The 54454-nt window shown below is 74.9% G+C and carries 55 protein-coding genes, 1 pseudogene and 1 riboswitch (1 of these 57 cut by a window edge); of the genes and pseudogenes, 27 read left to right on the top strand and 29 right to left on the bottom strand.

All coding sequences use genetic code 11. The annotated features are described in order from the left end of the window. Positions 1-118: 118 nt before the first annotated feature. The 5 genes from ABZ945_RS28065 to ABZ945_RS28085 form a co-directional block, all read right to left on the bottom strand. A complete protein-coding gene (locus ABZ945_RS28065) occupies positions 119-1144 on the bottom strand; it encodes a Gfo/Idh/MocA family oxidoreductase (protein ID WP_361274971.1) in 1026 nt (341 codons plus the stop codon). Positions 1145-1169: 25 nt separating this feature from the next. Next, a complete protein-coding gene (locus ABZ945_RS28070; RefSeq protein ID WP_361274973.1) occupies positions 1170-2252 on the bottom strand; it encodes an adenosine deaminase in 1083 nt (360 codons plus the stop codon). Positions 2253-2316: 64 nt separating this feature from the next. Next, entirely contained in the window at positions 2317-3507 is a 1191-nt protein-coding gene (locus tag ABZ945_RS28075; protein WP_361274975.1) for an adenosylhomocysteinase, read from the bottom strand. A gap of 395 nt (positions 3508-3902) precedes the next feature. After that, complete coding sequence (locus tag ABZ945_RS28080; RefSeq protein ID WP_361274978.1) at positions 3903-4337, bottom strand: VOC family protein; 435 nt, start codon at positions 4335-4337, stop codon at positions 3903-3905. Positions 4338-4386: 49 nt separating this feature from the next. Continuing rightward, on the bottom strand, positions 4387-4938 hold the full coding sequence (locus ABZ945_RS28085) for a gluconokinase (RefSeq protein ID WP_361274980.1): 552 nt from the start codon (positions 4936-4938) through the stop codon (positions 4387-4389). A gap of 169 nt (positions 4939-5107) precedes the next feature. Here ABZ945_RS28085 and ABZ945_RS28090 point away from each other — a divergent pair, with 169 nt between their 5' ends. Continuing rightward, positions 5108-5713 (top strand): general stress protein, encoded by a 606-nt coding sequence (locus ABZ945_RS28090; RefSeq protein ID WP_361274983.1) that lies wholly within the window; start codon positions 5108-5110, stop codon positions 5711-5713. 74 nt (positions 5714-5787) lie between these two features. Here the strand turns inward: ABZ945_RS28090 and ABZ945_RS28095 are convergent, their stop codons facing one another. From ABZ945_RS28095 to ABZ945_RS28105, 3 genes are all read right to left on the bottom strand, one after another. Next, entirely contained in the window at positions 5788-6081 is a 294-nt protein-coding gene (locus tag ABZ945_RS28095; RefSeq protein ID WP_361274985.1) for a DUF3072 domain-containing protein, read from the bottom strand. Positions 6082-6169: 88 nt separating this feature from the next. Continuing rightward, positions 6170-7087: an NADP-dependent oxidoreductase gene (locus ABZ945_RS28100; RefSeq protein WP_361275127.1), complete on the bottom strand. Its 918-nt coding sequence runs from the start codon at positions 7085-7087 to the stop codon at positions 6170-6172. 118 nt (positions 7088-7205) lie between these two features. Further along, complete coding sequence (locus ABZ945_RS28105; protein WP_361274987.1) at positions 7206-8966, bottom strand: sigma-70 family RNA polymerase sigma factor; 1761 nt, start codon at positions 8964-8966, stop codon at positions 7206-7208. Between the two features lie 326 nt (positions 8967-9292). Here ABZ945_RS28105 and ABZ945_RS28110 point away from each other — a divergent pair, with 326 nt between their 5' ends. Together ABZ945_RS28110 and ABZ945_RS28115 are read left to right on the top strand one after the other, a co-directional pair. Beyond that, entirely contained in the window at positions 9293-10333 is a 1041-nt protein-coding gene (locus ABZ945_RS28110) for an ABC transporter substrate-binding protein (RefSeq protein ID WP_361274989.1), read from the top strand. A gap of 156 nt (positions 10334-10489) precedes the next feature. Next, the gene (locus ABZ945_RS28115) at positions 10490-11935 is read left to right on the top strand and encodes a glyceraldehyde-3-phosphate dehydrogenase (protein WP_361274992.1); all 1446 of its coding nucleotides are present in this window, start codon (positions 10490-10492) and stop codon (positions 11933-11935) included. A gap of 129 nt (positions 11936-12064) precedes the next feature. Here the strand turns inward: ABZ945_RS28115 and ABZ945_RS28120 are convergent, their stop codons facing one another. After that, entirely contained in the window at positions 12065-12646 is a 582-nt protein-coding gene (locus ABZ945_RS28120; protein WP_361274995.1) for an XRE family transcriptional regulator, read from the bottom strand. Between the two features lie 174 nt (positions 12647-12820). On the opposite strand from ABZ945_RS28120, the gene ABZ945_RS28125 reads away from it, so the two are divergent. The 6 genes from ABZ945_RS28125 to ABZ945_RS28150 all read left to right on the top strand — a co-directional run bounded on the left by ABZ945_RS28125 (position 12821) and on the right by ABZ945_RS28150 (position 20173). Beyond that, positions 12821-14011: an aryl-sulfate sulfotransferase gene (locus ABZ945_RS28125; protein ID WP_361274997.1), complete on the top strand. Its 1191-nt coding sequence runs from the start codon at positions 12821-12823 to the stop codon at positions 14009-14011. Further along, positions 14008-15390: a solute carrier family 23 protein gene (locus ABZ945_RS28130; RefSeq protein WP_361274999.1), complete on the top strand. Its 1383-nt coding sequence runs from the start codon at positions 14008-14010 to the stop codon at positions 15388-15390. The genes ABZ945_RS28125 and ABZ945_RS28130 overlap by 4 nt, the downstream gene beginning before the upstream one ends. A 155-nt stretch (positions 15391-15545) precedes the next feature. After that, entirely contained in the window at positions 15546-16340 is a 795-nt protein-coding gene (locus ABZ945_RS28135) for a carbonic anhydrase (protein WP_361275001.1), read from the top strand. A 137-nt stretch (positions 16341-16477) separates the two neighbouring features. Next, the gene (locus ABZ945_RS28140) at positions 16478-17683 is read left to right on the top strand and encodes an ROK family transcriptional regulator (protein ID WP_361275004.1); all 1206 of its coding nucleotides are present in this window, start codon (positions 16478-16480) and stop codon (positions 17681-17683) included. 70 nt (positions 17684-17753) lie between these two features. Then, a complete protein-coding gene (locus ABZ945_RS28145; protein WP_361275007.1) occupies positions 17754-19016 on the top strand; it encodes a 6-phospho-beta-glucosidase in 1263 nt (420 codons plus the stop codon). Between the two features lie 152 nt (positions 19017-19168). Further along, complete coding sequence (locus ABZ945_RS28150) at positions 19169-20173, top strand: BadF/BadG/BcrA/BcrD ATPase family protein (protein WP_361275010.1); 1005 nt, start codon at positions 19169-19171, stop codon at positions 20171-20173. On the opposite strand, the gene ABZ945_RS28155 is transcribed toward ABZ945_RS28150, so the two are convergent. From ABZ945_RS28155 to ABZ945_RS28165, 3 genes are all read right to left on the bottom strand, one after another. Beyond that, positions 20160-20948 (bottom strand): DeoR/GlpR family DNA-binding transcription regulator, encoded by a 789-nt coding sequence (locus ABZ945_RS28155; RefSeq protein WP_361275013.1) that lies wholly within the window; start codon positions 20946-20948, stop codon positions 20160-20162. The two genes, ABZ945_RS28150 and ABZ945_RS28155, sit on opposite strands and share 14 nt — an antisense overlap. A 171-nt stretch (positions 20949-21119) precedes the next feature. Beyond that, the gene (locus ABZ945_RS28160; RefSeq protein WP_361275015.1) at positions 21120-22016 is read right to left on the bottom strand and encodes a class II fructose-bisphosphate aldolase; all 897 of its coding nucleotides are present in this window, start codon (positions 22014-22016) and stop codon (positions 21120-21122) included. A 77-nt stretch (positions 22017-22093) separates the two neighbouring features. Continuing rightward, on the bottom strand, positions 22094-22978 hold the full coding sequence (locus ABZ945_RS28165) for a sugar isomerase (protein WP_361275018.1): 885 nt from the start codon (positions 22976-22978) through the stop codon (positions 22094-22096). Positions 22979-23268: 290 nt separating this feature from the next. On the opposite strand from ABZ945_RS28165, the gene ABZ945_RS28170 reads away from it, so the two are divergent. From ABZ945_RS28170 to ABZ945_RS28180, 3 genes are all read left to right on the top strand, one after another. Next, positions 23269-24702 (top strand): Gfo/Idh/MocA family oxidoreductase, encoded by a 1434-nt coding sequence (locus ABZ945_RS28170; protein ID WP_361275129.1) that lies wholly within the window; start codon positions 23269-23271, stop codon positions 24700-24702. Between the two features lie 42 nt (positions 24703-24744). After that, positions 24745-25776 (top strand): NEW3 domain-containing protein, encoded by a 1032-nt coding sequence (locus ABZ945_RS28175; protein WP_361275020.1) that lies wholly within the window; start codon positions 24745-24747, stop codon positions 25774-25776. A gap of 131 nt (positions 25777-25907) precedes the next feature. Continuing rightward, on the top strand, positions 25908-26831 hold the full coding sequence (locus ABZ945_RS28180) for an RNA polymerase sigma-70 factor (RefSeq protein WP_361275023.1): 924 nt from the start codon (positions 25908-25910) through the stop codon (positions 26829-26831). Between the two features lie 9 nt (positions 26832-26840). Here the strand turns inward: ABZ945_RS28180 and ABZ945_RS28185 are convergent, their stop codons facing one another. Together ABZ945_RS28185 and ABZ945_RS28190 are read right to left on the bottom strand one after the other, a co-directional pair. After that, positions 26841-27296 (bottom strand): SRPBCC family protein, encoded by a 456-nt coding sequence (locus tag ABZ945_RS28185; protein ID WP_361275026.1) that lies wholly within the window; start codon positions 27294-27296, stop codon positions 26841-26843. Positions 27297-27394: 98 nt separating this feature from the next. Beyond that, entirely contained in the window at positions 27395-28444 is a 1050-nt protein-coding gene (locus tag ABZ945_RS28190) for an alpha/beta hydrolase (RefSeq protein WP_361275029.1), read from the bottom strand. A gap of 288 nt (positions 28445-28732) precedes the next feature. On the opposite strand from ABZ945_RS28190, the gene dhaK reads away from it, so the two are divergent. From dhaK to ABZ945_RS28230, 8 genes are all read left to right on the top strand, one after another. Beyond that, the gene (dhaK, locus tag ABZ945_RS28195) at positions 28733-29725 is read left to right on the top strand and encodes a dihydroxyacetone kinase subunit DhaK (protein ID WP_361275032.1); all 993 of its coding nucleotides are present in this window, start codon (positions 28733-28735) and stop codon (positions 29723-29725) included. Positions 29726-29730: 5 nt separating this feature from the next. Next, the gene (dhaL, locus tag ABZ945_RS28200; protein ID WP_361275131.1) at positions 29731-30375 is read left to right on the top strand and encodes a dihydroxyacetone kinase subunit DhaL; all 645 of its coding nucleotides are present in this window, start codon (positions 29731-29733) and stop codon (positions 30373-30375) included. Next, complete coding sequence (locus tag ABZ945_RS28205; protein ID WP_361275034.1) at positions 30372-30782, top strand: PTS fructose transporter subunit IIA; 411 nt, start codon at positions 30372-30374, stop codon at positions 30780-30782. The genes dhaL and ABZ945_RS28205 overlap by 4 nt, the downstream gene beginning before the upstream one ends. Before the next feature lie 52 nt (positions 30783-30834). Then, positions 30835-31070: riboswitch (cobalamin riboswitch) on the top strand. 28 nt (positions 31071-31098) lie between these two features. Then, positions 31099-31824 carry an energy-coupling factor ABC transporter permease gene (locus ABZ945_RS28210; RefSeq protein WP_361275037.1) on the top strand — a complete coding sequence of 242 codons (726 nt, stop codon included), beginning with the start codon at positions 31099-31101 and terminating at the stop codon, positions 31822-31824. Beyond that, on the top strand, positions 31821-32207 hold the full coding sequence (locus ABZ945_RS28215) for an energy-coupling factor ABC transporter substrate-binding protein (RefSeq protein WP_361275040.1): 387 nt from the start codon (positions 31821-31823) through the stop codon (positions 32205-32207). Before ABZ945_RS28210 ends, ABZ945_RS28215 begins: the two co-directional genes overlap by 4 nt. A gap of 4 nt (positions 32208-32211) precedes the next feature. Beyond that, positions 32212-32961, top strand: coding sequence for a cobalt ECF transporter T component CbiQ (cbiQ, locus tag ABZ945_RS28220; RefSeq protein WP_361275042.1), 750 nt, complete (start codon positions 32212-32214; stop codon positions 32959-32961). Next, the gene (locus tag ABZ945_RS28225; protein WP_361275044.1) at positions 32958-33818 is read left to right on the top strand and encodes an ATP-binding cassette domain-containing protein; all 861 of its coding nucleotides are present in this window, start codon (positions 32958-32960) and stop codon (positions 33816-33818) included. The genes cbiQ and ABZ945_RS28225 overlap by 4 nt, the downstream gene beginning before the upstream one ends. A gap of 143 nt (positions 33819-33961) precedes the next feature. Beyond that, positions 33962-34996 carry a hypothetical protein gene (locus ABZ945_RS28230; protein WP_361275047.1) on the top strand — a complete coding sequence of 345 codons (1035 nt, stop codon included), beginning with the start codon at positions 33962-33964 and terminating at the stop codon, positions 34994-34996. 61 nt (positions 34997-35057) lie between these two features. On the opposite strand, the gene ABZ945_RS28235 is transcribed toward ABZ945_RS28230, so the two are convergent. Both ABZ945_RS28235 and ABZ945_RS28240 read right to left on the bottom strand, forming a co-directional pair. Next, positions 35058-36233, bottom strand: coding sequence for a hypothetical protein (locus tag ABZ945_RS28235; protein ID WP_361275050.1), 1176 nt, complete (start codon positions 36231-36233; stop codon positions 35058-35060). A gap of 89 nt (positions 36234-36322) precedes the next feature. Next, positions 36323-36685, bottom strand: a complete 363-nt coding sequence (locus tag ABZ945_RS28240) for an MmcQ/YjbR family DNA-binding protein (RefSeq protein WP_361275053.1) — start codon at positions 36683-36685, stop codon at positions 36323-36325. 206 nt (positions 36686-36891) lie between these two features. Here ABZ945_RS28240 and ABZ945_RS28245 point away from each other — a divergent pair, with 206 nt between their 5' ends. Continuing rightward, positions 36892-37755, top strand: a complete 864-nt coding sequence (locus ABZ945_RS28245) for an isocitrate lyase/PEP mutase family protein (RefSeq protein ID WP_361275056.1) — start codon at positions 36892-36894, stop codon at positions 37753-37755. Positions 37756-37787: 32 nt separating this feature from the next. Here the strand turns inward: ABZ945_RS28245 and ABZ945_RS28250 are convergent, their stop codons facing one another. Continuing rightward, entirely contained in the window at positions 37788-38705 is a 918-nt protein-coding gene (locus ABZ945_RS28250) for a LysR family transcriptional regulator ArgP (RefSeq protein ID WP_361275059.1), read from the bottom strand. A 66-nt stretch (positions 38706-38771) separates the two neighbouring features. On the opposite strand from ABZ945_RS28250, the gene ABZ945_RS28255 reads away from it, so the two are divergent. Beyond that, positions 38772-39395, top strand: coding sequence for a LysE/ArgO family amino acid transporter (locus ABZ945_RS28255; protein ID WP_361275062.1), 624 nt, complete (start codon positions 38772-38774; stop codon positions 39393-39395). A gap of 37 nt (positions 39396-39432) precedes the next feature. Here the strand turns inward: ABZ945_RS28255 and ABZ945_RS28260 are convergent, their stop codons facing one another. The 5 genes from ABZ945_RS28260 to ABZ945_RS28280 form a co-directional block, all read right to left on the bottom strand. Then, positions 39433-40167, bottom strand: a complete 735-nt coding sequence (locus tag ABZ945_RS28260; protein WP_361275064.1) for an NAD(P)-binding domain-containing protein — start codon at positions 40165-40167, stop codon at positions 39433-39435. A gap of 193 nt (positions 40168-40360) precedes the next feature. Continuing rightward, complete coding sequence (locus ABZ945_RS28265; RefSeq protein WP_361275066.1) at positions 40361-40927, bottom strand: anthrone oxygenase family protein; 567 nt, start codon at positions 40925-40927, stop codon at positions 40361-40363. Between the two features lie 84 nt (positions 40928-41011). After that, the gene (locus ABZ945_RS28270; RefSeq protein ID WP_361275069.1) at positions 41012-42007 is read right to left on the bottom strand and encodes an AraC family transcriptional regulator; all 996 of its coding nucleotides are present in this window, start codon (positions 42005-42007) and stop codon (positions 41012-41014) included. A 40-nt stretch (positions 42008-42047) separates the two neighbouring features. Continuing rightward, a complete protein-coding gene (locus tag ABZ945_RS28275; RefSeq protein ID WP_361275071.1) occupies positions 42048-42887 on the bottom strand; it encodes an NAD(P)H-binding protein in 840 nt (279 codons plus the stop codon). 5 nt (positions 42888-42892) lie between these two features. Further along, the gene (locus tag ABZ945_RS28280) at positions 42893-43984 is read right to left on the bottom strand and encodes a helix-turn-helix domain-containing protein (RefSeq protein WP_361275073.1); all 1092 of its coding nucleotides are present in this window, start codon (positions 43982-43984) and stop codon (positions 42893-42895) included. A 53-nt stretch (positions 43985-44037) separates the two neighbouring features. On the opposite strand from ABZ945_RS28280, the gene ABZ945_RS28285 reads away from it, so the two are divergent. Together ABZ945_RS28285 and ABZ945_RS28290 are read left to right on the top strand one after the other, a co-directional pair. Further along, positions 44038-44475 (top strand): cupin domain-containing protein, encoded by a 438-nt coding sequence (locus ABZ945_RS28285; RefSeq protein ID WP_361275076.1) that lies wholly within the window; start codon positions 44038-44040, stop codon positions 44473-44475. 27 nt (positions 44476-44502) lie between these two features. Then, positions 44503-44703 (top strand): annotated as a pseudogene (locus ABZ945_RS28290) (hypothetical protein); the annotation flags it as partial. 7 nt (positions 44704-44710) lie between these two features. Here ABZ945_RS28290 and ABZ945_RS28295 read toward each other — a convergent pair. Both ABZ945_RS28295 and ABZ945_RS28300 read right to left on the bottom strand, forming a co-directional pair. Next, positions 44711-45964 carry an MFS transporter gene (locus ABZ945_RS28295; RefSeq protein WP_361275078.1) on the bottom strand — a complete coding sequence of 418 codons (1254 nt, stop codon included), beginning with the start codon at positions 45962-45964 and terminating at the stop codon, positions 44711-44713. Positions 45965-46025: 61 nt separating this feature from the next. After that, positions 46026-47627, bottom strand: coding sequence for an FAD-binding oxidoreductase (locus ABZ945_RS28300; RefSeq protein ID WP_361275081.1), 1602 nt, complete (start codon positions 47625-47627; stop codon positions 46026-46028). Between the two features lie 72 nt (positions 47628-47699). Here ABZ945_RS28300 and ABZ945_RS28305 point away from each other — a divergent pair, with 72 nt between their 5' ends. The 3 genes from ABZ945_RS28305 (at position 47700) to ABZ945_RS28315 (ending at position 50234) form a co-directional block, all read left to right on the top strand. Beyond that, on the top strand, positions 47700-48359 hold the full coding sequence (locus ABZ945_RS28305; protein WP_361275084.1) for a TetR/AcrR family transcriptional regulator: 660 nt from the start codon (positions 47700-47702) through the stop codon (positions 48357-48359). Positions 48360-48457: 98 nt separating this feature from the next. Further along, on the top strand, positions 48458-49528 hold the full coding sequence (locus ABZ945_RS28310; RefSeq protein WP_361275086.1) for a cation diffusion facilitator family transporter: 1071 nt from the start codon (positions 48458-48460) through the stop codon (positions 49526-49528). A gap of 70 nt (positions 49529-49598) precedes the next feature. Next, complete coding sequence (locus ABZ945_RS28315; protein WP_361275089.1) at positions 49599-50234, top strand: TetR/AcrR family transcriptional regulator; 636 nt, start codon at positions 49599-49601, stop codon at positions 50232-50234. A 22-nt stretch (positions 50235-50256) separates the two neighbouring features. On the opposite strand, the gene ABZ945_RS28320 is transcribed toward ABZ945_RS28315, so the two are convergent. From ABZ945_RS28320 to ABZ945_RS28340, 5 genes are all read right to left on the bottom strand, one after another. After that, complete coding sequence (locus ABZ945_RS28320) at positions 50257-50661, bottom strand: ATP-binding protein (RefSeq protein ID WP_361275091.1); 405 nt, start codon at positions 50659-50661, stop codon at positions 50257-50259. Between the two features lie 80 nt (positions 50662-50741). Continuing rightward, entirely contained in the window at positions 50742-51119 is a 378-nt protein-coding gene (locus ABZ945_RS28325) for an STAS domain-containing protein (protein ID WP_361275093.1), read from the bottom strand. A gap of 211 nt (positions 51120-51330) precedes the next feature. Further along, positions 51331-51762 carry an STAS domain-containing protein gene (locus ABZ945_RS28330; RefSeq protein WP_361275095.1) on the bottom strand — a complete coding sequence of 144 codons (432 nt, stop codon included), beginning with the start codon at positions 51760-51762 and terminating at the stop codon, positions 51331-51333. Continuing rightward, positions 51759-52913, bottom strand: a complete 1155-nt coding sequence (locus ABZ945_RS28335; protein WP_361275098.1) for a cobalamin-dependent protein — start codon at positions 52911-52913, stop codon at positions 51759-51761. The genes ABZ945_RS28330 and ABZ945_RS28335 overlap by 4 nt, the downstream gene beginning before the upstream one ends. Continuing rightward, a protein-coding gene (locus ABZ945_RS28340; protein WP_361275100.1) for a PP2C family protein-serine/threonine phosphatase crosses the window boundary here: on the bottom strand, positions 52910-54454 show its 3' portion. The gene runs 111 nt beyond the window's last position; 1545 of the gene's 1656 nt are visible here — the last part of the coding sequence; its start codon lies beyond the right edge, outside the window — the gene reads right to left on this strand; the stop codon is at positions 52910-52912. Before ABZ945_RS28340 ends, ABZ945_RS28335 begins: the two co-directional genes overlap by 4 nt.

A 54454-nucleotide genomic window follows, 5' to 3' on the forward strand; every position in this document is an offset into this window, starting at 1 on the left:
ACGGCCGCCTGCCAGAGCCGGTCTCCCACCGCCACACCGGCCAGGGCGAGCAGCACCACCGGCTGCGACCACCGCACGCGGCCGGGTAGCCGGCCGTACCGGCCGCCGCCGTCAACCGTCAGCTTCGGTGGTGGGGGGTCAGGGTGCGCAGCACGGTGTCGCACAGCGCCGTGGTGGCCACGTTGTCTGCGGCCGAGGTGACCGGAGCGGTGCCGTGGAGCACCGCGTCGAGGAAGTGGCGCACCTCCCCGGCGAAGCCGCGCAGGAAGAGGTCCTGGTGGCCGCCGGAGGCCGGGGAGTTGACCGAGCGGGTGAGCACCGTCTCCTCCCCGAGGGTCTGCCAGGGCTCTTCGGCGGCGCCGGAGTCCGCGGCGTGGTGGTGCACCAGGGTGGTGAGGTTCTCGGCGCGGACGAAACCGCGCTGAGCGGTGACGGTGACCTCCTCCTGTTCGCGGCCCCAGGCGGGGACCCCGGCGAGGGTGAGGTTGCCGACGGCGCCGCTGTGGAAGCGCAGGGTCAGGGCCATGCTGATGTCGGCGCCCTGGGAGTTGCCGAAGCCGGTGACCTCCGCGACCTCGCCGAACAGGCCCCGGAGGAGGTCGAGGACGTGGATGGCGCCGAAGCGGAGGTAGCTGTCGTCGCGCAGGGTGTCGGTCCAGGGGCTGAAGGCGAACAGCCCGTGGACGGACAGCACCCGGCCGAAGGCCCGCTCGTCGGCGATGAGGTCGGCGAGTCGCCGGTAGGCGGGGGCGTGCCGTTTCATGAAGCCGACCATCACCTGGCGGCCGTGGTGTTCGGCGGTGGCGGCGACCCGGCGGGCCTCGTCGGCGTCCAGGCCGAGGGGCTTCTCCACGAAGACATGGGCGCCGGCCCGCAGGCAGTCCTCGGTGAGGGCGGCCTGGTCCTCGGGGGCGGTGCTGATGAAGACGGCGTCCAGGCCGTCCTGGGCGAGCATCCGCCGGTGGTCGCCGTGGCCGTGCTCGGCACCGTGCCGGGCGGCGGCGGCCCGGGCGGCCGCTTCGTCGCGGGTGGCGATCGAGGTGAGCCGGGCGCCGGCCAGGGCCAGGGCGGGGTAGAGGTTGGCGCGGGCGTGGCGGCCGTGTCCGATGAAGCCGAGGCGCAGGTCCTCGACGCGCTGTGCCATGGGGTGCTCCGTCCGGGGTCGGTGGTCAGGCGGCGGCCGCGTAGCCGGGTAGGACGGTGTCGCGGATCAGGGCGGTGCGCTCCTGGTGCGGCAGGAAGGCGCTCTTGACGGCGTTGACGGTGACGGTGCGGAGGTCGGCCAGGCCCCAGCCGGCCTCGGTGACCAGCAGGGACATCTCCCGGGTCATGGTGGTGCCGGAGACCAGCCGGTTGTCGGTGTTGAGGGTGACCCGGAAGCCGAGGTCGCGCAGGAGGGTGATCGGGTGCTCGGCGATGGAGGTGGCCGCGCCGGTCTGGAGGTTGGAGGTGGGGCACATCTCCAGGGCGACGCGGTGGTCGCGTATCCAGGCGGCGAGCGGGCCGGGGCGGCCGTCGGCGAGGTCGTCGGTGATCCGGACGCCGTGGCCGATGCGCTGGGCGCCGCACACCTGGAGCGCCTGGTGGATGCTGGGCAGCCCGTGGGCCTCCCCGGCGTGGATGGTGAACGGCATGCTCGCGGCGCGCAGGTCCTGGAAGGCGGCGAGGTGGTCGGCGGGTGGGAAGCCGTCCTCGGCGCCGGCGATGTCGAAGCCGACCACCCCGGCGTCGCGGTAGGCCACGGTGAGCTCGGCGATCTCCCGGGTCCGGCCGAACATGCGCATCCCGCACAGCAGGGTGCCGACCTTGACCGGGGTGCCGGCGGCGGCCGCCTTGGCCATGCCGGCCGCCAGGCCCTCCTGGACCGCCTCGACGACCTCGGGGAGGGTCAGCCCGGCCGTGAGCATCAGCTCGGGGGCGTAGCGGACCTCGGCGTAGACCACGCCGTCCTCGGCGAGGTCGAGGACATACTCCTCGGCGGTGCGCAGCAGCCCCTCGCGGTGCTGCATCACGGCGAGGGTGTGCTCGAAGGTGGCGATATAGCGGACCAGGTCGCCAGAGCTGGCGGCCTCGACGTACCAGTCGGCCAGCGCCTCGGGGTCGGTGGTGGGCAGCCGGTGGCCGACGGAGGCGGCGAGTTCCACCAGGGTGGCGGGGCGCAGGGCGCCGTCCAGGTGGTCGTGGAGGACGGCCTTGGGCAGCCGGCGGAGCGTCTCGGGGCCGAGGGTGGTGTGGGCGGGGGCGGTGCTCATGCGGGGGTCCTTGGTGGTGATGCGGGAGTTCCCGGTGGTGGTGCGGTGCAGGTGCCGGTGGTGGTCAGGCGGTGAGGTGGGTGAGCAGGTCGGCGGCGATCTCGCGGTCGGCCTCGGCGGGGAGGGGCTGGGCGCCGGGGGCGAGGGGCAGGGTGGCGACGGCGGCGAGGCTGCGGGCCTGCAGGGTCAGCCCGAGGTCCATGGCCTGGATGGGGTTGCCCTTGGCGGCGGTCAAGTTGATCATCCGGGTGCCGGCCAGCACGGTCAGTTCGCGGCCGTCGTGCAGCCGGTGCACGGCGCGTTCGTCCCCGGCCGAGCCGTAGCGGACCACCGAGGCGGTACGGGCGGCCAGCGCGCCGGAGTCCAGCTCCCAGGGCTGGTGGCCGACCCCGGCGATGATCGCGCCGTCGGCGAGCGCGTCCAGTTCCCCGGCGCCGATCACTCCGGGGTGGCCGGTGGCCAGGAAGAGCAGCCGGGTGCGCGGCAGCAGGGTGGCGAGGTCGCCGACCTCATGGCCGTGCATCACCGCCTCCAGGGCGCGGTACGGGTCGGTCTCGGCGACCGCGACCCTGGCCCCGAGCCGGGCGAGGGTGCGGGCGGTGCCGAGCCCGCAGGGCCCGTAGCCGACCACGGTGGCGCGGGAGCCGGGGAGCATCAGGTTGGTGGCGTTCATGAAGCCCTGGACGACGCTCTGGCCGACCCCGTACTCGTTCTCGACGAGCAGCTTCAGCCGGCTGTCGTTGATCACGACGACGGGGAACGGCGGCGGGGCGGGCAGCTCGCGGATGCGCAGCCCGCCGGTGGTGGTCTCCTCGGTGCCGCCGATCAGCTCGTGCAGCCCGCCGCCGTCCAGAGCCGCCAGGGCGGCCACGGTGAGGTCGCCGCCGTTGTCGAGCAGCAGATGGGGGTCGCACTCCAGGACCCGGTCGATGTTGCGGCGGTGCTCGGCCGGCCCGTCGCCCCGCCGCCCGTGGACCGTGGTGCCGGTGGCGCGCAGGGCGTCGGCGGTGTCGTCCTGGGTGGTGCCGGGCGAGCCGGTGAGGGTGATCTCGGCGCCGGCCTCGCGGAGCAGGGCGACCAGGGCGGCGGTCTTCGGTTCGACGTGCAGGCACATGGCGACGCGCCGGCCGACCAGGGCGGCGGCGTGGCGGCGCACGGTGGTCGCGAGCAGCGGCATATGGCGCAGGGCCCAGTCGGAGCCGGCGTGGCCGAGGCGGGGCAGGGGGACGGCGGCGGGCGCGGGTGCGGCGGACATGGATCACTCCTGGGGCGGGGCGGTGCGAGGGGTACGGCAGGGGCAGGGCCGCGCGCCGCCGCCCGGTCCCGTGGGGGTGGACCGGGTGGCGGCGGCGGGGGCCTCAGGCGTACAGGTCGCAGCGGTAGGAGTGGTCGCCGAAGACCGGCAGGCGGCGGACGCACCGGTGACCCGGCCGGAACGGGGGCGGCGGCAGCGGCACGGCGGGTCACCTCCGGGTGGGGTCGGTCGGATCGGCGCGTCGGACACGGGTGGAGCGGTGGGGGGCTTCGCGGTCGGTCGTGGCGTGACGTTATACGTATGACGACGTCAGGACAAGCGCTTCTGCGCGATCGCGCACGCCGACAGCCCTCGGGCCCCGGACCGGTGCGGTCCGGGGCCCGGGGGCAGGCGGCTCAGGCGGGGTTGCCCGGTCCCGCGATGTTGACCATCCACATCACGCCGAAGCGGTCGACGCACATCCCGAACTCGTCGCCCCACATCTGGGTCTCCAGCGGTACGGAGACGGTCCCGCCGTCGCCGGACACCCCCTCCCACCAGCCGCGCAGCGCTGTCGCGTCATCGCCGCTGAGGCAGACGGCCATGGTGTTGCCCGGCCGGTGCTCCACCCCGGGCGGGTTGTCCGCGCCCATCAGGGTGAGGCCGCCCGGCACCTCCAGCATGGCGTGCATGATCTTGTCCTCGGTGCCGGGCGGGGCGTCGCCCAGCTCACCGCCGATCTCACCGAAGGTGCCGAGGGACAGCTCGCCCCCGAAGACCCGCTGGTAGAACTCCATGGCCTGCCGGGCGTTGCCGTCGAAGCTCAGATAGGGATTGAGCCGGGTTGTCATGGTGAGCCCCTTTCCGTGGCGCCATCGTCACAGAGATCGGGGAGGGGGGTCACAGTCCGATGGGCGGCCGGCGGGCGGCGTCCGGCAGCAGATGCGCCCGTACGGCGGCGATCGCCAGGGCGGTGGTGTCCTCCGGGGTGCCGTCCACCGGGACCACCGCGCCCTGCTCGTCGTGCTGGAGCGGCTCCAGGGTGTCGAGCTGGGACCGCAGCAGCGCCGGCGGCATGAAGTGCCCCTGCCGCTGGGCCATCCGGGCGGCGATCAGCTCGGCGGAGCCGTGCAGATGGACGAGGAAGAGGGACGGGGCGGCGGCCACCAGCAGATCGCGGTAGCCGCGCCGCAGGGCCGAGCAGGCGACCACGCCTCCCGTCCGCGCGTGGCCGCCCAGCCAGTCGGCGATCGCGTGCAGCCACGGCCGGCGGTCCTCGTCGGTGAGCGGCACCCCGGCGCGCATCTTCGCCACGTTGCGGGCGGGGTGGAAGTCGTCCCCCTCCGCGTACGGCACGTCCAGCGCCCGGGCGAGGGCGGTTCCGACGGTGGACTTGCCCGATCCTGAGACGCCGATGACGGCGACCAGTGGGACGACTCGTTCGTCTGCCATGGCCGGCGGGTACCCGTCGGGCCGTCGGCGGAACCGCTCTCCCTTGTAGCCGGGCGCAACCCCGTCCGGAGGCGGAGAGCCGCCCGGTGGCCAAGAGTGGAGACAGGCGCGTACGCGGCGGGGGCGGCGCGCACCGGTAGGACACACAGGCAGCGGAAGGACGGCCGGCATGGCATCCATCAACCCCGGGGCACCCGTCGAGCGCGGAGCCCGCAACCCCGTCAGCGACGCGTGGAACACCGTCGGCAGCTACGACTCCTACGAGGAGGCGCAGGCCGCGGTGGACCGGCTGTCGGACGAGATGTTCCCGGTCGAGAACATCGACATCGTGGGCTCGGGGCTGCGGCTGGTCGAGCATGTGACCGGGCGGCTCACCAAGGGCCGGGCGGCCGGCGCGGGTGCGGCGAGCGGCGCGTGGTTCGGCCTGTTCATCGGTCTGCTGGTGGGGCTGTTCACCCCGGGGCCGACCTGGCTGGGCCTCATCCTGGGCGGTGTGCTGATCGGTGCGCTCTGGGGCGCGGTGTTCGGCTTCGTGGGCCACGCGGCGACCGGTGGGCGGCGGGACTTCTCCTCCACCCAGCGCCTGGTGGCCTCGACGTACGACGTGATCGCACGGGGCGGGCAGGCCGAGCGGGCCCGGGAGATCCTGCGCGGGGCGGCCCCGGCCGCCGGCGGTGCGACCCCGGGGGCGTCGGCTCCCGCCCCGGCCCCGGGCGGTACGGGCGGACCGCTGGACAAGCCCGGGCCGGGCGGATCCGGCGGCGCACCGGCGTAACGCGCCGACTGCTCCTTCGCCGCGCGGTGGCCCCGGTCCGGTCCTGGTGTCCTTGACCGGGGCCACCGCCCCGGTCAGGGAGCGTCGGTACCGCCCGTGCGCGGGGAGGCCTGCTGGAGGCGGTCGATCATCTGGGACGCCTGGGCCTTGGTGAGGTCCGACGGCAGCTCCTCGCCGGCCTCGCGGGCGAGCGTGTGCAGATAGCTGAGCTGCGGGCCGGTGGCGGGCTCGCCACCGGTGACCCAGTCGTCGACGTCCTTGTTCGGGTCCTGGCCGGGGGCCTGGCCGGCGTCCTGGCCGGGGGCCTGTCCGCCGCTCTGTCCGGGGGTCTGGCCGGGGGCCTGGTCACGGGGGTCGGTCGTGTTCATGCACCCCGACTACCCCGGGCGCCGATCACCACCCCTCCCCCGGCGCCGCCGTCTCCGGGGTCGGTACGGAACCGTCCATGCGCTGCTGTCAGGGCCGCACGATGACCTTGCCGTGCACATGGCCCTTCTGGCTGAGCTCGAAGGCCTCGGCGAGCCGGTCCAGCGGGAAGACCTCGGCCACCGGGACGGTGAGCTTGCCCGCGTCGGCGAGGGCGCCCAGTTCGGCCAGGTCGCCGCCGTCGGGGCGGACCCAGATCCACTGGCCGCCGGATCCGGTCACCGAGTCGTCGGCGATGGACGCGTGCCGGCCGCCCTCGGCCAGCACGGCGAGGGTGTCGTCCAGGACCCCGCCCACGAAGTCGGCGACCACGTCCACCCCGCCGGGGGCCAGCTTGCGCACCCGGCCCGGGAGCCCGTCCCCGTAGGCGACCGGCTCGGCGCCGAAGTGCCGCAGCCGGTCGTGGTTGGCCTCGGAGGCGGTGCCGATGACCCGGGCGCCCAGCGCGCGGGCGATCTGCACCGCGAAGGTGCCGACGCCGCCGGAGGCGTTGTGCACCAGCACGGTGTCCCGCTCGCCGGTGCCCAGGCGGGTGAGGGTCTGGTACGCGGTGAGCCCGGCCAGCGGCAGGCCGGCGGCCTCCTCCCAGGAGAGCGAGGACGGCTTGCGCGCCAGGCACCGCACGGGGACGGTGACCAGTTCGGCGAAGGTGCCACCGTGGACGTAGTCCTTGCGGGCGTAGGCGACCACCTCGTCCCCGGCGGAGAACTCCGGCACGTCGATCCCGGTCCGCTCGACCACGCCCGCCACGTCCCAGCCGGGGACCACCGGGAAGACGGTGTCCATCAGGTCCTTCAGCCCGCCGGCCATGAGCTTCCAGTCGACCGGGTTGACCGAGGCGGCCCGCACCCGGACCAGCACCTCGCCCGGTCCGACCTTGGGCGTGGGCCGCCGGGTGGCCGACAGCACCTCGGTGCCGCCGAACCGGTCGTAGGCCATGGCCCGCATGGTCGTGTCCTCGCTGGTCGCCTCGGTCATGTCCGCGCCTTTCGTCGCCGTTCGGTCATCCGTCCCTACGGGTGCGCGGATCGCGGGCCGTCGAAACCGGCCCAGGCCACCCGGGGTGTCACATGGCCGCGCCGAAGACCTGGGTCCACCAGGGGCCGCCGGAGCCGTCGTGCTTGCCGATGCCGATCTCCTTGAAGGAGCAGTTGAGGATGTTGGCGCGGTGGCCGGGGCTGTTCATCCAGGAGTCCATCACCGAGGCCGGGGTCTGCTGGCCGCGCGCGATGTTCTCGCCGTAGGTGCTCCAGCGGTAGCCGGCGGCGGTGATCCGGTCGCCGGGGTCGGTGCCGTCGGGTGAGGTGTGGTCGAAGTAGCCGCGGGCGGCCATGTCCTCGGAGTGGCGCTGGGCCGCGGTGTCCAGCTGCCCGTTCTGGCTGACCGGTCCGCAGCCGTTGCGCTGCCGCTCGGTGTTGACCAGCGCGGTCACCTGCTGCCCGAAGGAACCGGTGGGGGCGGGCGGATCGGCGGGCCGCGGCTGCGAGGGGGTGGGCCGGGGGGTGGAGCGGGTCGGCGCGGGGGCCGGGGGTGCCTCGGTGGTGGCGGAGACGGACGGGCGGGGCTTCTTCGAGGGCTTCGGCGGCGTGGAGGGCTTGGCGGGCTTGGCGGACTTCTTGGGCTTGGCCGGCTTGGAGGGCGAGGCGGACGGGCTCGGGGAAGCGCCGGCCGACGGGGAGGCCGAGGGGGACGGCAGGGCGGCGGCGGGTGCGGCGGACTGGGTGCGCACCTCGTCCGCGCTCCCGTCCGGGGAGAGCAGCATGAAGCCGGTGACCCCGCCGCCGCCCACCAGCAGGGCCACCGCGCCGGCGGTCGCCGCGGTCCGGCGGCGGCGCGTACCGGCGTCGCGGCGGCGGTCCCGTCGGCCGCCGGATATCGACACCGTGCCGGCGTCGGCGGCCAGGGGTATCGGCTCGGTGCCGGGGCCGCCGTAGGGGGTCTCGGGGCCGGGGTACGGGACGGCGGTGGGCGTGGCGGTGGTGGTGTGGGCGGCCGGGGCGAGGGAGCCGCCGCCGTTGCGGAGAGCGGTGAGCAGCCCGGCGGCGACCGGCAGCAGGCCGAGCCCGACCAGCAGGCCCTCGGCGGGGACCAGCCCCGACTGGTAGCCGGAGCAGACGGTGCAGTCCCGGGCGTGCCGGGCCAGCCGCTTGCGCCACAGCGCGGACGGGACCCCGTCCCAGGCGCCGAGCTCGTCGTCCAGCAGCACGCAGCGCGGCATCGCGGCGAGCGCCCGGACCACCAGCCGGGCGGTCTCCAGCTGGGCCTTCATCCGCTGGACCCGTACGGCGGTGTGCTGGGTGGTCAGCTCCATGGCGTCCGCGACCTCGGCCCGGGTCAGCTCGCCAGCCGCCTCCAGCCACCACAGCGACAGCAGGGTCCGGTCGTCCGGGTCGAGCCAGCGGGTCGCCTCGGCGACCTCCCGGCGCTGCCCGGCGAGGCCGAGCCGGACGATGGTCAGGTCCACGAAGTCGGCGCCGGGGTCGGCCACGTCCTGGGCGGTGTCCCAGGGCTCACCGGCCGCGCGGCCGGGCCGGGCCGCCGCCTGGAGGTGGCCGCGTATCTGGTTCATGGTGATCGCCACCAGCCAGGAGCGGAAGCTCGCGGGGTCGCGCAGCGAGCCGAGCCCGGTCAGGGCGCGGATCATGGCCTCCTGCACCACGTCGTCCACGTCGGCGTGGCCGCCCAGGGCGCGCCCGACGATGTTGTAGACCAGCGGGAGGTGGTCGGCGACGAGCCGGTCCTGCGCCCACTCCTCGCCGGCCTGCGCCGCGCTGACGACGGCTGCTTCCGCGGGCTTGCGTTCGTTGTCCACGATGCGACCACTCACTTCTCCCCGGGGGGTTCCCGGTCCTGGATGTTCCGTCCTGCCGTAAGGGAGATACGGAAGCGGGCGCGGGAATAACAGAAAACGTCTCCGGCGCGCGGAAATTGTCACCGGAGGGGCGGCGGGCCGGGGCATCGGGGTCCGGGCGCAGCCGGCCGGCGCGGGGAGCCAGGAACACCCGGCCGCGGCGTCCCGGTGCCCTGGACGCGGGCGGAACGGGCACTTAGGTTAGCCTCCCCTGGCCAGGAGGGGCGGAGTGTTCCGGTCCTCCCCGCCCCCTGCCGCCGGAGCGATCCGCGCGGTCCGTACCGCCGGAGAGAAGCGCCGCCATGACTGCCATCAACCCCGCCTCCCCCACCACCACCGGCCCCTCGCGCCGCCGTCTGCTGGCGGGCGGTGGCGCGCTCGCTCTCGCTCCGCTGCTGGCGGCCTGCGGCGGCGGCACGGAGGAGACGTCCGACGACCGAGGGGCGGAGGGCGGCGCCTGGTCGTTCACGGACGACCGGGGCGTGACCGCCAAGACGCCCGAGCGGCCGAAGAACATCGTCGCCTATGTCTCCACCGCGGCGGCGCTGCACGACTACGGCGTCGAGGTGAAGGGGATCTTCGGGCCCAGCGCGCCGGTGAAGGGCGAGCCCAACCCGCAGGCGGGCGGTTTGGATGTGGCCAAGCTGACCAGCGTGGGCCAGGCCTGGGGCGAGTTCAGCCTGGAGAAGTACGCGGCCCTCAAGCCGGAACTGCTGATCAGCAACATGTTCCCGAAGCCGGGGCTGTGGTTCGTACCGGACGGCAGCAAGAAGAAGATCGAGGCGCTGGCGCCCACCGTCGGCATCGACATCGCGCGCACCTCGCTGCTGAACCCGCTGCGCCGCACCGCCGAACTGGCCGCCTCGCTCGGCGGCGACCTGGACTCCCGGCCGGTCAGGGACGCGAAGGCGCGGTTCGAGACGGCGGCCGAGACCCTGCGGACCGCGGCCCGCGGCAAGAAGGGGCTGAAGGTGATGGCGGTGACCGGCGACGCCGAGCAGTTCTATGTCGCGGTGCCCGACTCGTACAGCGACCTGAACTACTTCAAGGACCTGGGCGTGGAGTTCGTGGAGGGGAAGAAGTCCGACGAGTGGGGCTTCTGGGAGTTCCTGTCCTGGGAGAACGCCGACCAGTACCACGCCGATCTGATCATGGTGGACAACCGCTCGGCGTCGATGCCGGAGGAGGAGCTGGCCAAGCGGCCGACCTGGCGGCGGCTGCCCGCGGTCAAGGCCGGCCAGACCACGCCGTGGTCCATGGAGGAGCGTTTCAGCTACGCGGGCTGGGCGCCGGTGCTGGAGAAGCTCGCGGCCGCCGCGGAGAAGGCGCGCAAGCTCGCCTGACCTCACAGCGTGCGTATCCGCAGGTCATCGCCGGTGGGCGAACGACCGTCAGGGGGTCTTCTCCCGCCGTCCGGCGGCCGGGGCGGACCCCCTGATCGATCGGAATGACAGAGGGATTAACATATGAGCACTGCCTAGCTCGAAAGATGCTCTCCTGTGACTGTCAATGACGACTCGTTCACCAACTGGAAGAACCGCGAGGAGATCGCGGAGTCGATGATCCCGGTCATCGGGAAGCTGCACCGCGAGCGGGACGTCACCGTCCTCCTCCACAGCCGCTCCCTGGTGAACAAATCGGTGATCAGCATCCTGAAGACCCACCGCTTCGCCCGGCAGATCGCCGGCGAGGAGCTGTCGGTCACCGAGACGCTCCCCTTCCTCCAGGCGCTCACCACCCTCGACCTCGGTCCCTCGCAGATCGACATCGGCATGCTCGCCGCCACCTACCGGGCCGACGACCGGGGCCTGAGCGTGGCGGAGTTCACCGCCGAGGCGGTGGCCGGGGCCACCGGTCCGGAGAAGATCGAGCGCCGCGCGCCGCGCGATGTGGTCCTCTACGGCTTCGGCCGGATCGGCCGTCTGGTCGCCCGGCTGCTCATCGAGAAGTCCGGCTCCGGCAACGGCCTGCGGCTGCGCGCCATCGTGGTGCGCCGGGGCGGCGAGGCGGACATCGTCAAGCGCGCCTCGCTGCTGCGCCGCGACTCCATCCACGGCCAGTTCCAGGGCACCATCACCGTGGACGAGGCGAACAGCACGATCGTCGCCAACGGCAACGAGATCAAGGTGATCTACGCGAGCGACCCCTCCGAGGTCGACTACACCGCGTACGGCATCAAGGACGCCATCCTCATCGACAACACGGGCCGCTGGCGGGACCGCGAGGGCCTCGCCCAGCACCTGCGCCCCGGTGTCGACAAGGTCGTGCTGACCGCTCCGGGCAAGGGCGACGTGCCCAACATCGTGCACGGCGTCAACCACGACACCATCAAGCCGGACGAGCAGATCCTGTCCTGCGCCTCCTGCACCACCAACGCGATCGTGCCGCCGCTGAAGGCGATGAACGACGAGTACGGGGTGCTGCGCGGCCACGTGGAGACCGTCCACTCGTTCACCAACGACCAGAACCTGCTGGACAACTACCACAAGGCCGACCGCCGGGGCCGCTCCGCGCCGCTCAACATGGTGATCACCGAGACCGGTGCCGCCTCCGCCGTCGCCAAGGCGCTGCCGGAGCTGAAGGCCCCGATCACCGGCAGCTCGATCCGGGTGCCCGTGCCGGACGTCTCGATCGCGATCCTCAGCCTGCGGCTGGGCCGGGAGACCACCCGCGAGGAGGTGCTCGACTACCTCCGCGAGGTGTCGCTGACCTCGCCGCTGAAGCGCCAGATCGACTTCACCACCGCCCCCGACGCGGTGTCGAGCGACTTCATCGGCTCGCGCAACGCCTCCATCGTGGACGCGGGGGCCACCAAGGTGGACGGCGACAACGCCATCCTCTACCTCTGGTACGACAACGAGTACGGCTACTCCTGCCAGGTGGTCCGGATCGTCCAGCACGTCTCCGGCGTGGAGTACCCGACCTACCCGGCGCCGGCGGTCTGACCGCCGCGTCCGCGGACACCATCGCCCGGGAGCGCGGGCGGGCCACGTCCGCGGACACCGCCGCCCCGACGAGCGCGGGCGGGCCACCACGGCCCGCCCGCGTTCTCGCGTGTACGGGGAGAAGAGGTCTCAGAGCCTGGGGTCGGCGACGGCCTCGACGTGTTCGGCCACCGCCACCAGCAGCACCCGGGTGCCGGGGGCCACGGCCCGCCAGCGGTGGCTGATGCCGCCGGTGAGGTAGAGGGTGTCACCGGGGCCGAGCCGGACGATCCGCCCCTCGGCCTCCACCTCCGCGGCGCCGTCGGCGACGTACATCAGCTCGTCGTTGCGGTGCCGGAACTCCCGCTCCCCGTCGTGCTCGCCGGTGAACTCCAGCGCGTGCAGCTGGTGGTGGCCGCGCACCAGCGGACGCGCCCGGCCGCCGCCGCTCGCGGCCAGTCCGGTGTCATCGGCGGCGCGAACCACGTCCATCCGGCGCGGGGTCTCGGCGGCGGCGAGCAACTGCACCGCCGTGGTCGACAGCGCGTCGGCCACCCGCTGGAGCGAGCGCATGCTCGGCCGGGCCCGGTCGTTCTCGACCTGACTGAGGAAGGGCACCGACAGCCCGGAGCGCTCCGCCACCTCGGCCAGGGTCAGATCCAGCGCGCGGCGCCGCCGGCGCACACTCGCCCCCACCCGCAGCCCCGCCGGCTCGCCCTCCGCCGCACCCATACCCCGCCGCCTCCCGCCGCTCGACCCGCCCAAGGGCCCGTTCCCGCACCCTAACCCGCCCGGACCTGCGGCCGAACGGTGTCATACGGCCGCCATACGCCCGCAACACAGCGCCGCTAGCGTCGTTCCCGCTCCACTCCATCAAAGAAACTTTGACACAGGTTAGGGACTTCGATGACTTCGACGACGCCGGTGCATCCGGTGACCCCGGCGGCCCCGCCACCGTCGCGGACCGCCACCCCGGTGGACCAGAACAGCCGGCGGCGCCGCGGCACCGGGCTCATCGCGCTGGACCCCGAGGCGGCGTTCGACGGCTACACCCTCTACGCCCCGCTCACCGGTGGCGGGGAGGTGTATCTGATCGACCTGTACGGCGCGGTGGCGCACCGGTGGCGCTTCCCCTACCGCCCGGGCCGGCACGCCCGGCTGCTGGCCGACGGCCGGCTCGCGTACAACGGTGTGCTGCCGGACCAGCCCGCGCTCTTCCCGATGTGGCACAAGTACCGGGGCGGGGTGATGCTCCAGGCCGCCCCGGACGGCACCATGCTGCGGGAGCACCGCGACCCGCTCCAGCACCATGACGCCCACCACCTGGACGACGGCCGCATCCTCTACACCGCGCTGGAGCCGCTGCGCGGTGCGGACGCGGAGGCCGTACGGGGCGGGGTGGCCGGCTCGGAGGCGGCGGACGGCACGGTGTGGGCGGACACCATCACGGAGGTGGACGCGGAGGGCCGGACCACCTGGTCCTGGCGGGCCGCCGACCACCTGGACCGGGAGGAGTACCCGCTGCACCCGGACTACGCGCGCGAGCACTGGCCGCTGGTCAACAGCGTCACCCCGCTCGCCGACGGCACCATCCTGGCCAGCCTGCGCAGTGTGTCCGCGGTGGTGGTGATCGACCGGGCGAGCGGCGAGGTGGTCTGGCGCACCGGACCCGGCACCGTCTCCCAGCAGCACGCCCCGACCGAACTGCCCGGCGGCCGGCTGCTGGTCTTCGACAACGGCGTCTTCCGGCCCGGCTGCGATGTGCCCTACTCGCGGGTGGTGGAGATCGAGCGGCCCGGCGGGCAGGTGGTGTGGGAGTACCACGACCCGGCGCGCGAGTCCTTCTTCGCCCCGTTCATGGGCAGCGCCCAGCGGCTGCCCAACGGCAACACCCTGGTCACCGACTCGCCGTCGGGCCGGCTGTTCGAGGTGACCGCCGAGGGATATCTGTGCTGGGAGTACGTGGTCCCGCAGTTCGGGGCCTACCGCGAGTCGGAGGTCCGCTCGCTCTTCCCGGCCGAGCCGAACGCGGTATTCCGCGCGTACCGCTACGGGGCCGAGGAGCTGCCCTGGCTGACCGCCGGCGGCGGGCGATGACCAAGGCCACCGCCCGGACGGCATCGGCTCCGCCGGATCCGGTGGACGAGCGGCTGCCGGTGGCGCGGCTGGTGCCGCTGGCCGGGCAGCATGTGCTGGCGATGGTCGCCGCCCCGGTCTCCACCGCCTTCCTCACCGCCGACGCGCTGCGGCTGACCCCCGGTCAGACCGCCTCGCTGCTCAGCGTCACCCTGCTGCTCTGCGGCGCCGGCACCCTGCTGCAGTCGCTGGGGCCCTGGCGGATCGGCGCCCGGCTGCCCTTCGTGATGCTGCCGGGCGGGGCCGCCACCGCCCTCTTCCTCCAGGTGGCCGCCGAGCACGGCCCGGCCACGGCGAGCGGCGCGGTGATCCTGGCGGCGCTGCTCCTGCTGGCCGTACTGCCGCTGTACGCACGGGCGGTGCGGCTCTTCCCGCCGCTGGTGATGGGGGTGACCGTGCTGCTGATCGGCGTCTCCATGGTGCGGGTGGCCGCCGGACTGGTCACCGGGGCGCCCGGCCGCCCCGCCGCACCGTCCGCGTTGGCGCTCGCCGCCGTCACGGTGGGCTGCACCCTCGCCGCGTATCTGCTGCTGCGCGGGGTGTGGCGGCAGACCTCGATCCTGCTGGGGATGGCCGCGGGCACCCTGGTGGCGGTGGCCACCGGGCTCGGCGCGTTCGCCCCGCCGGGGGCCACCGAGGCGGCGCTGCCGCGGCTCCTGCCGTACGGCGTACCGCAGTTCGACCTACTGGCCGCGCTGCCGCTGCTGGTCTTCAGTCTCACCTCGCTGGCCGAGGCGAGCGGTCAGACCGTGCTGAACAGCGAGACGGTGGGCCGCACCCCCGACCCGGGGCGGGATGTGCCCCGGGTGGCCCGGGCGGACGCGGTGGCCTCGCTGCTGGCCGGGGTGTTCGGCAGTGCGCCGCTGGTGACCAGCTCGGAGAACATCGGCATCAGTCGGCTCACCGGGGTGCGCAGCAGGTTCGTCACGGCGGGCGCCGGGGTGCTGCTGCTGGGCTGCGGGCTGCTCGCCCCGGTGTCACGGTGGCTCGCGGGCATCCCGCCGGCCGTGGTGGGCGGCAGCGCCCTGGTGGTGTACGCGGTGATCGCCGTGCTGGGGGTGGGCATGCTGCGCCGGGTCGACCTGGACGACCGGGGCAACGCGATGGTGGCGGCCGTGGCGCTCGCGGCGGGACTGCTGCCGGTGGTCTCCCCCGGGTTGTACGACGGTTTCCCCGGCTGGGTACGGAGTGTGCTGGGCAGCGGGGTGGTGGCGGGCGCGCTCACCGCGGTGGTGCTGCACGGGCTGTTCCGGCTGCTGACCCGCGCCCGGGAGGGTGAACGGCCCTGCGCCCGGGAGACCACTTGGCCATGCAAGGGCCCTGAGGAGAACAGAAGTTGAGGAATGGCGGCATCAACGGTGCGCGGACGCGGCGGCCCTGATCCGGCCCCGGTCCGACCCGCGCTCCGGACCCTGTGGCCAAGAAGGCCCCAAGTCCGGCCCAAGAACGGGCAAGGCGCCGCCCGTTCGCCACCCCCGGCGCTAACTTCCCCTCCGTGACCGGGACAAGGGAACACGACAGCGGTGCCGCGACCGGGTCCGGCGGCTCGCGCCGTACGCTGCTCAGGTCCGTGCTCGCCGCCGGCGCCACGGTGGGCGGCGCCCTGGCACTGGGCCGCTCCACCGCCTCCGCCGCACCCGAAGCGCCGTGGGCCGAAGCACCACGGCCCTCGCCGTCCCCAGGGGAGACGTCCGGGAAGCCGCGTCCCACCACCCCGCGGCAGGCGCTCGCCGAACTGACGGCCGGAAACCGGCGGTGGCGCGCCTTCCGGCAGCACCATCCGCATGAGGCCCGCGCGCTGCGGAGGGAACTGGTCGCCGGGCAGCATCCGTTCGCCATCGTGCTGGGCTGCGTCGACTCGCGGGTGCCACCTGAGCTGGTGTTCGACCAGGGCCTCGGCGATCTGCTCACCGTGCGTTCGGCGGGCGAGGTACTGGACGAGGCGGTGCTCGGCAGCATCGCGTACGGCGCCCTGGAGCTCGGCATCCCGCTGATCATGGTCCTCGGGCACGCCTCCTGCGGCGCCGTCGCCGCGGCCGTGGAGGCGGACGAGACCGGGGAGCGGCTGCCCGCGCACATCCAGTATCTGGCCGACCAGCTCCGCCCCGCGATCGACCGCGCGCTCCCCGTGGAGCAGCGGGTGGACGCCGCCATCACCGCCAACGTCCGACGGGTCCGCGCCGCGTTGGCCGCCGAACCCGACCTCGCCGCCAGGATCCGCGACGGAAAGCTGGCCGTCGCCGGTGCCCGCTATGAGCTGGGCACCCAGCTCGTCCACCGTCTCGACTGACCTGCCCCGCTACTTGAGGCCCCGTCCCCCGCCGGGACCGGGGCCTTGACGTGCTCCGAGTCGGCGCCGTAGCTTCTCTCCGTCCGACGACAGGAAACTTTCCTGACTATTGAGGAACGGCGGGGAGGCGGGGGGCCATGGCCCAGGGTGTTCCCGGTACGCCGCGGGTGCTGCGGGCGATGAACGACCGGGCCGCGCTCGATCTGCTGCTGGAGCACGGACCTCTGTCCCGTACCCGTATCGGGGCGCTCACCGGGCTCTCCAAGCCGACCGCCTCCCAGGTGCTCGCCCGGCTGGAGGAGGCGGGGCTGGTCCGCGCCACCGGCACCAGCACCGGGCGGCCCGGGCCCGGTGCGCGGTTGTACGCGTTGGAGCCCGGTGCCGCCTACGCCGCCGGGCTCGATGTCACCGCGGCCCGTATCCGCGCCGCGGTGGCCGATGTGACCGGGGCGGTGGTCGGAACGTACGAGCTGCCCGCCGCCTCGGAGGGAGCGGCGGAGGGGGCCGTGGCGCGGGTGACCCGGGCGCTGGACGGGGCGGTGGAGGCGGCCGGGCTCAGCCGGGCGGACGTCCGCCGGCTGGTGATCGGCACCCCCGGGGCGTTCGACCCGTCCACCGGGCGGCTGCGCTACGCCTCCCACCTGCCCGGCTGGCACTCCCCCACCCTGCTACGGGAGTTGGCTCAGGCGCTGCCGATGCCGGTGGAGTACGACAACGACGTCAATCTGGTGGCGGTGGCCGAGCAGCGGACCGGGGCCGCGCGCGGCCAGGGGGACTTCGTGCTGCTGTGGAGCGCCGAGGGCCTGGGCGCCGCGCTGGTGCTGGGCGGGCGGCTGCACCGCGGTTTCACCGGCGGCGCCGGGGAGGTCGGCTTCCTGCCGGTGCCGGGGACGGAGCTGGTACGGGGGGTGGCGCAGGAGAACGGCGGCGGCTTCCAGCGGCTGGCCGGCGCCCAGACGCTGCCCGCGCTGGCCCGGGAGCTGGGGGTGCGGGAGGTGCCCGAGGGCCCGTATCCGGAGGTGGCCGCGGTGCTGCTGGCCCGGTCGGCCGAGGCGGACACCGGCCCGTACCGCGCGCTGCGGGAGGTGTACGGCACCCGGCTGGCCACCGGTCTCGCCTCGCTGGTCGCCCTCCTCGACCCGGCGCTGGTGGTCCTCGCGGGCGGGGCGATCACCACGGGCGGCGAGCCCCTGCGCGCACGGGTGGCCGCCGAGCTGGCCGAACTCGCCGTCGCGCGGCCCCGGCTGGTCCTGGGCTCCGTCACGGACGATCCGGTGCTGAGCGGGGCACTGGAGTGCGCGCTGGCCGCCACCCGTGACGAGGTCTTCGACACCTCGCGGTAGGCGGGTACGCCGCCGGACGGCATGGCGTATCCGTCCCGCTGTCCGTGCATTCCGACGAAGGGCTGAGCTGATGAAACTGACGGTGGTGGGGGGCGGTTCGACCTATACGCCCGAACTGGTCGACGGGTTCGCGCGGTTGCGTGACACCCTGCCGGTCACCGAGCTGGTGCTGGTCGATCCGGCGGCCGAGCGGCTGGAGCTGGTCGGCGGGCTGGCCCGGCGGATCTTCGCCCGGCAGGGCCATCCGGGCAAGGTGGTGACCACCTCGGACCTGGACGCGGGCGTCGAGGGCGCGGACGCGGTGCTGCTGCAACTGCGGGTGGGCGGGCAGGCGGCCAGGCAGCAGGACGAGACCTGGCCGCTGGAGTGCGGCTGTGTGGGGCAGGAGACCACCGGGGCGGGCGGGCTGGCCAAGGCGCTACGCACCGTGCCGGTGGTGCTGGACATCGCCGAACGGGTCAGGCGGACCAGCCCGGACGCCTGGATCATCGACTTCACCAATCCGGTCGGCATCGTCACCCGGGCCCTGCTGAAGGCCGGTCACCGGGCGGTGGGGCTGTGCAATGTGGCGATCGGCTTCCAGCGGAAGTTCGCCGCGCTGCTGGGCACCACGCCCGAGCGAGTCCATCTGGACCATGTGGGGCTCAACCATCTCAGCTGGGAGCTGGGGGTGCGGCTCGGCGGCCCGGACGGCGAGGATGTGCTGCCCCGGCTGCTCGCCGAGCACGGCGAGGCCGTCGCGGCCGATCTGCGGATGCCGCGCTCCCTGCTGGACCGGCTGGGCACCGTGCCCTCCTACTATCTGCGCTACTTCTACGCCCATGACGAGGTCGTCCGCGAACTGGCCACCAAGCCGTCCCGGGCCGCGGAGGTGGCCGAGATGGAGCGTCAGCTGCTGGAGCTGTACGGCGATCCCGCGCTGGACGAGAAGCCGGAGCTGCTGGCCCGGCGCGGCGGGGCCTTCTACTCCGAGGCGGCCGTGGACCTGGCCGCCGCGCTGCTCGGGCCGCACCCCGGGACGCAGGTGGTGAACACGTACAACAGGGGCACCCTGCCGTTCCTCCCGGACGACGCGGTGGTGGAGGTGCAGGCCCGGGTGGACGCGGCCGGCGCCGCCCCGCTGCCCGCCCCGGTGCTCGATCCGCTGTACGCGGGGCTCATCGCCCAGGTGACGGCGTATGAGGACCTGGCGCTGGACGCGGCGCTGCGCGGTGGCCGGGAGCGGGTGTTCCGGGCGCTGCTGGCGCATCCGCTGATCGGGCAGTACGCGCTCGCCGACGGGCTGACCGACCGGCTGCTGGCGCACAACCGGGAGCATCTGGCATGGGCGTGAGCGGGGGGCCGGGCGGCGGAGGCCAGCTGGCGGGCAACGGGGCCGGGAAACCGGGCAACGGGGCCCGGGGGGCGGGCAACGGGACCGGGGAAACAGGCAACGAGGCCCGGGAAACAGGCAACGGAACGGGGGAAACGGGCAACGGGGCCGCCGTGCTCGCGGTCGACGCGGGCAACAGCAAGTCGGATGTGGCCGTGGTGGGCGTGGACGGCACGGTGCTCGGGCGGGCCCGGGGCGGCGGGTTCCAGCCGCCGGTGGTGGGGGTCGGGGCGGCGCTGGACGTGCTGGCGGTGCCGGTCGCCGAGGCGCTGGAGCGGGCCCGGGCCGCGGGGATGGCGCCGGGCGGGGTGGAGCTGGTGTCGGCCTGTCTGGCCAACGCCGACTTCCCGGCCGAGGAGGAGGCGCTCGGCGCGGCGATCGCGGAGCGTGGCTGGGCGCGTACGGCGGTGGTACGCAATGACACCTTCGCGCTGCTGCGGGCCGGTGCCGAGGAACCGCGGGGGGTGGCGGTGGTGTGCGGGGCGGGCATCAACTGCGTCGGGATGCTGCCGGACGGCCGTACCGCCCGCTTCCCCGCGATCGGCCGCATCTCCGGTGACTGGGGCGGCGGTGTGGGGCTGGCCGAGGAGGCGATGTGGTGGGCGGCGCGGGCCGAGGACGGCCGCGGGGACCCCACGGAGCTGGCCCGGGCGCTGCCCGCGCACTTCGGGCTGGACTCGATGTACGGGCTGATCGAGGCCGTCCATCTGCGGCGGGTGCGCGCCGGCTGGCGGCATGAGCTGGCGCCGGTGCTGTTCGCGGTCGCGGCCGCCGGGGACGCGGTGGCGGCCGCCCTGGTGGAGCGGCTGGCCGGGGAGGTGGCGGCGATGGCGCTGGTCGCCCTGGAGCGGCTGGGCCTGCTGACCGAGGACGTCCCGGTGGTGCTGGGCGGCAGTGTGCTGGCGGCCGGGCACACCGCGCTGGACGAGCGGGTGGCCGCCCTGCTCGCCGCCCGCGCCCCGAGGGCGGTGCCCCGGGTGGTGACGGCGCCCCCGGTGCTGGGCGCGGCGCTGCTCGCCCTGGACGGGGTGGGCGCCCCGGAGGCGGCCCGGGCCCGGCTGCGTACCGGCATCCGGGCGGTTCCGGCGACGGCGTCCCCGGGCGTCAGACCTGGGTGACCTCGATGTTCCGGTCGGTGAACCGGGTCACCAGCTCCTCGGGGACCTCCCGGTCGGTGACGATCCGGGCGATGTCGGCGGTGGGGCAAACCTGGGCGAAGGCGCGGCGGCCGAGCTTGGTGGAGTCGGCGGCGACCACGACCCGTTCGGCTCGTTCGGCGATGGCCCGGTTCACCATGGCCTCGCCCTCGTCATGGCAGGCCGCCCCGAAGTCGGGGTGCACGGCGTTGACCCCGAGGATCACATAGTCCAGGGCCAGGTGCCGGAGGACGGCGTCGGCGAACGGCCCGGTGAGTTCATAGGAGTGAGAGCGGGCGACTCCGCCGATGACCACGGTCTTGATGTGCGGCCGGACGGCCAGCTCGTTGGCGATGTTGATGGCGTTGGTGACGATGGTCAGCGCCTCGCCGGGGCCGTGTTCGCTCAGGTCGGCGCGTACGGCCAGCTCCCGGGCCACCTCGCTGGTGGTGGTACCGCCGTTGAGGCCGACGATGGCGCCCGGCGGGATCGCCTCGGCCGCCGCCCGGGCGATCCGCTGCTTCTCGTCGGCGCGGCGGGAGGTCTTGTAGCGCAGCGGAAGGTCGTAGGAGATTGTGCCTCCGGCCACCGCGCCGCCCCGGGTGCGGGTCAGCAGCTGCTGGCGGGCCAGCTCGTCCATGTCCCGGCGCACCGTGGCCGGGGAGGCGTCGAGGCGGGCGGAGGCGTCGGTAACGGACAGGTGCCCTTCCTCGGCGAGCACCTCCAGCAGCCGGGTCCACCTCTCGTGCGCCTTCATGCTGTCCGTCCCCTTCGTGCCGACCGGTGCCGGCGTGTACCCGCGCGGACCGGCGACCGGCCGGAGCTGCGGGAAGGCCCGCGGTGGGCCCCTCCCGCACCATCTTGGCGCACACCGGCCGGCGGTCCACGCGGCGGGCGGACGTCCCCGGGCGCGCGGGGGCGGTCGCGGTCAGGCGGTGACGGCCGGTGCCGGGGATGCCGGGGAGACCTGGGACGCCTGGGCCACGGCCTGGGTGAGCCGGGCCGCGGCGGCCGCCATCGCGGTGCGCCCGGCGTCGAGGTAGCGGCGCGGGTCCACCGCGTCGGGGTGCCGGTCGAGATGGTCGCGTACGGCGGCGGTGAGCGCCACATTGAGCGCGGTGCCGATGTTGACCTTGGCGATTCCGCCGCGTACGGCGCGGCCGAGCTCGTCGTCGGGCACCCCGGAGGAGCCGTGCAGCACCAGCGGCACCGCCAGCGCGGCGCGCAACTCGCCCAGCAGCCCGTGGTCCAGGACCGCGTCCCGGGAGGTCATGGCGTGGGTGCTGCCGATGGCGACGGCCAGGGCGTCCACACCGGTCTCGGCGACGTACCGGACGGCCTCGGCGGGGTCGGTACGGGCGGCAGGGGCGTGCGCGTCCAGCGGCGGCTGCCCGTCCTTGCCGCCGACCTCGCCAAGCTCCGCCTCCAGCCAGAGGCCGTTGCGGTGCGCCCAGTCGGCGGCCCGGCGGGTGGCCTGGACATTGGCCGCGTACGGCAGCTGGGCCGCGTCGAACATGGCGGAGGAGAACCCGGCGTCGGCGGCCCGGTGCAGCAACTCCTCGTCCTTGACATGGTCGAGGTGGAGGGCGGCCTCCACCGCGGACTGCTCGGCGCAGTGCGCGGCGGCCGCGGCGAGCGGCTCGGGGCGGCCGCCGTGGTAGGCGGCGGCGTTCTCGCTGATCTGGAGGATCACCGGTCGGCCGGTGGCCCGTACGCCGTCGAGTACGGCCTCGATGTGTTCCAGGGTGATGACGTTGAACGCGACGACGGCCTCGCCGCGGGCGGCGGCGCGGTCGACGAGTGCGCGGGTGGTGGTCAGCGGCACGGTGCGGTCCTTGGCTTTCTGGGGCGCTTTTCTGGGGCCGGCGAGAGGCGGTGGCTGCTTCCGCAGGGCGGGTGCGGTCAGTCCTCGGCGAGCACGACCGAGCGGGTGAGGTTGCGCGGCTCGTCCGGGTCGAGGCCCAGGCTGGTGGCGAGGGCGGCGGCGAGGCGCTGTACGCGGACGAGTTCGGCGAGCGGGTCGAGGGTGCCGGCGATCCAGAGCGCGCCGGTGGCGGCCACGTCCTCGTCCAGCCCCTGCGGAGCGGGGCCGAGGGACCAGGTGGCGGTGGTGGGCGCGGCGATGCTGATCGGCCCGTGGCGGTACTCCATGGCCGGGTAGGACTCGGTCCAGGCGCGGGCGGCCTCCCGCATCTTCAGGGCGGCCTCATGGGCGAGGCCAACGGTCCAGCCCTGGCCGAGGAAGGTGAACTGGGCGCACTTCAGCAGGGCGGGGGCGAGGTCCTCGGCCAGCGCCCGGCGGGCGTCGGCCTCGATCCCGGCGGTGTGCAGGCCCAGGGTGGCGCGGAGGAAGGTGAGCGCGGTGGTGGCGAACCGGGTCTGCACCACGGAGCGTTCGTCGGCGAAGTCCAGCACCACGAGGTGGTTGGCGGCGGTGGCGACGGGGGTGTCCGGGTCGGCGGTGAGGGCGAGGGTGGGCACGGTGCCGCCGAGTCGCGCCAGCAGGGTGAGCACCTCGGTGGTGGTGCCGGAGCGGGTGAGGGCGACGACCCGGTCGTAGCGGCGCCCGGTGGGGAACTCGGAGGCGGGGAAGGCGTCGGTCTCGCCGAGGCCCGCGCCCTCGCGCAGCGCGGCGTACGCCTGGGCCATATAGAGCGAGGTGCCGCAGCCGGCGACGGCGACGCGCTCGCCCGGCCGGGGCAGACCGTCGGGCCGGGTGGCGGCGAGGGCGGCGGCCCGGTTCCAGCAGTGCGGCTGGCTGGCGATCTCGGCGTCGATGTGCGGCACGCCTGTCTCCTCTGCGATTGGTTGCTTCCATGTGATCCATGGCGGGAGGAACGAAGCGTAATCGCTCACCATGGCGGCAGCCACGGTCCGATCTGGATCGACCCTCCCGAGTACCTACCCCTCCCCCGCCCTGAACTTTCCAGCGGGCAGACGGTTTCGCGCCATTCACCCTTCTGAGCGTTTCTGCTCGTTTCAGCACCTTCTGAATCAACTATTGACACGAACTTGTCAGCTCCGACACAGTCATGCGCGCCAGCGGTCCTCCCCCACCACGTCTGGAGCGATTCGTGATACCTGAACTCCCGGCTGTCCAGCGGCGTTCGGTCCTGGGCGGTGCGCTCGCCGGAGGTGCGCTCGCCCTCGGTATGGCGGCCGCCGCCCCGGCGGCCGCCGCCTCCCCCACCGCCGCCACCGCGGCCGCGGCCCCGCGGCGCCGCCCCGGCCAGAAGTCCATGATCAATGTGGCGTACGCCCCGCACCGGACGGTCCGGGTCGCGGTGATCGGGCTGGGCAACCGGGGCGCCGGCATGGCCCCCGGCTGGGCCGCCGTCCCGGGCTGCCGGGTCACCGCCGTCTGCGACATCCGCGCCGACCGCGCCAAGCGGGTGGCCGACGCCCTGGTCACGGCCGGCCGGCCCCGCCCCGCCGAGTACGGCGGCTCCGCCGACGCGTACACCCGGATGCTGCGCCGGGACGACATCGACCTCGTCTACATCGCCACACCCTGGGAGTTCCACCACGCCCAGGGCCGCGCGTCGCTGCTCGCGGGCAAGCATGTCATCGTCGAACTGCCCATCGCCACCGAGCTGGACGAGCTGTGGGACCTGGTGGACACCTCCGAGCGCACCCGCCGCCATCTGATGCTCGCCGAGAACTGCAACTACGGGCGCAACGAGCTGGCGATGCTGAAGATGGCGCACGAGGGCGTGTTCGGCGAGGTCACCAACGGGCACGGCGGCTATCTGCACGACCTGCGCGAACTGCTGTTCTCCGACACCTACTACACCGACGCCTGGCGCCGCCGCTGGCACACCCGTTCCACCGCCTCGTTCTACGCGATGCACGGGCTGGCGCCGATCGCCGCGGCGATGGACATCAACCGGGGCGACCGGCTGACGACGCTCAGCGCGACCGCCACCGCGCCCAAGGGGCTCGCCGACTACCGCGAGCGGTTCGTGCCCAGGGGGCACCCCTCCTGGAACGAGACCTATGTCAACGGCGACCTGGTCACCTGCATGATCGAGACGGCCAACGGCCGGGTGATCCGCGCCGAGCACGACGTCAGCTCGCCCCGCCCGTACAGCCGGATCAACACCCTGGCCGGCAGCCGGGGCATCTTCGAGGACTACGCGGGGACCTCCCCGACCGGGGCCCGGGTGTACTTCGAGCCGGACCACTCGGGCCACTCCTGGCGGGACTTCGCCCCGTACCGCAAGGAGTTCGACCACTGGCTGTGGCGCAAGCTCGCCGAGGAGGCGGAGGGCGGCGGCCACGGCGGGATGGACTACGTCCTTCAGTGGCGCACCGTCCAGCTGATGCGCGCGGGCCTGGTGCCGGACATCGACGTGTACGACTCGGCCGCGTGGTGCGCGCCGGTGCCGCTGAGCGTCGAGTCCCTGGAGCGGAACGGCCGGCCGGTCGCGGTGCCCGACTTCACCCGGGGCTCCTGGGTGAACCTGCGGCCCGGGCTGGACTCCCGGGCCACCGAGATGCCCCCGGTCTGACCCCGTCCCCCCTGCCTTCCCGTACCGAGGAGTGAGTAGCCGATGTCGCTGTCGCCGATGTTCCCGCGTACGTCCCGAAGAGCCGTGGCCGCGCTGGCCATGGCGGTGGTGGCGCTGACCGCACCGGTCGGCGCCGCGACCGCGGCCCCGTCGGCCGCCGGTGCGGCGCACTCGCCCGCGCGGGCCGCCGAGCCCACCCGGGTGGCGGTCTCGGCCGTCGACCTGGACGGCCCGGCCGTCTCCGAGGTGGAGGTCACCGTCACCAACACCGGCCCGGACCGGATGCGCGGGCTCAAGGTCTCCTTCCGGGGCCCGGCCGGCTGGGCCGTCCAGCCCTCGGTGACAGCGGTGCCGGGAGCGGTGCGGCCGGGCGCCTCGGCCACCGCGGCCTTCCGGATCCACGTCCCGGAGCGCCGGCCCGGGTTCACCCTGCGGACCTTCACCGCCACCGCCACCTACCGGGGCGGCGACGGCCGGGGCAGCGCGACCGGCAGCCGGGTGGAGCGCTCCGGGCCGGTGCTGGCCCGGCTCTCCGACGCGTACGACAATGTGGGCGCCACCGACGAGGGAGACACCGCCCCCGGCGACTTCGACGGCGAGGGCAACAGCTTCTCGACGCAGAAGCTGGCCGCGGCGGGGCTGACGCCCGGAGCGCCGGTCACCGCGCTGGGCGCTTCGCTCACCTGGCCGGCCGCCGCACCCGGTGCGAGGAACAACGCCTCCGCCAAAGGGCAGGCCGTCCAACTGAGCGGCCAGGGGAAGCGGCTGGTGTTCCTGGGCTCCGGAGTGGGCCTGGGCGCCACCGGGACGGCCACGGTGATCTACACCGACGGCACCAGCACCAGCGGGGCCATCGGCTTCCCCAACTGGTCCTTCCAGGAGGCCACCGCGCACGGGGCGGCCCTGGTGGCGTCCACCGACGGACGCAACCGCCCCGACGGCTACGGCAACGCCGGGATCGCGTACCGCGTCTTCGCCCACTCCGTGGAGCTGGACCCGGCCAAGCGGGTCGAGCTGGTCGTCCTGCCCGCCAACGGCGCCGTCCGCCTCTTCGACCTGGCGATCGCCCCGTAGCGGCGCACCACCGCAGGCCCCGCCCCGCTGGTGGCATGATCCGGCTCACACCGCCCGGGTGTCACAGCCCGGCGGGGCGGGGCGTCCTGTGGGTGGACACGTCCGGGTCGAGGAGTCGGGAGGCGGCGGTCATGGACCAGGAAGCAGCGGGTGGCACGGCGGACGGGGGCGGCCGTGCGGACCCCGCCACCGAGGCGTTCGTCGCCCACCGCAGTCTGCTGTTCACGGTGGCCTACGAGATCCTGGGCTCGGCGGCCGACGCGGAGGACGTCCTGCAGGAGACCTGGCTGCGCTGGTCGGAGGTGGACTTCGCGGAGGTGCGCGAACCGCGCGCCTATCTGATCCGGATCACCACCCGCCAGGCCCTCACCCGGCTCCGTACCCTCGCCCGGCGCAAGGAGTCGTATGTGGGGCCGTGGCTGCCGGAGCCGCTGCTGACGGCGCCGGACGTGGCCGAGGACGTCGAGCTGGCCGAGAGCCTGTCGATGGCGATGCTGCTGGTCCTGGAGACCCTGCCGCCGACCGAGCGGGCGGTGTTCGTGCTGCGCGAGGTGTTCGCCCTCGGCTACGAGGAGATCGCCGAGGCCGTCGGCAAGAGCCCGGTGGCCGTCCGCCAGATCGCCCACCGGGCGCGCGGCCATGTCGCCGCGCGCCGGCCGCGCGCCGCCGTCTCCCCGGCAGAGACCCGGGCCGTGCTCGGGGCGTTCCGGCAGGCGGTGGAGACCGGCGACCTGCAAGGCCTGTTCGACATCCTGGCGCCGGACGTGGTGGCGCTGACCGACGGCGGCGGGCTCCGCCAGGCCGCGCTGCGCCCGCTGGTGGGGCCGGACAAGGTGGTCCGCTGGCTGGCCGGGGTGCTGCGCAAGACGGACGAGGAGGTGTCGCTGGAGCCGGCGCAGATCAACGGCTGCCCGGCGCTGATCGTCCGCCTCGACGGGGAGATCGACAGTGTGGTGGCGGTCCGGATCGAGGACGACCGGGTCACCGGGGTCTATGCGGTGCGCAACCCCGACAAGCTGTCACGGGTGGCACGGGAGACCCCCGTGGGCCGCTGACGACCGGGGTCACCGGGTCGGCCCGCCCTGCTGCTCCTCGGCGTGGCGGGCCAGCCCCTCCGCCATGCCCCGCATGAATGTCCGCAGGTAGCGCGGCAGGAAGAGGCCCGTCAGCCGGCCCGTCCGGTACGTGCCGTACCAGTGGATAACCGTGCCGGAGCCCGGGGCCGGCGTCAGCTCGATACGCGCGCGGTAGTCGCGCATCGACGGGTTGAAGGCGTCCTCGTAGGCCAGGAGGCGTGGCTCGACCTTCTCCGTCAGCCGCTCCCCCGTCACGGTGCGTCCCGTCCGGAAGGCCCGCACGGCACCGACGCCGTCGTCACCGCCCGGGTCCAGGCCGACCGACCGGGCCGCGTCCAGGCTGTCCACCCTGGACCACAGTGGCCAGCTCGCGGCGTCGACCAGCAGTCTCCAGACGGTCTCCGGCGAGGCGGTGGTGGTCACGGTGATGTCGTAGGTGTGCACGATGGCGGGCTCTCTTTCGGGTGGGCAGGAAGGCGGCGTCCTCGCCCAGGGAGACGCGCTCCGGGCGGCAGCGGTCACCCATCGCTCCGGTGGCGCGGTCACCCCTTGAGGAAACGCAGCAGTTCGGCGGTGACGAACCGGGGGTTCTCCTCGACCAGCCAGTGCCCGGCGTTCGGTACGTCCACCGCCCGCTCGATACGGGGCATCCGCGGGGCCGCGGTGGACCGGATGGCGTCAAGTTGCCCCTGAGCGGTCATCAGCAGGACCGGATCCCGGACCGGTGCCGCCGCCACGGTGTCCCGGACGTCCTGGTCGAGCGCGCGGTAGAGCGCGAAGCCGCCCGCCAGGGCCGCGGGCCGGCGGTAGGTACGGGCGTACTCGTCGATCTCGGCGCCGGTGAACGGGGAGCGGTCGGAGGTGCCGCCGAACGCCGTGCCGCGGAAGGCGACCTGGGGGTAGAACAGCGCCAGATACGCGCGGACGTCGTCGCCGACGACCGCCTCGGGGATCCGCCGCTGGGAGTGGAAGGCGATATGCCAGCTCAGTGCGCGGTAGGTGGGTGCGTCGATCGCGGGCCCGGGCAGTGGCAGGTCGAGGTAGCCGAGGCGGGCGGTGTCGCCGGGGAACCGGCTGGCGTACTGGAAGGCCACCGCGGCGCCGAAGTCGTGCCCGATGACGGCGGCCTCGTCCACCCCGAGGCGCTCGGCGACCAGCGTGTGGACGTACCGCGCCAGCGTGGCCTTGTCGTAGCCGGTCGGTGTGCCGGTGCTGTCCCCCAGTCCGGGGAGGTCGACGGCATAGACCGTGTGATGCTCGGCGAGTTCCGGCATGATCGGCCACCAGCCGTACCAGGTCTGCGGCCAGCCGTGGATCAGCACCACGGGCGGGCCGCTGCCGCCGGTCACATAGTGCATTCGGACGCCGTCCACCTCGGCGAACTCGTGCCGAAAGGTCGTGGCGAACCGGGGGTCGTCATGGGTGGCGGCGGCGTGGGCGGGCACCTCGTCGCCCGCCGGCGGCGGGGAGCAGGCCGCGCCGGCGAGCATCAGCAGCAGGGCGAGCACCAGGGCCGCCGCCGGGTGCGCGGAGTGCGGCAGGCGGCGCGGCGACGGCCGTGCCGCGGTGGGCAGATGGGTCGGTGGGCTCATCGGGGCTCCTTGTCTCGGACGCGCCCAGCCTTGCCGCCTCCGCCACACGTCGGCACGGCAACTTGCCGAACCGGCAAAGCGGTCCCGGGCCGGTGCCGCCTCGGCGGCATCGGGGCGAGGAGGTCACCGGGAACACGGACCGGCGGGGCCGCGGGGTGGGCACGTGCGGTCCGGGGGCCCATGGCGGATGATGAAGGGCGGCGGCACGGGCGAGGGTCCGCCGCGGTCCGGCTCGCCTTCGGAGAAGACTTGAGGATTCCGCGCGGCTGACGTGGCGAGGAGACACCGTTGAAGATGCTGATCAACGTTCCGGAGACCGTGGTCGCCGACGCCCTGCGGGGGATCGCGGCCGCCCATCCCGAGCTGACCGTCGATGTGGAGAACCGGCTGGTGGTCCGGCGGGACGCGCCGGTGGAGGGGCGGGTGGCGCTGGTGTCGGGCGGGGGCAGCGGGCACGAGCCGCTGCACTCCGGGTTCGTCGGGCCGGGGATGCTGGCGGCGGCCTGCCCGGGCGAGGTCTTCACCAGCCCGGTGCCGGACCAGATGGTCCGGGCCGCAGCGGCCGTGGACAGCGGGCGGGGCGTGCTGTTCGTGGTGAAGAACTACACGGGCGACGTGCTCAACTTCGACATGGCGGCCGAGCTGGCCGAGGACGAGGGCATCCAGGTCGCCAAGGTGCTGGTGGACGACGATGTGGCCGTCCGCGACAGCCTCTACACCGCGGGGCGGCGCGGCACCGGGGCGACGCTGTTCGTGGAGAAGATCGCCGGGGCGGCGGCCGAGGAGGGGGCGCCGCTGGAGCGGGTGGAGGCGATCGGGCGGCAGGTCAACGCGAGCTCGCGCAGCTTCGGGGTGGCGCTGAGCTCGGTGACCACCCCGGCCAAGGGCAGCCCCTCGTTCGACCTGCCGACCGGGGAGCTGGAGCTGGGCATCGGCATCCACGGCGAGCCGGGCCGGGAGCGCCGCCCGATGATGACCTCCGGGGAGATCGCGGACCTCGCGGTGGAGGCGGTGCTGGAGGACCTGCCACCGGGCGGACCGGTGCTGGTGCTGGTCAACGGGATGGGCGCCACCCCGCTGCTGGAGTTGTACGGGTTCACCGCCGAGGTGCACCGGGTGCTGGGCGAGCGCGGGGTGCCGGTGGCCCGCACGCTGACCGGCAACTACGTCACCTCGCTGGACATGGCGGGCTGCTCGGTGACGCTGTGCCGGGCCGACGAGGAGCTGCTGCGGCTGTGGGACGCGCCGGTGTCCACCCCGGCGCTGCGGTGGGGACGGTGAGCGCGGTGCTGGACACGGACGCCTTCCGGCGGTGGATGGCGGCCGCCGCGGCGGCGGTGGAGCGGGAGGCCGGGCAGCTCACGGAGCTGGACGCGGCGATCGGGGACGCCGACCACGGGGCGAACCTCCAGCGGGGGTTCACCGCAGTGGCGGCGGAGCTGGCGAAGGACGCCCCCGAGTCGCCGGGTGCGGTGCTGACGCTGGCCGGGCGGCAGCTGATCTCCACGGTGGGCGGGGCCTCGGGTCCGCTGTACGGCACGCTGCTGCGCCGCACCGGCAAGGCGCTCGGGGAAGCGGCGGAGGTCGGTCCCGGGCAGCTGGCGGAGGCGCTGGGCGCGGGGGTCGCGGCGGTCGGGCAGCTCGGCGGGGCGAAGGCCGGGGACAAGACGATGCTGGACGCCCTGGAGCCGGCGGTCGCCGCGCTGGCCCAGGCGGCGGACGGGCCGGGGGCGTACGCGGCGGCCGCCGAGGCGGCGGCGCGGGGCGCGGCGGAGACCGTGCCGATGCGGGCGCGCAAGGGCCGGGCCAGCTATCTCGGTGAGCGCAGCGAGGGCCATCAGGACCCGGGGGCGACCTCGGCGGCGCTGCTGCTGGCCGCGCTGGCGGAGGCGGCCGGTGAAGCGGACCAGGGAGAGGGGCGACGGGGATGAGCGGCGGGGTCGAGGGACGGGTCGGCATCGTGCTGGTGTCGCACAGCGCCGAGGTCGCGGGGTCGGTCGCGGATCTGGCGCGCGGGCTGGCGGGCGGGGCGGGCACCCCGCTGGCGCCCGCGGGTGGGCTGCCGGGCGGCGGGTTCGGCACCAGTACGGAGCTGATCGCGGCGGCGGCCGTCTCGGTGGACGGCGGGGCGGGGGTGGCCGTGCTGGCCGACCTCGGCAGCGCGGTGCTCACGGTCAAGGCCCTGCTGGCCGACGACGAACTCCCCGACGGCACGCGGCTGGTGGACGCGCCGTTCGTGGAGGGGGCGGTGGCGGCGGTGGTCACGGCGGCGGCCGGCGGCGACCTGGACGCGGTGGAGGCGGCGGCCGCGGAGGCGTACGGCTACCGGAAGAAGTGACCCCCATGGGTGGCCCTCCGCCACCCCGGCGGGATGGCGGAAGCACCGGTACGCGGGTTGTGATGTACCTGGTCAACGCACTAGGGTCACACCGCCTTGGTGTACGGGAAATCCGGTGCGGTACCGGTGCGGCCCTCGCCACTGTGATCGGGAAGTCCGGCTCCACCCTCGGGGGAACCCCTCCGGGAAGCCACTGGACCGCCGCGGGAGACCGCCACGTCCGGGAAGGCGGAGCCGAGGCGGCATGACCCGTCAGCCAGGAGACCGGCCAGGGCGCGTTGTCCATCCACGAGGTGCTGGAGAGGGTCTCCCGACCATGCATATAGCCGAGGGGTATCTGCCCCCCGCGCACGCGGCTGCCTGGGCCGTCGCGTCCGCTCCGTTTGTCGTGCACGGAGTGCGCGCCCTGACCCGCGAGGTCCGGAGCAACCCGGAGTCGACGCTCCTGCTGGGTGCGTCCGGGGCGTTCACCTTCGTGCTGTCCGCCCTCAAGATACCGTCGGTGACGGGCAGTTGCTCCCATCCGACCGGTACGGGGCTGGGCGCCATCCTGTTCCGGCCACCGATCATGGCGGTGCTCGGCACCATCACCCTGCTGTTCCAGGCGCTGCTGCTGGCACACGGCGGGCTGACCACGCTCGGCGCCAACGTCTTCTCGATGGCGATCGTCGGACCGTGGGCCGGGTTCGGCACCTACTGGCTGCTGCGCCGCTTCGGGGCGCCGCTGATGGTGGCGGTCTTCTTCGGCGCGTTCGTCGCCGACCTGTCCACCTACTGCGTCACCAGCGTGCAGCTGGCGCTCGCCTTCCCCGACCCGGGCACCGGCTTCGCCGGGGCACTGGCCAAGTTCGGCTCCATCTTCGCGCTCACCCAGATCCCGCTGGCGGTCAGCGAGGGCCTGCTCACCGTGCTGGTGATGCGGCTGCTGACGCAGTCCAGCAAGGGCGAACTGCTGCGGCTCGGTGTGCTGTCGAAGGTGACCGGCAAGGGCGCGGGCAAGGCCGGCGCCTCGGGTGAGGAGAAGGAGGCGGCCGCGCGATGAGCCGCAACGCGAAGATCAACACCCTGCTGCTGCTGGTGGTGGCGGCGCTCGCCGTGCTCCCGCTGGCGCTGGGCCTCGGGGACCACAAGGAGGAGCCGTTCGCCGGCGCCGACGCGCAGGCCGAGACGGCGATCACCGAGCTGAAGCCGGACTACGAGCCCTGGTTCAGCCCGCTGTACGAGCCGCCGTCGGGCGAGGTCGAGTCGGCGCTGTTCGCGCTCCAGGCGGCGCTGGGCGCGGGTGTCCTGGCGTACTACTTCGGGCTGCGCCGCGGCCGCCGCCAGGGCGAGGCGCGGGCGCTCGCCGCCGAGGGCACCGGGGGTGCGGCGGCCGCCGCCGACCCGGGCCCGGGTGCGGCCCGGGACACCGGGGCTGCCGGGTAACCGGGTGCTGCCGATCGACGCGGCGGCGCACGCCGGCCGCTGGCGCCGCCGCCACCCGGTGGAGAAGGCGGTTCTGGGCTTCGGTCTGACGCTCAGCGCGGTGTGCCTGCCGGCCTGGCCGGGGGCCCCGCTGGTCGGCGCCGCGACCCTGGCGGTGCTGCTCGGCCCGGCCGGGGTGGCGCCCCGGCTGCTGTGGCGGGCGTTCCGCCTCCCGCTGGGCTTCTGTGTGACGGGCGCGATCCCGCTGCTGTTCCAGGTGGGCGGCGGCGCCGGAGCGGTGTCGCTCGCCCCGGACGGCCCGCTGCACGCCGGGCAGCTGCTGCTGCGCACCTCGGCGGCGTCCCTGGGGGTGCTGCTGTTCGCGTTCACCACGCCCGTGTCGGATGTGCTGCCGCGGTTGGTACGGGCCGGGGTGCCGGCGCCGGTCGTGGACGTGGCCCTGGTGATGTACCGGATCGGCTTCCTGCTGCTGGACACGGTGGCCAAGGTGCGCCAGGCGCAGGCGGCCCGGCTGGGGCAGGCGAGCCGGGCCGCGGCCTGGCGGTCGCTGGCCGGACTCGGCGCCATCGCCTTCGTCCGCTCCTTCGACCGGGCGGCGCGGCTCCAGGAGGGGCTGGCCGGCCGGGGGTACGACGGCACCCTGCGGGTCCTGGTGCCCGAGGCGGCCCTCTCCCGGCGCTTCCTGGCCGCCACGGCCGCGCTGCTGGCCGCCCTGGTGACCGCCACTCTCGTACTGAAAGGTCTTCTGTCATGACGTCCGTCGCGGGCGGGCTGCCCGTCGTGGAGCTGGTGGGCGCCGGGTACGCCTACGACGAGGGGCCCGCGGTGCTCGGCGGGGTGGACTTCGCGGTCGCCGAGGGCCGGGCGGTGGCGCTGCTGGGCCGCAACGGCAGCGGGAAGACCACCATGCTGCGGCTGCTCAGCGGCGGGCTGCGCCCGGACCGGGGGCTGCTGCGGCTGGCCGGCGAGGAGGTGGCGTACGACCGGGCCGGGCTGGTGCGGCTGCGCACCACGGTGCAGCTGGTGGTGCAGGACCCGGACGACCAGCTGTTCGCCGCCTCGGTCGCCCAGGACGTCTCCTTCGGGCCGATGAACCTGGGGCTGGCCGAGTCCGAGGTACGCGGCCGGGTGGCCGAGGCCCTGGAGGCGCTGGACATCACGGCGCTCGCGGACCGGCCCACCCATCTGCTCTCCTACGGGCAGCGCAAGCGCGCGGCGATCGCCGGCGCGGTGGCCATGCGGCCCCGGGTGCTGATCCTGGACGAGCCGACGGCCGGGCTCGACCCGCACGGCCAGGAGCGGCTGCTGGCGACCCTGGACCGGCTGCGCGCCTCGGGCACCACGGTGCTGATGGCCACCCACGATGTGGACCTGGCGCTGCGCTGGGCGGACGAGGCGGCGGTGCTCACCCCGGCGGGGCCGCGCACCGGACCGGTGGCGGAGCTGCTCGGCGACCGGGAGCTGCTGGCCGCCGCGGGGCTGCGGCGGCCCTGGGGCATGGCGGTGGCGGCGGTGCTGCGCGAGCGCGGACTGCTGGCCGAGGGCACCGCCGGGCCGCGTACCCCGGAGGAGCTGGAGGAGTGGGCGGCGGCGGCCGTACGGGACTCCTGAGTCCGCCCTCCGGCTGCGGGGGCGGGCCGGGGGCCGGGGGCGGCGGTCGGTAGAGTCGGCGGGCGGCGGCCGGGAGGGCCGCGGGGGCCGCGGCCGGTTGCCGGGGGCGCGGCCGGACGGGCGGGTACGGGGACGGGGGCACGGTGCGTCGCTGGGTGAAGGCCGTGGTGGCCGGGGCGGTGGTGCTGGGGGTGGCCGGTTATGTCGCCGAGCCGTACGCCCGTGACTGGATGCTGGTCCGCGAGGCCTGCGACGGCGCGCTGGACCCGGACGCGATGGACCGCCTGGTGCCCGACGGCCGGCGGCTGCTGGAGGAGAAGTCCTCCCCCGGGGACGACCTGGGCTCGTACTCCTGTCTGCTGACGATGGCGGACGAGAGCGGGGAGCGGGACCGCACCGCCGTGTTCATGGAGGCGTACACCCGGCGGGACGACCGCGACCGGGAGCTGAGGGGCGAGTTCTCCGAGTACGGGCACGGGTCGCGGGACCCGCTGCCCGGTGGGCTGCCCGGTTTCGTGGACGAGAACGGCCGGGTCGTGCTGCTGATGCGCTGCCCCGACCTGGACCGGGACGACGCGGGGCGGCCGGGCCGGCTGCTGGTGCGGACCACGCTGGGCCGCGAACTGCTCACCGGAGTCCCCGGGGCGGGCCTGCGGACCGCCGTCGGGCTCGCCGACGCCGCCTCGCGCCGACTGGGCTGCGGCGCCGACCCGCTGCCCGAACCGCCGGCCGACGCGTTGCCGGGCGACCGGGACGACGACCCGGACGAGGAGCCGGAGCCCGTCCCGGGCACCGTGTGCGACCGGGCCGTGAAGGCCGCACCGGCCGGGGGCGGCTGGCGGCCCTCCGGGGGCGGCTCGGACACCGCGCCCGCGGTGCACTGCGCCCTGTCCCGCGTCGGGGACGACCCGGCGGACCAGGTGCGGGTGGAGGTGGACGCCTACTACGGCGACTGGGGCAACCGGCTGCTGCACGAGCGCGGGAAGCGCAAGAGCATGACCGCCACCGCCCGCTGCGACGGGGAGGCCGCCAACTTCGCGTTGACCGCTCACGCCCCGCTGGGCGTGCCGAAGCCCGGCGAGGAGGAGCAGCGGCGGCTGCTCACCGCGTTCGCGAAGGACCAGGCCGACCGGCACGGCTGCTCGGACCCGCGGTTCACCTTCCGGGGCGGACGCTGAGCGGACGGGTCCCTGGGGGCGAGTCCCCGGAGGGCCAAGGGCGGGTTTCCGGCGGGCGGCCTCATTCCCGGAGCCACAGGCCCTGGACATAGCCGTCGTCCACCAGTTGGCGCAGCGCGCCGGCGCGGGCCGCCGGTATGCCCCGGTCCTCCGTCCAGCGATCGAGGACGGCGAGCAGCTGATGCCGGCCGTCGGTCCAGTCGCCGCGCAGCGGTCCGGTGGCGGGCCGGCCGGCTATGGCGCCCATCGGCGGATGGGACGTCGCCCGCCGGGGGGCGGCGGCGAAGGCACCGCGGGTGTGCCGGCGGACCGCCGCGTCGAAGGCCCCCAGGTCGGGCACAGTGCCATCCCGGTAGTGGCGGGCCCGGTACTTCATCAGATCTCCGACGTGCTCGGCCGTCTGCCTCAGCTCCCACTCGGCCCCGGCAGCGGCGTCGGGCCGGTCGGAGCCGTAGCGGTGCCGGGTGTCGGTGCCCTCGTCCGTGAGCCGTTCCAGATAGTGGGCGAAGTAGGCGCGCTCGGCGTCGTAGAGGACGGCGAACGCCTCCGGGTCGCGGGTCAGTTCGGCGATCAGGGACGGCACCCGGACGTCGGCCTCTTCGGTCCGGTACGCGAACAGGGCGTGCGCCTCCCCGGGGGAGCGCAGACTGCCGAGCCAGGCCGGCGGGGCGGGCTCGGGTGCTGCGGCGGGGGCCGTGGCCCGGTCGTCGCGGCTCGCGCCGCCGTGGGTACCCCGGGCCGTGTCCACGCTGTACGCGGCCAGCATCCGGGCCGTGTCGGGGGCCAGCCCGGCCGGGACCCCGGCCTCGCCGAGGACGGCGACCACCGCGTAGGCGACGCGGGCCTGCTCCACGGTGTGCGGCTCGCCGGGCCGGTCGGAGCCGGTGGCGGCCCGCACGATCCGGCCGAGCACCCGGGCGCCGTCCGCGCACGGCCGCTCCACGGCCAGCACCTTCCGTACGGTGCCAAGCCGGGCGAGGTCGTCACCGGGGTCGAGCGCCCGGGTGGCCGCGGCCGGGTCGCCGGCAAGCGCCCTGGTGGTGGCGGGCAGCGTCCGGCAGGGCGGCTCGTCTTCGCCGTCGAACAGCATCGGCAGGGCCACCGCGGCGGCCAGTACCGCGGCCGCGGCGAGCGCGGCGGGCAGCCGGTGGCGCCGCAGGGTGCGGAGGAACCCGGCCCCCCGCGTGTCGGGCCGCCGCTGCGCGTCGGCCGGATCCTCGGTCACCTCTGTGGTCACGCGCCTCTCCCCCTCCCGAGCGCTCCCCGACCCTAGCGAAGCGCCTGCGCCGGCCCGGCCGGCGGGTCCCGGCAGTGCCGCTCCCCCGGTCAGCCGGCGGCCGCGCCCGGGCGCAGCTCGGGATGGAGCTCGGCCAGCCGGTCCGGCGCGGCCTGGCGCCAGGAGTCCACCAGGATGTCCCGCAGTTCGGCCAGGTCCTCCAGGGCGGCCAGCCGGACCCGGACCCAGGCGGAACCCGCCTCGTGCGGCGGCACCCAGAACTTCTCCGGTTCGGCGGCGATGAGTTCGCTCCGCTCGTACCGGGGGCAGCGGACCGCGAACGAGGTCTGGTCGTCGGGGAGGGTGATGTACATCTTCCCGGCCACCCGGAAGGTGGGCATGCGCCAGGCCTCCTTCTCCACCGTCTCGGGGAAGGACAGGGCGGTACGGCGGACGTCCTCGGCATCGATCATGACCACCACCGTAGCCAGCGCCACTGACAACGAGGGGCGGCCCCGGTCCCGGCCCCCCGACCCCGGCTGTCCGGTTTTCGCTGATGCCAACGGGTGAGCGGGTTTTGGGCGGAAAAGGCCCGTCCTGACACGCTGGGTCACCGACGACCTGCTCCGGCGGCCGTCCGCTCGCTCGCGGCGGCCGCCTCGTTTCCCCTGGAGGGACGATGGGCCCTGGGCACAGGCTGCGCGACGCGATCGCGGACGCCGGCACCACACCGCTGATCGGTATCCACGACATGTACTCCGCGTCGCTCGCGGCCCGGCACTACGACGGCTTCTTCCTCTCCGGGTTCGGGTTCGCCGCCTCGTACTACGGGCTTCCGGACATCGGCTTCATCGCCTGGCCCGACATCGTGGCCTTCGCCGAGCGGCTGCGGTCGGCCTTCCCGGCGCAGCATCTGCTGGTGGACATCGACGACGGCTACGCGGATCCGGAGGTGGCCTGCCATGTGGTGCGCCGGCTGGAGCGGGCGGGTGCCTCCGGGGTGATCCTGGAGGACCAGGAGCGGCCGCGCCGGTGCGGCCACGCGGACGGCAAGCGGATCCTGCCGCTGGACGCGTACCTGGACAAGCTGCACCGGGTGCTGGACAGCCGGGAGGAACTGGTCGTGGTGGCCCGTACCGACGCCGTCGAGGAGGAGGAGATCCTGCGGCGCGCCGCGGCGCTGGCCAAGAGCGGGGCGGATGTCGTCCTGGTGGACGGGGTCCGCAGCGTGGCGGCGATCCGGCGGGTCCGGGAGGTGGTCGCGGACACCCCGCTGCTGTTCAACCAGATCGGCGGCGGCAAGTCGCCTCGGCTGTCGCTGACCGAGCTGACGGAGCTGGGGGTGGATGTGGCCATCTACAGCACGCCGTGCCTCTTCGCCGCGCACCAGGCGATCGAGGGCGCGCTCAGGGAGCTGAAGGCCTCGGACGGCCGGCTGCCGGAGCCCGGCGGCGAGGGCGGCGGGGCGGTCGGGGTGCGCGAGGCCACGGCGTTGCTGGAGGCCAACCTCGGCGGCCGCCACCGCACGGCGCCGCCGGCCTGACCCCGCCGGGGACAGCGGCGGCATTCGGGGAGTCAGCGGCCGTCCGCCGGGGACCGCAGCGCCTCCGCCGCGGCCCGGGCGACCTCGCGGGCGACCGCGGCCAGCGCCGGTGAGTCCAGCTTCCACTGCTGCCAGAAGAGCGGGACGTCCAGCGGCCGCCCCCCTGCCAGCAGCACCAGCTCGCCCCGCTCCAGCAGCGGCCGCGCCTGCACCTCCGGTACCAGCCCCCAGCCGAGGCCGGCCGCCACCGCGTACAGGAACCCCTCCGAGGTGGGCACCTGGTGGCGTACCCGGCCCGCCTCCGCCGCTCCCCCGGTCAGGGAGCGCACAAAGGCGTCCTGGAGGTCGTCCCGGCGGTCGAAGACGATCACCGGGGCCTGGCGCACCAGGGTCTCCAGGGCCGTGCCGTCCGGGTAGTCGGCCCTCAGCGCGGGGCCGGCCACCGGGAGGTAGCGGAACAGTCCCAGCCGGCGCACCGTGCAGCCGGCGACCGGCTCGGGCGAGGAGGTCACCGCGGCCATCACCTGCCCCTCCCGCAGCAGCGCCGTGGTGTGCGCCTCGTCCTCGCGGTGCAGCTCGAAGCAGACCGGCGGGTCCTGGCCCACCCTGGTGAGCACCGGCAGGAACCAGGTGGCCAGCGAGTCGGCGTTCACCGCGATGGGCAGCCGGGCCGGTCCCTGCCCGTCGTCGATGCCCAACTCCTCGCGGGCGTCCCGTTCCAGCCGGGCCAGCTGGCGCGCGTAGCGGACCACGACCTCCCCGGAGGCGGTGGGCCGCACCGGTTTGGTCCGCATCAGCAGCACCCGGCCGGTGCGCTGCTCCAGCGCCTTGACGCGCTGGCTCACCGCCGAGGGGGTCACCTGCAGGGCCGCGGCGGCCGCGTCGAAGGTGCCCTCGTCTACCACCGCGAGCAGGGTCCTGACCTGGTCCAGGGGAAGTTCTTCCGTCACATCCGCTAAGGGTACGTAAGAATCTTTAGCTGTACTGATGGGGTGCGGGCTTCCTACGGTCTTCCCATGACCTACGGCACCTTCACCACCGCCCTGGCCGGCTTCGGCACCGGCCTCTCCCTCATCGTCGCCATCGGCGCGCAGAACGCGTTCGTGCTGCGCCAGGGAGTGCACCGGCAGGCGGTGCTCTGGGTGGTCGGGATCTGCGCCGTCTCGGACGCGGTGCTCATCGCACTCGGCGTGGCCGGGGTCGGTGCCGTGGTCACCGCCTGGCCGGCGGCGCTGACGGCGGTCGGCGTGGCGGGCGGGCTGTTCCTGCTGGGATACGGGGTGCTGGCCGCGCGGCGCGCCCTGCGCCCGGCCACCGGCGAGGGCCTGGACGCGGGGGGCGCCGCGACCGGTTCGGCGCGCGCCGCCGTGCTCACCGCGCTCGCGCTGACCTGGCTCAACCCCCATGTCTACCTGGACACCGTGCTGCTGCTCGGCTCGGTGGCGTCCGACCACGGCACCGGGCGCTGGGTGTTCGGGGTGGGCGCCGCGCTCGCCAGTCTGCTCTGGTTCGCCGGGCTCGGCTACGGCTCCCGGCTGCTGACCGGGCTGCTCTCCCGGCCGAACGCCTGGCGGGTCCTGGACGGTGTGGTCGCCGCGACCATGCTGGCCATGGGCGGGATGCTGCTGGCCGGGGCCTGAGCGCCGGAGGGAGGGAGCCGGGAGCGGTGACCCGGGGTCAGCCCCGGTCGGCGGCTCCCGTGGGACGCCGCGCCTGGGCCAGGAGGGCGCGCAGGGAGTCCGCGCCGAGGGGGGCGCCGGGATCATCCGGCGAGACGGAGCCCCCGGCGGTGGCCGCGGCGCCGCCCCGCGGGTCGCGGGCATAGGGGGCGACATAGGCGGGTGTGTACCGCTGGAAGCGCCAACTGTCGGCGAGCGGCCCGGTGTCGACCGCGTCGTATCCGAGCAGATCCAGCAGCCTGACCGCCGCCGCCCTCGCCCCGGGGTCGTCCCCGGCGATCGGCAGGGCCGAGCGGTCGGCGGCGCCGGAGGGGCGGGCCAGGGCGGCCAGGTTGGCGTAGTAGATGGAGTTGAAGGCCTTCACGACCTTGGCGCCGGGCAGGTGCCGCTGGAGGAGTTCGCTGGTGGTGGTCTCCTCGGCGTCCAGTTCGGCGATCCGGCCGTCCCGCTCGGGGTAGTAGTTTCCGGTGTCGAGGACGACCTTGCCGGCCAGTGGCTCCACGGGGATCCGCCGGTAGTTCCCAAGCGGCACGGTGACCACCACCCAGTCCCCGGCGGCGGCCGCCTCCGCCGTGTCGGCGGCCCGGGCCCGCGGGCCCAGTTCCGCCACCAGCTCCGCCAGCGTCCCCGGCCCCCGGGAGTTGCTGAGGACGACGTCCAGTCCGGCGGTGACGCCGAGCCGGGCGAGGGTGGAGCCAATATGTCCGCTGCCGATCAGTCCGAGAGTGCTCATACCCGCACAGCCCGGGCCGGCCTCGGGCTATTCCCCGCTCGGTCCCGTACGCCGGATCGTCTGCCCCGCGGGCTCCCTGAGGGCGGCGCTGACCCAGCAGCACCGCCCGTGGTCGTGCTGGACCCGCCCGGCGGGGCGCGGCCCGGTCAGCCGCCGACTCGTCGGTCTCCGCCTCGATCCGGCGCCCCGGCCGTCAGCGGGGCCGCGGAGCGCGGGCGTGGAGGCGCAGGGCGTGCGCCAGGCCGCCGAGGGCGGCGGTGCACAGCAGGGTGCGGCCGATGTTGACGGCCTCCCAGCGGCCCCGGAAGTCGGCCACCACCGACAGGTCGGCGGCCTTGGCCGGGTCGCCGAGCGCGGCGAGTTCGTTGTTGAGCGGGATGTTCACCGCGAAGGTGAGGACCAGCACGGCCAGATAGAGCACGGCGGCCGCGGCGGCCCAGCGGGCGGTGGGGCGCCGGCCGGCCCGATGGGCGAGGACGGCCGCGGCGGCGGTCGCCGCCAGGGCGCCGAGGAAGACCAGGGCGAACAGGCCGTTTCCGTCGATCGCCTCGTTGAACCGCTGCATCGCCTCGGCGTACCGGCGGTCCGGCAGGCGGTCCAGTCCGGGCATCACCGACACGTCGAAGGCGAAGAACAGACCGGCCATCAGCCCCATGGCGACGGTGGCGGCCAGCAGCAGAGGGCCGGTCCACCGGTCCCCTCGCGGCGCGGCCGCCTCCGGGCCCGGGTGCGCAGTGGCCCCGCCTATGGGCTCCCTCATGGAAACGCCTTTCTACGAGCGGTCGGTGGGTCGGTGGGTCGGGATCCCGGACGGGAGAAGGAAGGGCAGGAGAGGGCCCGGCGGTCAGCCGCCGAGGACCAGGGTGCGCGGAGGGGCGGGTACGGGCGCGGGCCGCGTCCTGCCCTCCAGGCCCGCGCGGTACTGCTGCGGGCTGACCCCGCGTACCCGCTTGAAGGCGGTGGAGAGGGCGAAGGCGCTGCCGTAGCCGACCCGGCGGGCCACCGCGGCCACGGTGGCGCCGGGTTCGCGGAGCAGGTCGGCGGCGAGGGTGAGCCGCCAGCCGGCCAGGTAGGTCATCGGCGGCTCCCCCACCACCGCGCCGAACCGGCGGGCCAGGGCGGCCCGGGAGACGCCCACCGCGTCCGCCAGCGAGGCCACGGTCCAGGCCCGGCAGGGGTACTGGTGCAGCAGCTCCAGTGCCGGGCCGACGACCGGGTCGCTCTGGGCGCGGTGCCAGGCCGGGCAGCCCGCCGTGGGGTCGGCCAGCCAGTGCCGCAGCACCCCGACGAAGAGCAGGTCCAGCAGCCGGTCCAGGACCAGTTCCTGCCCCGGCTCGTCCCGGCCGACCTCCTCGGCGAGCAGCGCCACCAGCGGACTGCGGTTCAGGGCGCGGGGCCGTACCACCAGCGCGGGCAGGGCGTCGAGCAGCCGGCGGCCGACCTCGCTCGGGGCCTGGTAGGTGCCGCTGAGCATGACGGCCGAGTCGGGCCCCGGGGTGTCGCCCCAGGTGCGTACGCCCCGGCACAGCGCCTCGGTGAGGTCCGCGCCCCCGGTGGTGCCGCACCGCTGATCGGGTCCGACGACGATCCCGACCGGGGTGTCCGGCCGGTCGGCGATCGTGTACGGGTCGGGCCCGCGCAGCAGCGCCACGTCACCGGGCCGGATCAGCACGGGCGCGCCGCAGTCCGGGATGATCCAGGCTTCCTGGTGGACCATGGTGAGCACGGAGATCGGGGCGCGGTCCTCGATGCGGACGGCCCAGGGCGGGGTGAGGACGGCCTTCAGCAGAAGGGCGCCGCGTGCCTTGGGGCCGTCCAGCAGGGCGGTGAGCGCGTCCATGGTCGTCTCCGGTGGGTGAGGGGGCCATGGTCGGCCGCTGTCAGACCTTCCACACCCCGGTGGCGGCGGTCTCGCGGGCGTAGTCGGCGAAGTCCCTCGGCGGCCGGCCGAGCACCTCCTCCACACCGCGCACCGTGCTGGCGTTGCGGCCGTCCAGGATCAGTCCGAAGAGGTCGGCGAACTCTTGCGGCACGCCGTGCTGTTCGAGCATCGCCCGGTACTCCTCGACGCCGACCGGAGTGTAGGTGATCCGGCGGCCGGCCGCCTCGGAGATTTCCGCGGCCACCTCGTGGAAGTCCAGCAGCCGGGGCCCGGACAGCTCGTAGGTCCGGCCGGTGTGCCGGTCGTCCAGCAGGGCGGCGGTGACCACATCGGCGATGTCGTCGGCGTCCACGAACGGCTCCCGGGCGTCGGCGACCGGCAGCACCAGCTCCCCGGCGAGGACCGGCTCCAGCAGGAAGCTCTCGCTGAAGTTCTGGCTGAACCAGTTGGCGCGGACCACGGTCCAGTCGGCGCCGGAGTCCTTGAGCGCGTCCTCGCTGCGGACGGCGCCCTCCTCGCCGCGGCCGGAGAGCAGCACCAGCCGGGTCGCGCCCCGGGCGACGGCGGCCTGGGAGAAGGCGCCGATGGCCTCCGCGGCACCGGGGAAGGAGAGGTCGGGGTGGTAGGTGACATAGACGGCCGAGACACCGTCCAGGGCGGCGTCCCAGGTCTCCGGGGACTCCCAGACGAAGGGGGTGGCGGCCGAGCGGGAGCCGATGCGTACCGGGAGCCCCTGGGCGCTGAGCCGGTCGGCGACCCGGCGGCCGGTCTTGCCGTTGCCCCCGATGAGGAGGGTGGTGCCGGTGCTGGTGGGGCGGGTGTTCTCGGTGGTGTTCATGGCCCTTAGTCAACCGGCGCGGGGCGAGACGGGCCATGGTCGTGGCGCTCGACGCCATGCGTCTGCGTCTCACCCCCTGCGGCGTCCGGCAGACCGGACGGCGGGCCGAAGCGGCGCCGGTACTGGGAGGGCGTCAGTCCGGTCTCGCGGCGCATCAGCGAGCGGAGGTTGGCGGCGGTGCCCAGTCCGCTGCGCCGGGCGACGACCTCCGGCCGCTGCTCGCCCCGCTCGATCAGCCGGCAGGCCAGGGCGAGCCGCTGGGTGGTCAGCCAGGCCAGCGGGGTGGTGCCGAGCTCCGCACGGAAGCGGCGGTGCAGAGTCGCCGGGCTGACGGCGGCCCGGGCCGCGAGGCCGGCCACCGTGTGCGGGGCCTCCAGCTGCCCGGCCACCCACTCCAGCAGCGGGGCGAGGGACCGGTCGGGCGCCCTCGGTACCGGACGCTCGACGAACTGGCGCTGCCCGCCGTCCCGATAGGCGGCGAACACCAGGCGCCGGCTGACCGCGGCTGCGACCTCCGCGCCATGGTCCCGGCGCACCACATGCAGCCCCAGGTCGAGGGCGGCCGCGCTGCCGGCGGCGGTGAGGATGTCGCCGTCGTCGACGAACAGCACATCCGGCTCCAGGCGCACCGCCGGGAAGCGGGCGCGGAAGTCGTCCGCCCACTGCCAGTGCGCGGTGGCCCGGCGGCCGTCCAGCACCCCCGCCTCGGCCAGGGTGAAGGCGCCGCTGCAGAAGCCGAGCAGCCGGGCCCCTCGGGCGTGCGCCCGGCGCACCGCGTCGAGCACGGCCGGGCGGCGCGGCACCTCGGTGTCGGGCCGGTTGGGGACGATCAGGGTGTCGGCGGTGTCGGCCGCCGACAGGTCGCGGACCCCGGTGAGGGTGAAGAAGCCGTCCCGCATCAGGGTGCGCGGCTCGGGCGAGCAGAGGGTGAACGCGTACAGCTCCCGGCCGAGCTCGGGCCGGCTGAGACCGAACACCTCGGTGGCGCAGCCGAGTTCGAAGGGGTTGGAGTTCTCGTCCACGATCACCACCACCCGGTGGACGTCCCGTGAGCCGGGCGCGGTGGTACGGGGTGCTTGCGAGGATCCTTTCGCCATAGGCGATTTCTAGCACTGCCGCGGAGGTGGATCAACGGGCCAGGATGGCGCCCATGGACTCTGCGAACCCCGTGAACGCCTTGGCTCCGGCAACCGGTGGACCGATCGCCCTGGAGCGGGCACTCGCCTCCTTCGACGCGTTGTGGAGCCCGCGGATCGTCACCCGGGTCAACGACTACGACGTGCGGGTCGCCAAGGTGGCCGGTGAGCACGTCTGGCACGCGCACGACCACACCGACGAGTTCTTCCTCGTACTGGAGGGAGAGCTGCATATCGCCCTGCGCCGGTCGGCCGCGGACGAGGAGCGCACGGTGCGGCTGGCCAGGGGGGAGGTGTTCACCGTCCCCCGGGGCGTCGAGCACCGGCCGTACTCCCCGGCGGGTGCGGCGATCCTGATGTTCGAGCCGAGCGGCACCCTGACCGTGGGCGATCGCCATGGCGAGGTTCCGGACCATGTCGACGCGACCACCGGGCACGCCCTGGACGGCTGAGCGCCGAGACTGAGGAGGCCTGGACATGCCACCCAGGGGGACGAGTGGGACACCCAGTGGGACATGTTCTGCGCGCTGGTGGGCGCCTCGCCCGCGCTGCTGCTGCTGCCCAGCCGGGCGCACGACCGCCGGCTCGCCCGACCGGCCCCGCCTGCCCGGCCCGGGGCGGGCAGGCGGATGACCCGTCCGCGGTTCGGCGACCTGGACGACCGGCTGGGCAGCACATGATCGCCGGTCATCCCGTCGCATCCGCGGCGGCGTCCGGACGCGGCCGGGTACGCACACCCCAGCGGGCGAGAGCGGGACCGGCGGCGCCCAGTGCCGCGAAGGACGACGCCAGCAGCAGCCAGCCCGCCGTGCCGAGCCCCAGCACCACCGTGGTGAGGATCGCGGGGGCGAGAGCCTGGCCCGCGCTGAAGCCGAGCCCGAGGAGACCCTGGTACTGGCCCTGGGCGTGGTCCGGGGCGAGACCGAAGCCCAGGGCGAATCCCGCCGAGGACTCCCAGACCTCCCCGAGGCTGTGGACGAAGACCGCCGCCAGGACCAGTCCGGCCGCGGCCCAGACCGGGGTGTACGCCGCCAGCGCCATCATCGGGCAGCTGACCAGGAAGAGCAGCCCCGCCGTGCGGAACGCCCGGCCGCCGTCGTACGGGGTCTCGATACGCGAGCCGATCCTGGTCTGGGTCAGCACGCAGAAGAGGGAGTTGACGGCGAACAGCGCGGCCACCGTCCAGCGCGGCGCTTCGGTGTGCTCCGAGATCCAGATCGGCAGGAGCAGCGAGACCACCGGGTACTGCAGTCCCATGGCCCCGTACAGGGCGGCGAACACCAGGAAGGGGCGGTCCGTGAAGGCGAGCAGGCGCTGCTGCCGCGGCGGCGCCGCCAGGACCGGATAGCGGGGCAGCAGGAGCAGCAGCACCGCGCACAGGGCGAAGCTCGCCGCGTTGCCGAGGATCAGCGTGACATAGGCGCCGCGGGTGTCCGCGGCCAGCGCCAGTCCCGCGCCCACCGTGCCCAGGATGACGCCCAGGTTGACGAACGTCCGCAGCTTCGCCCGGAACAGGGCCGGGCGCTCACCCCCGACCCGGACGACCAGCGCGCCCCAGGCCGCCCCGGCGACCGCCGCCGCGATCTGGCCGACCGTCGCGATGATGGTGAGCGCGGCCCAGCTCTCGACGAGGACGAGGGCCGCCATCGACACCGCCTGCACCGCGAGGGCCGCCATCATGACGGGGCGCGCGCCCCGCCGGTCGGCGAGATGCCCGCCCGGTATCCCCGCGCCCAGGCCGATCACTCCGGCGATGGTGAGCGCGGCGCCGACCTGCACGGCGGGCAGGCCCACGATCAGGGTGAAGTAGAGCGCCGAGGCGGCGTTGAACAGGCCGTTGCCCACGCGGTTGGTGAAACTGGCGGCGATCAGCACCCGTTCCGGCCTGCTGTCCCCCGCCATGCGGCGTATTCCGCTGCCTGCCAGGCCCCCCTTGATCATGGACGGCAGGCTAACAGCGCCCGCCGATCCGGCAGCGGTCGCGGGAGGCCGGGCGGCGGGCTCAGGGGCCGACCAGGATGCCCGGGTTGAGGATCCCGTGCGGGTCGAGGGCGTCCTTGGCGGCGCGCAGGGCCAGCGCGAAGGGTTCGGGGCGCTGGCGGTCGTAGCCCGGCCGGTGGTCGCGGCCGACGGCGTGGTGGTGGGTGACGGTGGCGCGGTGGCGGTGCAGGGTCTCGGTCGCGGCGGACTTGATGTGGTCCCAGACGGCGGCCTCGTCGCCGGGCCGGCCGGCCGCCAGCACGGTGAAGTAGGGCGCGGCGCCGTCCGGGTAGACATGGGTGAGGCGGCAGTTGACGGTGGCGGGGTGGCCGGTCGCCTCCCGCGCGGCCGCGGCGGTGGCGGCGCGCACGTCCTCCACGAGGCCGGGCAGCCGGTCCCAGGTGGCGGCGGTCTCGAAGGTCTCCGCCACCGCGCCCATCCGGGCCAGGCCGTCGCGGAGGTAGGGCATCCGCAGGAAGGCGGACCGCCAGGCGCCGACCGCGTCCGACCCGGGACTGCCGGCGACCTCGGTGAGGACGCCGTGGTGTTCACGGGCCAGCTCCACCGCGGCGGCGAGCCGGGCGTCGACCGGGCCGGTGGCCGACTCGAAGCCCAGCACCAGGACGGCCGAACCGTCGCGGGCCGCACCGGAGAGCGCGGCCTCCCCGGCGTCCAGCAGGCGGCAGTTGGCGGGGGCGAGATCGGACTGGGCGACGGCCCGCACCGCCTGGAGGCCGTCGGCGAACCGGCGGAAGGACACGGCGGCGGACGCCTTGTGGCGGGGCCGCTCCGTCAGCCGCATCCATGCCTCGGTGATGACGCCGAGCGCCCCCTCCGAGCCCAGGAAGAGGCGGTCCGGCGACGGCCCGGCGCCGGAGGCGGGCAGCCGCCAGGACTCGCCGGTCCCGGCCGGGGTGACCACCCGCAGGGACTGGGCGAAGTCGTCGATACGGGTACGGCCGGTGGCGTAGTGGCCGCCCGCGCGGGTGGCGAGCCAGCCGCCCAGGGTGGAGAACGCGAAGCTCTGCGGGAAGTGGCGCAGCGTCAGGCCGTGCGGCCGCAGTCCGGCCTCCAGGGCCGGGCCGAGTATCCCGGCCTGGATCCTGGCCGCGCGGCCGGTGGTGTCCACCTCCAGGACGCGGTCCAGCCCGGTGAGGTCCAGGCTCAGCACGGCGCGGTGGGCGTCGCCCCGGTACTCCACTCCCCCGGTGACCGAGGAGCCGCCGCCGTACGGGACCACGGCCACGCCCCGGCCGCCGGCCCAGTCGAGCAGATCGGCCACGTCCTGGTCCCGGGCCGGGCGGGCGACCAGGTCCGGCAGGCGCCCGGGGCGGCCCCGCAGCGCGCGGATGACATCCCGGTAGGCCTTGCCCATGGCGTGGGCGGCGCGCTCCGCCGGGTCCTCGGTCACCAGCGGAGCCAGGCTCGCCGGGGGCCGGACGGCGGGCGGCCCGATCCGCAGGTCGGCCACCCGGGGCACCGGCAGCGGCGTGGCCAGGGTGCCGGGCAGCAGGGCGCCGAGGGCGGCGCACTCGGCGTCGCCGGGGTGGGCGTCGGCCCAGCCCCAGCCCCACCAGGAGCGGGCGCGGGAGGAGCGGGGGCCCTGGCTGTGCGTGTCGCTCATGGTGCCTGCTCTCGGAAGTTACTCTACGGGAAGTTACTAAACAGCAAATTACCGTATGGTAAGTTCAGTCGCATGACCAGACCCTCCGCACCGACCGGCACCCGGAGCGCTCCCCGGGTCGGCACCAAGGGCGTCCCCCGGGCCGTGCGGGAGCGGCAGATCCTGGACGCCGCCACCGAGGAGTTCGGCCGGCGCGGCTACCACGCCGCCTCGCTCACCGCGGTGGCGGACCGGGTGGGCGTCACCAAGACGCTGCTGCACCAGTACTTCGGCGCCAAGCAGGACCTCTACCTGGCCTGCCTCACTCCGGTCGGCGACCGGGTGCTGGACGCCGTGCGCGGCGCGATGGCGGAGGGCGGGGGCCGCGACCCGGGCACTCCGCTGCGGGTGCTGCACGCGCTGTTCACCGCTCTTCAGGGGCGGCGCGAGGGCTGGTTCGTGCTCTACGACCCCGCGCTGCCGGCCGACGGGGAGCCGGCCCGCCGCGCCGGGCGGTACCGCGCGGAGATCGACCGGCTCGCCGCCCTGGGCACCGCGGACCTGCTGGACGAGGACGGGGCGGTCGACCCGCTGGACGCCGACGCGCTGATGTACGCCTGGCGCGGACTGGTCACCGCGCTGGTGCGGTGGTGGGTCAAGCACCCCGACCAGTCGCCGGAGCAGATGGCGCGGCGCTGCGCCCGGCTGTTCGCCGCGGCCGGTGCCGCCTTCGCCACCGAGCCGCCTCGGTGACCACCGCGCACGGCCCCCACCTGCGAGCGCGTCGCAGCTGGTGACCTGCGGTAACTCGGCGGTGGCTGCAGCGGGTTCGGCGTGCCATGGTGTCTCCCATGGCGGAGCATCAGGCACCCGAAGCGCACTCCCACGGCCCGTCCCCGCATGCGGCGCACGGGTCCCGGCACGGGCGGTGGGCGCGGCTGCGCCACCGGGTGGCGCATCTCGCCGTACCGCACAGCCATGAGCCGTCCGACAAGGTGGACGGCGCACTGGAGGGCTCCCGGGAGGGCCTGCGGACGCTCTGGCTCTCGGTGGCCGTGCTGGGGGCGACGGCCGTGGCGCAGGCGGCGGTAGTCGCGGTGTCGGGTTCGGTGGCGCTGCTCGGCGACACGGTGCACAACGCGGCCGACGCGCTGACCGCCGTACCGCTGGCGATCGCCTTCCTGCTGGGGAGGCGGGCGGCCAACCAGCGCTACACCTACGGCTACGGGCGGGCCGAGGACCTGGCCGGTGTGGTGATCGTGGCGGTGATCGCGGCCTCGGCGGCGCTGGCCGGATACGAGGCGGTCGCCCGGCTGCTCGACCCGCGGGAGGTGGACCACCTCGGCGCGGTGGCGGCCGCGGGGCTGGTCGGCTTCGCGGGCAACGAGTGGGTGGCGCGCTACCGCATCCGCACCGGCCGACGGATCGGTTCGGCCGCGCTGGTCGCCGACGGGCTGCACGCCCGTACCGACGGCTTCACCTCGCTGGCGGTGCTGCTGGGCGCGGGCGGCTCGGCGCTGGGCTGGCGGCAGGCCGACCCGCTGGTCGGGCTGCTGATCACGGCCGCGATCGCGCTGGTGCTGCGGGACGCGGCCCGGGAGGTGCTGCGGCGGCTGATGGACGGCGTCGACCCGGAACTGGTCGCCACCGCCCGGCGGACCCTGGCGGCGGTGGACGGGGTCCGGGGCGTGGGGCGGCTGCGGATGCGGTGGACCGGGCACACCCTGCGGGCCGAGGCGGAGATCGTGGTGGACGGCCGGCTGACCGTGGTGGCGGCGCACCGGCTGGCGGTACGGGCCGAGCACGCGCTGCTGCACTCCGTACCGCGGCTGGCGGCCGTCACCGTGCACACCGACCACGCACCGGAGGACGGGGGCGAGGACCCGCACGGGACGCTGGCCCACCACCACGGCCCGGGCTGAGCCGCATGGGCCGTATGCGCCGCCGACCGGGCGGTTTGCCTATTGGTCACACGATCAATAGCATACGGGGATGCCGTCAAGCGCCCCGAGGAAACGGACCCGCAAGTCGCCGGAGGACCGGCGGGCCGAGATCGTCGCCGCCTCCGCCGCCGTGGCCCTGGCCGAGGGACTGGAGTGCGTCACCCTGCGCAGGATCGCCGAGGAGCTCGGCGTCCGCCCCGGGCTGATCAGCCACTACTTCCCGTCCGCCGAGAACCTGGTGGCGGAGGCGTTCGGCAGCGCGGCCGGCGCCGAGCTGGACGCCCTGCTGCCGGCCGACTGCTCCGGGGCCTCGCCGCTGGAGCACCTGGCCGCCTTCCTGGCGCGGACCTCCGGCCCCGCGTACGACGCGGTGAGCCTGCTCTGGATCAACGCCCGCCATCTCGGCCGCTACCGCCCGGTCCTGGGCGAGCGGGTGGCCGGCCAGGAGGCGGCCTGGCGCGGCCGACTGGCCGACCTGGTCCGCGCGGGCACCGGGAGCGGCGACTTCCGCGCCGGTGACCCGGTGGTCGCGGCCACGCAGATCCTGGTGGTGCTCGACGGCCTGAGCGCCAACGCCGGGATGCCCGAACTCCCGGCGGAGGTCGCCCGGATGGCCGTGACCACCGCCGAGCACGCCCTCGGCCTGCCGCACGGCGCCCTCGACCCGCCCACCGCCGCCGGCTGACACCGCCGACCGAGGCGAGGCGTCAGACAACGGGCGAGGGCCCCAGCGGGACGACCGCCTCGATGGTCTTGCCGGAGGACGTGGTCCGGACGGCGACCGCCCGGCTCAGCCGCCGTACCAGCGGCCAGCCGAAGCCGCCCGGGGTGGTGACCGATCCGCCGGTGTCCGTGCGCGGAGGGGTGGCCGTGCGGTCGCTGACACTGATGGTGATGGTGCCGTCGCCGAGGACGGCGCCGAAGGCGGTGAGCCCTCCGCCGTGCCGCAGGGCGTTGGTGACCAGTTCGGAGGTGACCAGCAGGACGTCGTTGACCACGGCGGCCGGCAGGGGCGCCGCCGCGCCGCCGAGCAGTCGGCGTACCTGGTCCCGGGCGGCGCCCGCGGTGGCGGGGCGGTGGTCGCGGTCGGTGACCGTCCGTTGCGTCGTCATGCGTCCCTCCTGCGCGGTCGGCGCGACCGTCGTGCTCTCTGCGGCTGCCCCCGCGGGCGCCGGGTACGCCGTGTCCGCCGTCACCGGAGCGAACGGCCGTCGGTGCGGGCGCCGCGGACCGCCTCCACGGCGGCCTCGACGGTGGGCGTGAGGGTGAAGACGCGCGCGGTGTCGGTCAGCTCCAGCAGGCGCACCACCAGCGGGCCGGGGGCGGCCAGGACCAGCGGCACCCGGGCGTCGCGGTGGCGCAGCTGGGCGTCGATCAGGGCGTGCAGGAAGGAGGAGTCGGCGAACGCGACATGGGCCAGGTCCACCACCAGGCCGAGGGCCGCCCCGTCGGAGGGCACGGCCAGCGCCTCCGCCAGGGCGGCGGCCTCGTCGGGGTCGAACTCGCCGCTGACCCGCACCACCCGGACGTCCTCGACCAGTGTCGTGGTCACTTCGGGTTCATCGCTCATCGGGGCATTGTCGCAGCTCCACTCGGCCCTGCGAAGGGCGGTCGCCGACGGGGGCGCTCGCCGGGGCGCACGGACCGGGTCCGGGCCGGTCCGGGGGTGCGCCCGGCCGCCGTCCGGCACCCGTCGGGGCCCCGGGCCTCCGGCCGGCCGCAGAAGCGATTCACCTCGGCGGCGGGACGGGTGCGGGCCAGCGGAGCCCGGGGCCGGCCGGTCATCCGGGGTGGGACGGCGGCGGGGACCCGGCGGCGCTGTGCGGGGACGGATCCTCGTGCGCCGGGCGGTCGTCCCCGCCCTTCTCGGCCTGGGCGAAGTGATCGAGGGTGCCGGTCAGTTCCAGCAGGTGCTCCAGCATGTCGGGGCGGTTGTCCAGATGCAGCCGGGCCCCGGCGGCGAGAGCGTGGCGGTGGATCAGCAGCAGCGCGGCCAGGCCCATGGAGTCGCACAGGGTCAGCCGCGCGCAGTCCAGGTGGAGGCGGCGCGGCGGCCGGTCGGACTGGAGGTGGGCGCGGGCGGTTTCCAGCAGCTCCTCGGCGGTCTCGTAGTCGAGGTCGCCGCGGACGCGGACATGCACGTCCCGCCCGCCGGTGGCGACCTCCAGGCCGAAGGTCTCGTCGGGGGCGGTGTCGTCGGGGACGGTGGTCATGCTTCGCTTCCGGGGCCGGGGATCGTGGGTCGGGTGCCCCGTCCGTCCAGGGCGGCGTGCCCCTCGGCGAGGAACCGCAGGGCGCGGGGGAAGTCCTTCAGCTCGTCCTGGAGGATCTCCAGTGCGGGGCCGAGGACCCGGGCGGGCACCCCGCGTGCCTCCAGGATGCCACCGGTCCAGTCGAGGAAGCGGGTGAGGAGGCCGGAGTCGTCCGTGTAGAGGGCCGCCGCCAGGAAGTCGACGATATGGGCGACGTCCTCGGCGGTGCGTTCGCGCTGCGCCTCGGTGTAGACCCGCATGGCGGGCAGCCGGTCCTCCAGGGCGGCCATCGTGTTCTTCACCAGCTGCCCCCTGCTGCGGCTGACCATGGTGAACTCCTGGTCGGCCAGATGCGGCAGGTCGTCGATGGTCTGCCGGACGGCGCCGGGGGCCGGGCGGGGCACGCCGCGGGCCAGCGTGTCGGCGGCGCCCCGGGCGTCCGGTGCCCAGGCGTCCGCGCCGAGCAGCCGGGCGTAGCGGCCGTCCGGTCCGAAGGCCGCTCCGCCGGCGAGGACGGGGATGCCGGTGGCCTGCACGGCGGTGATGGCCGCGTGCGCGGCCGGCAGCCTGGTCGGGATGGAGGAGGAGAGTGCGACGGCGGCGGGCGCCGTGTGGTGCAGATGGGCCACCAGGTGCGGGGTGGGCACCTGGGCGCCGAGGAAGTCCACCCGGTGGCCGCGCAGTCGCAGCACCTCGGCCAGGATGCGGGCGGGCAGCGAGTGCCACTCGCCGTCCACGCAGGCGACGGTCACCGTGGCCGCGGGGGCGGCGCCGGCCGGGCGGGCCTCGGCCTCCCGGTGCGACATGGCGGCGATGATGCGGTCGTGGATGGCGGTCGCCGCGTGCTCGGCGGCGACGGTGAGGCGGCCGGCGGCCCACTCCTCGCCCACCGTGAACTGCACCCGGGCGATGACGCCGAGGAGGACGTCCTCGGCGTCGGCGCCCGTGTCGAGGAGGTCGAAGACGGACCGTGCGGCGCGCTGCTCGTCGCGGTCGCGCACGGCGTGCCACAGCTCGCGGCGGGCCGCCTCCAGGCTGTCCGGGCCCGGCGGGCGGACGGCGGCGGGCGCCGGGGGCGCGGCGTCCTCCGGGGGGTCGAGGGCTTGGGTCATGTGGTGTACCTGCCCGGAGTACGGCCGTCCACCGCTGTCAGATGGGTGGAGTGCGGTACGGAGATCGCGAGCACGGCCATGTCGTCGTGCGGCCGGCCGCCGACCCACTCCGAGGCGAGCATCTGCACCCGTTCGACCACGGCTTCGGCCGGCATGCCCGCGCAGTCGGCGACCGCCTCGCGCAGCCGGCGGGTGCCGAACCGGACGTCGCCCAGCGGGCCGCCCTTGGCCTCGGTGATGCCGTCGGTGTACAGCAGGCAGGCCTCGCCCGGCTGGAGCCGGACCTCGGCGGTGCGGGCGTGGACGTCGGGCAGGGCCCCGATCAGGGTGCCGGCGGTGTCGGCCTCCTCGACCTCGCCGCTGCGCCGGACGATCAGCGGACGGGGGTGGCCGGCGCTGGTGAGGCGGAGGCGGGTGACGCGGCCCTCGCGCCGTACGGAGGCCAGCACCAGGGTGGCGTAGCGGGTGTGCCGGCCGGTCAGCAGCGTCCCGTTGAGCAGGCGCAGCAGCTTCTCGTGGTCCTCGGCGAGGGGCAGCAGGGCCTGCAGGGTGTTGCGGATCTTGCCGGTGAGGACGGCGGCGTCCAGCCCCTTGCCGCAGACGTCGCCGAGGACGGCGAGGGTCTCCTGGTCGGGTCCGGCGCCGGGGTGGACGTCGTAGAAGTCGCCGCCGATCCGCTCGGTGTCGCGGGAGGCGCGATAGCCGCCGGCGTACTCCACGCCCCGCACCGGGTGGAGCTTGGGCGGCAGCAGCTCGACCATCAGCGTGGCGGTGATGCCGGCCTGCTCGGCGTACATCCGGGCGGCGGACAGCGCGGCGCCGGCCCGGGCGGCGAAGACCCGGGCGAAGACCTCCTCGGAGACGTCGAAGGCGGCGTGGTCGCCGCGGCGGAGCAGGATCAGCGCCCCGGCGGGGATGCCGTGCCCGGGCAGCGGGGTGACCACGACCGAGCCGGCCGGTCCGTCGAAGCCCTCCGGGACGGCCCAGTCCGGGAGCGTCGCGGGGTCGATCCAGCGGGAGGGGACGGGCGGGAAGCCCTGGAGGGCCTCGCTGAGTCCGGTGACGGCGGACGGGTCGATCCGGACGCTGCTGTGCACGGCGGGGGCGCCGCCCACGCTGGCGGCGATCGGGTGGCGCCGCCCGGCGGCGGGCATGACCAGCAGGGCGGCGTCGGCCAGATGGGAGGCGGCCAGCTGTACCGCCACCTCCATGCAGCGCGGCACGTTCAGCGAGGCGAGCAGCCGGCTGGAGGCGTCGGCGAGGAAGGCGGTGCGCTCGCGTTCGCTGCGCAGCGCGGTCTCGGCGAGCAGCCGGTCGGTGTCGTCGACCAGCCACCACACGATGTCGCCGTCGGCGCCGACGGTGGGGTGGGCCTCCAGGGTGAGGTCGTCGTGGCGGCCGCGGACGGGGCGGGGCGGTTGGCCCTCCTCGCCGGCCCTGCGGTGCGCGTCGGCGAGCCAGCCGGGCACCACATGGTCCAGCCAGGCGCCGCTGACCGCGCCGGGGAAGAGGTGGGTGGCCGCCGCGTTCGCCTCCACGAC

Source organism: Streptomyces sp. NPDC046887, from assembly GCF_040644755.1.
GTDB lineage: Bacteria > Actinomycetota > Actinomycetes > Streptomycetales > Streptomycetaceae > Streptomyces > Streptomyces lichenis.

Excerpts from the sequence above, each read along its gene's own strand:
- ABZ945_RS28190 (WP_361275029.1), bottom strand. The coding sequence starts at position 28,444 with ATGAGCCCACCGACCCATCTGCCCACCGCGGCACGGCCGTCGCCGCGC.
- ABZ945_RS28335 (WP_361275098.1), bottom strand. The coding sequence starts at position 52,913 with ATGACCCAAGCCCTCGACCCCCCGGAGGACGCCGCGCCCCCGGCGCCC.
- ABZ945_RS28095 (WP_361274985.1), bottom strand. The coding sequence starts at position 6,081 with ATGAACACGACCGACCCCCGTGACCAGGCCCCCGGCCAGACCCCCGGA.
- ABZ945_RS28305 (WP_361275084.1), top strand. The coding sequence starts at position 47,700 with ATGACCAGACCCTCCGCACCGACCGGCACCCGGAGCGCTCCCCGGGTC.
- ABZ945_RS28125 (WP_361274997.1), top strand. The coding sequence starts at position 12,821 with ATGACTTCGACGACGCCGGTGCATCCGGTGACCCCGGCGGCCCCGCCA.
- ABZ945_RS28130 (WP_361274999.1), top strand. The coding sequence starts at position 14,008 with ATGACCAAGGCCACCGCCCGGACGGCATCGGCTCCGCCGGATCCGGTG.
- ABZ945_RS28205 (WP_361275034.1), top strand. The coding sequence starts at position 30,372 with ATGAGCGGCGGGGTCGAGGGACGGGTCGGCATCGTGCTGGTGTCGCAC.
- ABZ945_RS28090 (WP_361274983.1), top strand. The coding sequence starts at position 5,108 with ATGGCATCCATCAACCCCGGGGCACCCGTCGAGCGCGGAGCCCGCAAC.
- ABZ945_RS28210 (WP_361275037.1), top strand. The coding sequence starts at position 31,099 with ATGCATATAGCCGAGGGGTATCTGCCCCCCGCGCACGCGGCTGCCTGG.
- ABZ945_RS28065 (WP_361274971.1), bottom strand. The coding sequence starts at position 1,144 with ATGGCACAGCGCGTCGAGGACCTGCGCCTCGGCTTCATCGGACACGGC.
- ABZ945_RS28140 (WP_361275004.1), top strand. The coding sequence starts at position 16,478 with ATGGCCCAGGGTGTTCCCGGTACGCCGCGGGTGCTGCGGGCGATGAAC.
- ABZ945_RS28120 (WP_361274995.1), bottom strand. The coding sequence starts at position 12,646 with ATGGGTGCGGCGGAGGGCGAGCCGGCGGGGCTGCGGGTGGGGGCGAGT.
- ABZ945_RS28215 (WP_361275040.1), top strand. The coding sequence starts at position 31,821 with ATGAGCCGCAACGCGAAGATCAACACCCTGCTGCTGCTGGTGGTGGCG.
- ABZ945_RS28280 (WP_361275073.1), bottom strand. The coding sequence starts at position 43,984 with ATGGCGAAAGGATCCTCGCAAGCACCCCGTACCACCGCGCCCGGCTCA.
- ABZ945_RS28265 (WP_361275066.1), bottom strand. The coding sequence starts at position 40,927 with ATGAGGGAGCCCATAGGCGGGGCCACTGCGCACCCGGGCCCGGAGGCG.
- ABZ945_RS28100 (WP_361275127.1), bottom strand. The coding sequence starts at position 7,087 with ATGCGGGCCATGGCCTACGACCGGTTCGGCGGCACCGAGGTGCTGTCG.
- ABZ945_RS28325 (WP_361275093.1), bottom strand. The coding sequence starts at position 51,119 with ATGAGCGATGAACCCGAAGTGACCACGACACTGGTCGAGGACGTCCGG.
- ABZ945_RS28145 (WP_361275007.1), top strand. The coding sequence starts at position 17,754 with ATGAAACTGACGGTGGTGGGGGGCGGTTCGACCTATACGCCCGAACTG.
- ABZ945_RS28320 (WP_361275091.1), bottom strand. The coding sequence starts at position 50,661 with ATGACGACGCAACGGACGGTCACCGACCGCGACCACCGCCCCGCCACC.
- ABZ945_RS28180 (WP_361275023.1), top strand. The coding sequence starts at position 25,908 with ATGGACCAGGAAGCAGCGGGTGGCACGGCGGACGGGGGCGGCCGTGCG.
- ABZ945_RS28075 (WP_361274975.1), bottom strand. The coding sequence starts at position 3,507 with ATGTCCGCCGCACCCGCGCCCGCCGCCGTCCCCCTGCCCCGCCTCGGC.
- ABZ945_RS28330 (WP_361275095.1), bottom strand. The coding sequence starts at position 51,762 with ATGACCACCGTCCCCGACGACACCGCCCCCGACGAGACCTTCGGCCTG.
- ABZ945_RS28270 (WP_361275069.1), bottom strand. The coding sequence starts at position 42,007 with ATGGACGCGCTCACCGCCCTGCTGGACGGCCCCAAGGCACGCGGCGCC.
- ABZ945_RS28085 (WP_361274980.1), bottom strand. The coding sequence starts at position 4,938 with ATGGCAGACGAACGAGTCGTCCCACTGGTCGCCGTCATCGGCGTCTCA.
- ABZ945_RS28225 (WP_361275044.1), top strand. The coding sequence starts at position 32,958 with ATGACGTCCGTCGCGGGCGGGCTGCCCGTCGTGGAGCTGGTGGGCGCC.
- ABZ945_RS28240 (WP_361275053.1), bottom strand. The coding sequence starts at position 36,685 with ATGATCGATGCCGAGGACGTCCGCCGTACCGCCCTGTCCTTCCCCGAG.
- ABZ945_RS28255 (WP_361275062.1), top strand. The coding sequence starts at position 38,772 with ATGACCTACGGCACCTTCACCACCGCCCTGGCCGGCTTCGGCACCGGC.
- ABZ945_RS28070 (WP_361274973.1), bottom strand. The coding sequence starts at position 2,252 with ATGAGCACCGCCCCCGCCCACACCACCCTCGGCCCCGAGACGCTCCGC.
- ABZ945_RS28245 (WP_361275056.1), top strand. The coding sequence starts at position 36,892 with ATGGGCCCTGGGCACAGGCTGCGCGACGCGATCGCGGACGCCGGCACC.
- ABZ945_RS28175 (WP_361275020.1), top strand. The coding sequence starts at position 24,745 with ATGTCGCTGTCGCCGATGTTCCCGCGTACGTCCCGAAGAGCCGTGGCC.
- ABZ945_RS28080 (WP_361274978.1), bottom strand. The coding sequence starts at position 4,337 with ATGACAACCCGGCTCAATCCCTATCTGAGCTTCGACGGCAACGCCCGG.
- ABZ945_RS28310 (WP_361275086.1), top strand. The coding sequence starts at position 48,458 with ATGGCGGAGCATCAGGCACCCGAAGCGCACTCCCACGGCCCGTCCCCG.
- ABZ945_RS28110 (WP_361274989.1), top strand. The coding sequence starts at position 9,293 with ATGACTGCCATCAACCCCGCCTCCCCCACCACCACCGGCCCCTCGCGC.
- ABZ945_RS28300 (WP_361275081.1), bottom strand. The coding sequence starts at position 47,627 with ATGAGCGACACGCACAGCCAGGGCCCCCGCTCCTCCCGCGCCCGCTCC.
- ABZ945_RS28315 (WP_361275089.1), top strand. The coding sequence starts at position 49,599 with ATGCCGTCAAGCGCCCCGAGGAAACGGACCCGCAAGTCGCCGGAGGAC.
- ABZ945_RS28275 (WP_361275071.1), bottom strand. The coding sequence starts at position 42,887 with ATGAACACCACCGAGAACACCCGCCCCACCAGCACCGGCACCACCCTC.
- ABZ945_RS28285 (WP_361275076.1), top strand. The coding sequence starts at position 44,038 with ATGGACTCTGCGAACCCCGTGAACGCCTTGGCTCCGGCAACCGGTGGA.
- ABZ945_RS28260 (WP_361275064.1), bottom strand. The coding sequence starts at position 40,167 with ATGAGCACTCTCGGACTGATCGGCAGCGGACATATTGGCTCCACCCTC.
- ABZ945_RS28155 (WP_361275013.1), bottom strand. The coding sequence starts at position 20,948 with ATGAAGGCGCACGAGAGGTGGACCCGGCTGCTGGAGGTGCTCGCCGAG.
- ABZ945_RS28295 (WP_361275078.1), bottom strand. The coding sequence starts at position 45,964 with ATGATCAAGGGGGGCCTGGCAGGCAGCGGAATACGCCGCATGGCGGGG.